Source organism: Eikenella halliae (assembly GCF_001648475.1).
In the GTDB taxonomy this organism is placed as follows: Bacteria; Pseudomonadota; Gammaproteobacteria; order Burkholderiales; family Neisseriaceae; genus Eikenella; species Eikenella halliae.
Map to the genome: position 1 here is coordinate 1 of NZ_LXSQ01000007.1, position 55,690 is coordinate 55,690.

Sequence of the window (55,690 nt, forward strand, 5' to 3'; positions counted from 1 at the left end):
TGCGGTTTGGCTGATGTTTTTGCATTGTTCGTAATAGTTTAAAGCTTTGTTCCTTAAGTCCGCAGAGTATGCCATGGTTAGACCTTCAAAGTTGAATATTGTACTATTTTGTTTTTAATTTACTATAACGAATTCAATGTAACTTGTAAAGATTAATGTAAAAAAATAGAAGCCTTGTTTTAAAAGGCCTCTATATAATATATTTGAGTTATATTTTACATATTTCTCTTATATGTAACTCAGAAGGGAATATCGTCATCGATATCGTCAATCGGTGCCGGAGCGGGTGCAGCGGCTTGGCGGCGAGGTGGAGCGGGCGGCTCGGCGGCGTAAGTCGGTTCATTATAGTTTTGGGCGGATTGCTGACGCGGGCTGCTGGGAGCGGCTGCGTATTGGTCGCCGCCTTCGTAGGGGCTGCTGCCGCTGTTGCGGCCGTCGAGCATTTTCATTTCGTTGGCGACGATATCGTAGGCGGTACGCTCGATGCCGTCTTTGCCGGTGTATTTGCGGCTTTGGATGCGGCCTTCGATATATACTTTGCTGCCTTTTTTCAGATATTGGCCGGCAATTTCTGCCAAGCGGCCGAACATACTGATGTTGTGCCATTCGGTGCGCTCTTGGCGCTGGCCGTTGCGGTCTTTCCAGTTTTCGCTGGTGGCAATCGAAAAATTGGCCACCGCATCGCCGCTGGGCAGGTAGCGCACTTCGGGATCGCGCCCCAAGTTGCCGATAAGTATCACTTTATTCAACATGATTTCCTCCTAAAATAATCTGTTTGGCGGCGGCTTCATCGAAACCCTGCTGCCGCGCCTTGATGTAAACGGTTGAACGGTCGGCGCTGAGGCTGACTGCCTCCACGCCTTCAAACTGCTGCAATACGGCCAAGAGCCGCTCTTCGCAACCCTGCCAAATGGGCGATATGCCCAACGCCAAATTGCGTACGGCGGCCGGTGCGGGTGCGGCGGCGGCCATCAGCAGCCAGACCAGCGTGAGCACCATAGAAAAGGCAAACACGCCGATAAAGCCGAAATGTTCAAACAAACGCCCGCCAGCGGCGCCGCCCACAAACACGCCGATGGATTGCGCCGTGTTATACATGCCCATGGCGGTGCCTTTCAAATCCGTCGGCGCCACTTTCGACACGATAGACGGCAGGCTGGCCTCCAAAATATTGAAGCCGACAAAATACACCACCAGCGATATGCCGATGGCCAAAAGCGAAGCCTGGCCGGCATAAATACCGCATAAAGCCGCCGCAATCAGCGCAATACCGGCCACAAACACCTGCTTGAGCTTATTGCGCGTTTCACCCACCACAATCGCCGGTACCATCAGCAGCAACCCCAGCAGCACCGCCGGCAGATAAAGCTGCCAATGCTGCTCTTTAGGCAGCCCCAGGCCGCGCATCACAATCGGCAGGCTGGCAAACACCGCCATCATCACCGCCTGCAGGGCAAAAATACCGAAATTAAGCTGCATCAAGCGCTTGTTGTGCAGCACCTCGCCGATGCGCGAAGTCTGCATTTCCGCATCTTCGTGGAACTTCCCCCGCTGCGGATTGGGCGTAACCCAAGCCACCACGCCCAAGGCCAGCACGCACAGGCCGCCGGTGAGCGCAAACAGGCCGGGCACGCCCAGATAGCGGGTGAGCAGCGGCGAGGCCACCATGCTGGCGGCAAAGGTAAGCCCGATGGTGAGGCCGATGGAAGCCATGGCGCGGGTGCGCACTTCCTCGCGCGTCAAATCCGCCAGCAGCGCGGTCACTGCCGCGCTCACCGCACCGGCGCCCTGAACCGCCCGGCCGATGAGCAGCCAGGCCACGCTATCCGCCGCTGCGGCAATAAAACTGCCCGCCGCAAACACCACCAGGCCGAGGTAAATCACCTTTTTGCGCCCCAACCTGTCGGAAAGCATACCGAGCGGCAGCTGGAACAGCGCCTGCGTGAGGCCATACACCGCAATCGCCAAACCGCCCATCGCAGGCGTGCTGCCCGGCAGTTCTTTGGCATACAGCGCCAACACGGGCAACACCAGAAACATGCCCAGCATACGCAACGCATACACGCCGGACAGCGATGCGCTGGCGCGCCATTCTGCAGGCAACAGGGCGGTGCGGGGGGCTCGGGACATAGTGTTTGAACAAATAAGGTTGGGGAAAAACGCCGCAGATTATACCCGAAGCCTCATGCCATCGGGGGCTTTTCGCGCGGGGCAGAAGCCGGATATTTTTCAGGTAGCCTGCTTTGCGGCAGCGGCTACCTGAAAAAGACGCGCCGTCCAATCAATTCAGGCTGTCTTCAATATAATCCAGCAGGGTTAAGCCCACGGGGTAGGCGGCGTAGCCTATCGGTATGCTTGGGTCGGGCTCATCCACCAAGTTCACGTTCTCATCCGCGATACCTTGCGGATATTTGAAATAGTGGTTGGGGTAAACCATTTCACCGGTCAGTTCCACGCGCCGGAGCGTGGAAAAATAGCCTTCGCGCCAGCATTCGCTGCCGCCCAAGGTGGGAGCGAACAGCAGGCCGTGTTTGCGCACGGATAGCTCGTTTATTTCCACATCCTGGGCGGTGGCATCGAAGAAATAGAGCAGCAGGCAGTTTTTGAAGCCGCCCAAATCAAATTTATGCTTGGCCACCAAGCCGTAATAATCCAAGCCGTTCGACATTCGGTATATAAACACATCCCCGGCGCGGATATGCTTCCGGCTCGGTTCGAAGGCTTGCACTACTTCGATTTTCTGTTCTTGCGGCATGGTGCGCTCCTTATTGTTAGCTGGCTGGGAAACACGGTATCGGTTTTCAGGTAGCCTGCTTTGCATCTGGGGCTACCTGAAAAATAGAAAAGGCTCTTCGGCTCTGCCGAAAGCCGGAATCCTGGTTTTCAGGCAGCCTGTTCAATCAAGACCACTGCCAGCGGCTCTGCCACGCGCCGATAACGGCATCGGGATAGCGCCGGCTGCCGAGACTGCCGTTGTAGCGCGCCAATGCGCGTTCCATATTGCCGTTTTCCAGATTGCTGTAGTGGCGCAGGATGGTGCAGCCGTAGCGCAGGTTGGTGCGGATGTCGAATAGGTTGTGCTCCGGTTTGCCGATGTAGCGCTGCCAAAACGGCATCACCTGCATCAGCCCGCGCGCGCCCACGCTGCTGATGGCATACTGCCGAAACGCGCTCTCCACCGTAATCAGCCCCAAAATCAGCTGTGTATCCAGCCCGGCGCGGGTGGTTTCGTATTGGATGTTGATGAGCAGGCGGCGGCGCTCCAGCGGGTCGGGCACGAAACGCGCCAGCCGAAGCGACATATCATTGAGCCAGCGCGGCGCGTTATACGGGTTTTCAAACACCAGGCGCGGCGGGTTCACATTATTCACCGAATGGCGCATCACCGAAGTGACATCGTCCGACAGCGTTTCCTCGCGCTGCGCCCCGGCGCGGGCGGCTTGAGGCAGGCAGGCAACGGCGGAAACGGCAGCCAGCGAGGCGAGCAGGCGGCGGCGATCGGGCTGTTCGGGGGCAGACGAATACGGCATGGTTTTAAAGTGCACCGATTAAGATGATAACAGCCGCTATTATAGTGGAGTTTCGCCCATACTGTGCAGCTTGAGCCTGTTTGCCGCACCGAAGCGGGCCACCTCCGATGCAGGCTGAACAATAAAACGGTATTTGGGTTTCGCAGCCGCCGATGTTTTCAGGTAGCCTGCCATATAGCTAAAGCAATGGTTTCTTCCCATCATGAGATTTGTAATTAGCCTGAATCCAGGCGGCAAAGCATGGCCGCTTTCCCGGCAGGAATGAAGTGCTTGGGCTATATTCGGCAATAACCCTTTAGAATTTCCGCATATGGTTGTATGATGTGTTTCCCGAATGATGCGCACGGCGCAATCATTGATTAATATCCAAACCAATCTAGGAGAACCAAACAATGAACATGAAAAAATGGCTGGCCACCGCCTTGGCCTGTTCCGCCATCGCCCTCAGCGGCTGCGGCAATTCCGGCGGCAATCAGCAAGCCTCACAGCCTGCCAACGCCAATGCTTCCGGCGCCTCCGCCCCCGGCAGCGAAAAAGTATTGCGCGTGGCCACCAATGCCGAATTCGCCCCCTTTGAATCCAAAAACCCCGACGGCAGCCTCAGCGGCTTCGATATCGACCTCATCAACGCCATGGCAAAAGAAGCCGGCTACCGAGTTGAATTTAAAGACCAATCTTGGGACAGCCTCTTCAACAGCCTGCGCAACGGCGATGCTGACGTAGTGGTGGCCGCCGTAACCATCACCCCCGAGCGCCAACAGAGCATGCTCTTCACCGACCCCTACTTTGAAATCACCCAAGTAGTGGCCGTGCCTCAAGGCAAACAGGTAGCCTCCGTAGAAGATTTGAAAAACCTCAACCGCGTGGGCGTGGTAACCGGCAACACCGGCGATTTGGCCGCCTCCAAACTCTTGGGCGCCACCAACCCCAAAGTAACCCGCTTCGAAACCCTGCCGCTTTTGCTGAAAGAGTTGCAAAACGGCGGTGTGGACGCAGCCGTGAGCGACAGCTCCGTGGTGATGGAATTCATCAAACACAACGGCGACAAAGGCTTTACCATGATTAAAGTGCCCGATTTCGAAGCCGAACACTACGGCATCGCCCTGCGCCAAGACGACACCGAACTGCGCGACACCCTCAACAAAGCCTTGGCCGCCGTTAAAGCCAGCGGCGAATACGACCGCATCCACCAGCAATACTTCGGCACCGCCGCCGCCAAATAAGCCGGCTCTGCCCATTTCGCGCCAAACTGCCTGCAAACACTATGCAGGCAGTTTTTATATGGGAAAGGCTACCTGAAAATGCTTTGGGGATTTTCAGGTAGCCTTTTTACCGTAACGCCTGCTTTATTTGGGTGCAGCTTGGTTTTTGTATTGTTCGAGCCTCTCCAGCCAGCGGCTGCATTGTTGGGCTTGGCGTTCTATTTCCAATTCGGCACTTTTGCCGCCCATCATTTTTTCGATGGCCTCGTAGTCGGCTTCTACTTTCTTGTTCCACGCTTCGGTGGCCGATTTAACGTTGCCGTTGGCATCTTGCAGCCAAATACGCATGGGATAGTCGCTGAAATCGGGGTTGTCGGCCAGCGGGGCGTAGGCCTCCATGGCGCGCACGCAGCTTTCGGGCAGTTTGCCGCCACTTCCGCCGCCGCAGGCGGCCAGGGTTAGGGTCAGCATAACAAGCGGTAACATTCTGTGTTTCATTGCATACTCCGTAGTTGGGTGGGAAAAACTGCGGGCAGTATATTGTTTTTTTTTTTCGAATTGTCAAATTTAATTTAATTCGTTTATGGATTGACTGACTTTCAGGTAGCCCGGATAGGGAAAGGCTACCTGAAAATGTTTGGGGGTTTTCAGGTAGCCTCTGTTTGCTTTCCGCTGCGGCTTATACGATGGTTTGCTTGCCGTAGCTTTCGATGATTTCCTTTATCCGCAGGATGGTTTCTTTGGGCGGGGCATGCACGCCTTTGAGCTTGTATTCGTCGCCGCACAGTGCCCATTTGTGGGCGCCGAGTTCGTGGTAGGGGAGGATTTCCACGGTGTCGGCGTTGGGCATGTCGGCGATGAATTGGCCGAGCAGGTTGGCGGAGCGGTCGTCGTCGGTGTAGCCGGGCACGACGACGTAGCGGATGCGGGTGGGCTGGCCTCGGGCGGCGAGGTGGCGGGCGAATTGCAGGGTTTTGGTATTGGGGATGCCGACGAGGGTTTTGTGGATTTCGGGGTCGATTTGCTTTAAATCGAGCATGACGAGGCTGGTGTTGTCGAGCAGGCTTTCGAGGGTGGCGTCGTAGTGCAGGGCGTAGCCGTTGGTGTCGAGGCAGGTGTGGATGCCGTGTTCGCGGCAGGCGGCGAACCAGTCGCGGATGAATTGGTATTGCAGCAGGGGCTCGCCGCCGCTGGCGGTTACGCCGCCGCCGGTGGCGCGGAAGTAGTGTTTGTAGGAGAGGACTTGCTGCATGAGCTGGGGCACGGTGAAGTGCAGCTCTTTTTCGCTGTGCCTGTCCCAGGTGTCGCGGTTGTGGCAGTAGAGGCAGCGCATGAGGCAGCCCTGCATGAAGAGGACGAAGCGCAGGCCGGGGCCGTCTACAGCGCCGCCGGTTTCTACGGAGTGGACGTAGCCGATGCCTTCGTAGGGGCGGGCACGGGTGTCGGGCTGTTTTTTCGGCTGGCTATCGGGGCGGATGGGGATGGTGTCTGGCATGGCGGTTGGCGTGTGTTGTTTTCAGGTAGCCTTTATGGCTTGGGGCGTTTATAGTGAATTAACAAAAACCAGTACAGCGTTGCCTCGCCTTGCCGTACTATCTGTACTGTCTGCGGCTCGTCGCCTTGTCCTGATTTTTGTTAATCCACTATAAGTAGCGGGCTGAAAGCCTGCCCTGCCCTGCTTTGGCTATCCGTTTTCAGGTAGCCCGGGCACGGGGGTTAGGCTACCTGAAAACCGGGATAAACAAAAGTGCCGGAAGGGATTCCGGCACTGATTCCAGCTAGCTGGGCATGATTACATCCGGCTGGTGAAGGTGCGGGTGATCACGTCTTGCTGCTGCTCTTTGGTGAGCGAGTTGAAGCGCACGGCGTAACCGGACACGCGGATGGTGAGCTGCGGGTATTTTTCCGGGTGGTCCATGGCATCGATCAGCATTTCGCGGTTGAGCACGTTCACGTTGAGGTGCTGGCCGCCTTCCACACCGGCTTCGTGGTGGAAGTAGCCGTCCATCATGCCGGCCAGGTTGCGTTCGCGGGAGTTTTCGTCTTTGCCCAGCGCGCCGGGGATGATGGAGAAGGTGTAGGAAATGCCGTCTTTGGCAAACTCAAACGGCAGTTTGGCTACAGAAGTCAGCGAAGCCACCGCACCGCTCACATCACGGCCGTGCATGGGGTTGGCACCCGGGCCGAACGGTGCGCCTGCGCGGCGGCCGTCGGGCGTGTTGCCGGTTTTCTTGCCGTACACGACGTTGGACGTGATGGTGAGCACGGACTGGGTGGGCACGGCGTTGCGGTAGGTCGGATGGGTGGCCACTTTTTTCATGAAGCGTTCCACCAAATCGCAGGCGATGCTGTCCACGCGGTCGTCGTTGTTGCCGAACTGCGGGTATTCGCCTTCGATTTCAAAGTCGACGGCAATGCCGTTTTCGTCGCGGATCGGTTTGACTTTGGCGTATTTGATGGCGGATAGCGAGTCGGCGGCCACGGACAACCCGGCGATGCCGCAGGCCATGGTGCGTTTCACATCACGGTCGTGCAGCGCCATCAGGGCGGCTTCGTAGCTGTATTTGTCGTGCATGTAGTGGATGACGTTCAGCGCGGTAACGTATTGGGTGGCCAGCCAGTCCATGAAGCTGTCCATGCGGGTCATTACGGTATCGTAGTCCAATACTTCGTCTTTAATCGGCTCGGTTTTGGGGCCGACTTGGTCTTTGGATTTTTCGTCCACGCCGCCGTTGATGGCGTACAACAGGGTTTTGGCCAGGTTGGCGCGCGCACCGAAGAACTGCATCTGTTTGCCGATTACCATCGGACTCACGCAGCAGGCGATGGCGTAGTCGTCGCTGTTGAAGTCGGGGCGCATCAGGTCGTCGTTTTCGTATTGGATAGACGAAGTGTCGATGGAGACTTTGGCGCAGAACTCTTTGAAGCCTTGTGGTAGTTGTTCAGACCACAACACGGTGATGTTCGGTTCGGGAGACGGACCCATGTTGTACAGGGTGTGCAGCACGCGGAAGTTGGTACGGGTGACCAGCGTGCGGCCGTCCAAACCCATGCCGCCGATGGATTCGGTGGCCCAAATCGGGTCGCCGGAGAAGAGTTGGTCGTATTCGGGCGTGCGCAGGAAACGAACCATACGCAGTTTCATCACCAAATGGTCGATGAATTCCTGTGCCTGGCTTTCGGTAATCACGCCGTTTTTCAGGTCGCGCTCAATGTAGATATCCAAGAAGGAAGACACGCGGCCGAAGCTCATGGCGGCGCCGTTTTGCGATTTCACGGCGGCGAGGTAGGCAAAGTAAGTCCATTGGATGGCTTCTTGCGCGTTTTTGGCCGGGCCGGAAATGTCGAAGCCGTAGGAGGCGGCCATTTCCTTCATCTGTTTCAACGCAATGTGCTGCTCGTTGATTTCTTCGCGCAGGCGGATAACGCTTTCCAAGTTTTGGCCAGATTCCAAATCGGCTTGTAAAGAATGATACTGCTCGGTTTTGTCTTCCATCAGGCGGTCGATACCGTAAAGCGCCACACGGCGGTAGTCGCCGATGATGCGGCCGCGGCCGTAGGCATCGGGCAAACCAGTTAAAACGCCCGATTTCCGGCAGCGGCGGATGTCGGGCGTATACACATCAAACACACCTTGGTTGTGGGTTTTGCGGTATTTGGTGAAGATTTCTTCCACTTCGGGATTCAGTTCCACACCGTAGATTCGGCAGGAATCTTTCACCATTTTCAGGCCGCCGAAGGGCATGATGGAGCGTTTCAGCGGCTCGTCGGTTTGCAGGCCGACGATGGTTTCCAAATCTTTGTCGATATAGCCTGGCCCGTGGCTGGTGATGCCGGAAACCACTTGCGCATCAATCTTATACGGCGCGTGGGTTTTATTCTCCACCTTGATGCCTTCCATCACTTCCGCCCACAGCTTGGTGGTGGCTTCGGTGGCCGGCGCCAAGAAGCTGCCGTCGCCTTCATAAGGCGTGTAGTTTTTCTGGATGAAATCGCGCACGTCGATGCCGGTTTCCCAATCACCGCCGACAAAGCCTGCCCAGGCAGCCGGGCGTTCTATTGCTGAAGCCATAATAACCTCCTATTTGACATAAATAAATAAAACGACGTTACAAATTAGCATTCATTATGAAGGATAGCATGCCCCATGTTCCTTTTGGCGGGAAACCCAGCCAATCAAGCTTCCCCTTAATCCAAGTCAAACTTGATGTGCTTCATTTATGCTTCATCGGCGGATGAGGGGCAGACAATTTTCAGGTAGCCTCGTTTTCCGGCAAAGCCGCCCGGCTTCGGCATAGCTAAATTACCCTCCGGTTCGGCTTCGTTCGCAGGCAAACCAAACGCTGCTTCCGGTATAGGAGGCTTCCTTATTTCGAACGCGATTAGAACTGCTATAAAATCCCCTTCTAACCGTTTTTCAGGTAGCCTTTGCCGCATGAGAAACCACCTATAATCCATCACCGCCAACCCATTCAAGAAAGGCTACCTGAAAATGCCGCTCGTTTCCCTTCACGACTACCTCCGCCCTTGGAAGCTGTTTTCGCTTGCCTGCGGCATCGCTATCCTGATTGCCGGTTCCTACCTCCAGCCCGCACCCGACTGGGATATTCCCATCAGTTTCCTGATGGCCTTCAGCACTTATCTTTTCGCCCCCATTACCTCGCGCACACTGGCGCGGCGGCAGTGGAAATACTTGCCGCTGGCGCTGTTTGGCATGTGGTTTTCCGTTGACGGCATCTACTGGCTGTATTGGTCGTGGCGCGATCCGGTAGCACTCGAAATGATGCGCAGCGGCAATGCCCCCGCCTCTACCTGCCTGTATGGCCTATGCGCCATGATTTGGCTGCACGACGGTACCCTGCGCGAAATATTGCGCCTGAAGAAGTAAAGCGCATCGTGATTAACATAAAAATGCCGCAGCACTGACCCGCCATTTTGCGCTAGCGGAAGTTGAATGCGCTGCCCTCGAAGATTCGCCCAACTGATTAGGTGTGGCTGCCGGAATCCGAACCGACCAGCCTTGATTTGCAGAACAAACCGCACCTAATCAATCCGATAATGCAGCATACGGCTGCTTTCGCGGATAACGCGCACTAGGCGCATAATCAGGCTGGAAACAAAGCCGATGCGTTTCCACTCGGCCGGGAAATCGCCCACGATGTAGCGGTTGGAAATAAAGCGCAGATTGTCTGCCCATTGCTCCGGCTCGCGTTCGTTGTCGCAAAAGGATTCAAAACGGGCGCTAACGTGCTTCACGGCATCGTGGCGGGCGGAATTTTTGACTGTCCAGCTGTTGCACATATCGAAGGCGATTTCACTGCCGTGAAAACGGGCGGCCAGGTTTTGGAACAGGCCGCGCACCATTTCATTGGAGAAATACATCAGCACGCCTTCAATCACAAACAGGAATTGCGCATCGGGGTGGCGGGCGTGCAAATCGTCCATCCATCCGGTGTCGAAGGCGGAAGCGGCAATCAGGGTTTCGTTGCTTTGCGGCGGCAGGATGGCGCGCCGCCATTGAATCACGTCTTCCAAATCCAGCTGATAAAACGGCACACCGTCTGCTTCGCTGCCGATGCGTTCGCGGCGGCTGTCGAGCCCGCAGCCGAGAATCACAACCACCGGGCGGCTTTGGCGGCGGATGAAATCGGCGGTGAGCCGGTCGAAATAGCGGGCGCGGATGGCTGTGCCGATGCGGGAGGGCTTGGCGCGGTTAAACTTGGCAAAATCATAGTCGATCTGCGGCACCAGGCGGCAGGCGGCGGGATCGGTAAGGATGGGGTTTGCCTCTTGGGAAGAGAGGTATTTCATGTAGAGCGGAATCAGCAAGGTTTCGCTGACGGCGTTTTCGATTTTAATCATGGCGTTCTCCTGTAAATCATAGTGAATTAACCAAAATCAGAGCAAGGCGGCGAGCCGCAGACAGTACACACGTTACGGCAAGGCGAGCCAACGCTGTACTGGTTTTTGTTAATTCACTATATTTTGTCTGAAACCCGGAAACAAACCCAATCAGAGGCTACCTGAAAGCATTTCTGCCAAGCTCAAACGGGGCTTCCGCAAAGCAAAAAACAGAGGCTACCTGAAAATAATTATCAGATAGCCTCATTATACGCTTAATTTTTAAGCACGGCTTAGCCGTAGCGTTTCTGAAATTCGCGCATAAATTCAATCAGTGCCTCCACGCCCTGCAGCGGCATGGCGTTGTAGATGCTGGCCCTCATGCCGCCCATGCTCTTGTAACCGCGCAACAGGCGCAGGCCGCGCGTGGTGGATTCTTGGGCGAAGAGTTCATCCAATTCTTGGTTGCCGGTGGTGAAGATCACGTTCATTCTGGAACGGGCGGCGGGAGCGACGCGGTTGCGGTAGAAGCCGCCGCTGTTGTCGATGGCGGCATACAGGGTTTTGGCTTTGAGGGTGTTGATGGTTTCCATGTGTTCCACACCGCCTTGCGACTGCAGCCAGCGGAATACGAGGCCGGAAATATAAATGGGATAAGTGGCGGGGGTGTTATACATACCTTGGCGGTTGATGTGCGAACGGTAGTTCCACACATCGGGCACGCGGCTGGAGCAGCGATCGAGCAGGTCTTCACGGATGATGACGATGGTGGTGCCGGAAGGGCCGATGTTTTTCTGCGCGCCGGCATAAATCACGCCGAAGTCGGCCACATTGACGCGGCGGGAAAGAATCTCGCTCGACATATCGCACACCAAGGGCGGCATATCTGCGCCCAGTTTGGGCACTTCACGGTATTGCAGGCCGTGCACGGTTTCGTTGATCACGAAATGCACGAAGGCGGAGCTCGGGTCGATATCCCAAGACGCAACCGGCGGCAGGTCGGTGTAGTCGAACATTTCGCCGCCGTGCGCGGCCAGATGAATATCAACATCCGACAATTTGCCCATTTCCTGATGGGCGATGCGGCTCCAGTTGCCGCTCACCACAGAATCGACACGCTTGAAGCCGTTGCTCAGGTTCATCACGGTCATGTTGAACTGCGCGCTGGCGCCACCTTGCAAAAACAAAACCTTATAGTTATCTGGAATATGCAAGAGCTGGCGCAAATCCTGCTCGGCATGATAGAGGATGCTCATGAACACGTCGGAGCGGTGGCTCATGGTCATCACGGAAAAGCCCGTGCCGTTGTAGTCGAACATTTCGCTTTGCGCGGTGCGCAATACGGATTCGGGCAGCACGGCCGGGCCGGCGGAGAAGTTGTAAATCGGGGTATCCACAGTAAAAACTCGATTGAAAATAGGGCGAGATGCCTTAACGGGTGGGGATTCTATCGTTTGCAAACCCGTTGCAGCAAGGATTTCCGCCATTTCCCCGCCAAACAGCACAACAGTGAAAAACTATTCATCAGCTACGATTACCAGCCAGCAAAAGTGACTTTCACCATTTATTTCTAAAAAATAGAATTTATCGCCATAAATCCAATAACGGCAAGTGAAGCCCACCCTGTCGCTATTTTGGTCTTTGCCGCTTGGCAGGAGCGGCCTGGATTTCATGAGCATGGCGTTTTCAGGTAGCCGGCCGGAGAGGCTACCTGAAAATGCCGTGCCGTTAGCCCGTTATAAGAATCAACCCTCCAGCGCCGCCCTATGCCCTTCCGCCACCCGCACATAATGCGCCGCCGAATAAGGCAGAAACGCCAGCTCCTCCGCCGTGAGCCGCCGCACCTGCCTCACCGGCGAGCCCACATACAGATAGCCGCCCTCCAGCCGTTTGCGCGGCGGCACCAGGCTGCCCGCCCCAATCATCACATCATCTTCAACCACCGCATCATCCAGCACGATGCTGCCCATCCCCACCAACACGCGGTTGCCCACGGTGCAGCCGTGCAGCGTGGCATGGTGGCCGATGGTGCAATCCTCGCCGATAAGCAGCGGCGAACCTTCCGGCTTGCCGTCTGTTTTGTGGCTCACATGCAGCATCACATGATCTTGAATATTGCTGCGTTTTCCCACGCGGATGCTGTTTACATCCCCGCGCAACACGGCAAACGGCCACACCGACACCTCCTCTGCCAGCACCACATCCCCCGCCACCAAACACAGCGGATCAAGGTAACAACTGCCATGCACCTGCGGCACGGCAGACAAATAAGGGCGGATATTGCTCATGGGAAACTCCTTTTCTCATCAAACTGCGAAGGCTACCTGAAAATCGGATAACGGCAAAGCCAGCCTGGATACAGCAAAACCGGTTGGCGCTTCTTTTCTCGATTTTCAGGTAGCCTTCAGTTTTGGCATGCTGGCACGAGGCCGAACAAATAGCGTGGCAACACTGCCCGGCCTGCCTAATTCACACCGCCCTCCCCCATAACGGGAAGGCAGCGGGTTTAATCCCGCCTATTGTTTCCAGGTAGCCTTTAGGCTGATTTGCCCGCTTCGTAGTGGTAGTGCTCCAAATGGGCGCTGCTGAAATTTTGGATGAATTGGGCAGTTTGGTGCTCGTCTTTGGTGGGGCGGATGATTTGGCTTTGCACCGCCCAATCATACACCGGCTGGTCAATCGGATAGGCGGTGAGCAGGCCGCTGAGGGCGTGTTGCCGAATCCAGCGCTCTGCGTTTTCTTTACCGGAGAAGCAGGCCGACACATTCCGGCTGCCGCTGCCTTGAAACACCCAAACCCGATTATCCGCCCGGCTCATGCCGCTGCCCCTTGGCTCAGCCGCTCAAGCAGTGCGCCGTCTTTGCCGAATTCGGCCAGCGTGCCGCCTATATCGAACCAGACTTGCTGGTTAGGTTCGCCGCTGCCGTCCAGATGCCAGGCCGCCCAGCTATACACTCCTTGGAGTTCGTGGGTGCGGCCGCCGCCGGACACGTGCAGGCAAAATTCAAAGGCCACGGCGGTGCGGTTTATGGTTACGGCTTCGGGATTGCTTTCGGAGCGGGTGCCGACGGTAAGCCAATCGGGCGGGGAGGTAACGGCAAAATCGAGCAGGCGGCCGTCGGCCACTTGTTCGCGCAAAATGCTTTCGATGCTGCGGCGGATTTCCGCATAGGGTTCATCGGCAAGCCATTGCAACATATGCCGGGTTTCGTCGAGGAGTTGGAAGTTATCTTTCATTATTTTGAATTAGGTAGTTGTGGTTTCAGGTAGCCTGTATTCGGCAGACCGGGCTACCTGAAAGCGTGCGCCGCAATGCAGGTAAACGATGTTTTGGCACGGCTGAAGTAAAAGTAGATTGGGTTGACAAACCCAACACCCACAGATGATCTGACGGTTTTGTGTTGGGTCATGACCCAACCTACATCTAAAACGATGTTTCCGCGCAGTTAACAATAATGGGAAACGGCCAAGCATTTAATTCGCTGCCTTCAGCCGCTCGGTCATCCGGCTGCCGCCGAAATCGGCCAACGTGCCGTTGAGATCAAGCCAGATTCGCTGTCGCTGCTCGGCAGGCGGGCGGTTTAGGCGGCTGCCCGCCCAGGTGTATACGCCAGTGAGCTTGTGGGTTTGGCCGTTGCCGGACACATGCAGCACAAATTCAAACGCCATACCGGTGCGGCTGATGACGACAGTTTGGCCATTTTCTTCCTCCCGAATCTCCACGGTTTGCCATTGCGGCATGGAAGTGGCGACAATGTTGAGCAAACGGCTGTCGGCCATTTTTTGGCGCAACAGCTGTTCGATGTTTCGGCAGATGTGTTGGTAGGGCGTGTAGTCCAGACATTGCAGCATGGAATAGGAGCTACCTAGCAGCTGGAAATCATAAAGGTTGGTGGTGGGCGGCTCGGAAGACTGTATATCGGTTCGGCGTTGTTGGCACATGATCGCTTCCCGTCTTTGATTCTGCGTTTTTCTCCAGCCGCCCAGCAGGCCAAACACACAAGCAAATATAAAACCCCCAACCACAATCAGGATAGCAACTCCCCAAAAAAACCCGTCCGGACCAAGGAAAAGCAAGAACACTAAGACATATAGCCACTCTCCCAAAAGGAGACTGGCTATATACATCAGCACAACCGTTATAAACAGGGCAGCTAGGAAACAAACAAATTTATTAATCATCAATCTTCCAATCATCATTTGCAAACAGCCCTATCCTTTTTCAGGTAGCCTCCACCCGCTAAAAGGCTACCTGAAAACGATGTTTCTGTAAGTTCAGATTGACACTTGCCCCCAAGGAACAAGCAGATTGAAATTTTTGAGAATACCGTAAATAAACTCTACACGGTGTGTGAAGATTACCCCAACTATTCTGTTATGGCAAGAGGTTGCAAATGTTTTTCAGGTGCTTGGTCTGCAGGTGTATTGTTGTCTGCCAGGCAACCCAATACTGCCAATAATTGCTTCTTCACCCAGCCCTACTGCTTCAACCGCGACAATCTCACCACCATCAATTCGTTTCTCGACATCCTGTTTGCCAACTATGCCAAGGTGCTGCCGATACGGGTGGACTTGGAAATCATGCAGGACTATGTGTCGGCATACGGTTATGAGGAGCTGAAACTGCTGTTTACCCGTTTGCGCAACAACCTGCGCTACAACCGGCGGTTTGAACACTATGTTTCCTACCTCGCCAAGCTGGAGTTCACCCCGCTCAGCAGCTGGCACTACCATGCGTATTTCTTCTTCGACGGCCAGTATGTGTGTGACGATTACGGCTATGCTGCTTTTATCTGCGATTATTGGCGCCACACCATCACCCAAGGCCGGGGCAGAGCCTACAGCAGCAATCTGGACAACCGGATTTGGGATGCGGAACGCTATGAATTGGAAGGTATGCTGCATGGCAATACACTAGAGCAGCCGATTCATCCTAACCGCAATGCGCTGGGCAAAGTGATCGACTATCGGGATGCCGAGATGATTTGGAAGCTGAGGCAATCGGCCTATTACTTGGCCAAAGAGCAACCCGACCATCTGACGGCGAAACAGCACTACGCCAAAAGACTACGCTGCCTGACGACGGGGCAGATTCCGATTAAAGACGGGAGTGGGAGAAAGAGAAAGGTATGAGCGAAAGACCCGGTGAAGGCGAGGCAGATGGCGTGGTTGCGGGAGACAGGAGTAATTGGGGAGGGGAGGAGGTGGTAGAGGGAGGGGGAAAGAAAGGGGGGCTACCTGAAAATCTTTCAGGTAGCCTCTTCTATTTCTATACTGTACTCACCATATCAATAGTTGTATGAAACAGAAAAATAAACATCAATATCTATAAATAATAAACTATTTATTCCTCAATATTTCAATCAAGGCGGCTTTAGATTGATAGAAGTCCAAATCGAACAATGCAATACCTAGATGTTTGCAGTATTCCTCTACCATTTCTACCGTAAGCCGGTTTTTTTTCAATCTTTCGTTGTATTTTTCTGTTTGCTCAAAAGGCAATGGCGTACCATATTCGGAAAATTCAATGCGGCTAGTTTCTTTATAAAGTTGTATGATTCTAGCTTCGCACTCGTGACGAGAAATCGGCTTACTTCCGTCATACAAGCAAAATGAAACTATACCAAATTCATCTTTCTTAAAATATGGTTTCAAATATATAGTTAAGGCTTTCACTTTCCATAACATTGCTTCGTATTCTACACAGGAAAAGTCTGTACCTTCCTTATTGTTACCTATTAGCAATGACCAATTAGACTTAGTTTCTAATAGTAAATATTTAGAGGATCCAGTAATCTCAAGTGGGCTCAATAAATCTAATTTCTGACTAAGGGAATATTCCTCATTAAGATACGATAACTTTGGTCTTAAGTTCTGATAAAAATCGCTTAAATCTATACGTCTTTTCAAATAAAACTCTAATGCTTTTTCAAATGGCGCTCCAATAAAATAAAACTGTTTTAGGCTTGGGTGGCCGTCTTTTGCAAGAAAAATATCTTTGTTTATATTCATAACTTAGTCCGAGGTTTTTAAAATTACAATAGCATCTGGATCATTGCTTAACAACCTTGATGCATGTCCGGCTCCACGGTTCGAGCTGGTACGGTCGTATTCGACATAAATACGCCTCTTGGAGTCTGGTAAAGTGCCCTGAACATCCGGGCGACAGATCCCCACCCGGCACGATTGGCTGTTCACTTGCTGCTGGTTGATTCTAATATTTTCTGCATTCACCAAACGCAAATAGGTTACATCATTCTGCATGATTTGGTTTTGAGATGCACTTTCCAATTAAGGATGGAAGGGGGAAAAAGAGGAAGGAAGGGCTACCTGAAAGGTTTTCAAGTAGCCTTTTGACAGATCATGAATTACCGTGTAATCTGAATTTTATAATCTATTCCTGATAAATTATTTGTAATATTCCATATCTATAATAAATTTACCATATGCAAATATATCAAATATATATTTATCTAAAACATCAAACTCCAATATTGGATCATCTAAATCTGCATCATTTTTATTACTTAAATCACAGTGTATTTCTATATTATTTGAAAAGAATATTTTAAATATTTTATTATCAAATTTAATATCAATCAAACTTTGCAAATTAAAGATAGAAAAATTAAAACTATATACATCAATATCGTCACTATTAATTAGTGTACAATCGCATCTAATTATTTCCCAATAGCAATCTCTAATACCTATTTTTTTTGATCCTAAAATAATAGTTTTTTCTTTCTGAAGAATACTTTTTTTTGATATCTGATTACCAAAATCAAAATACAACATAGAGCCAAGATATCCTCCAGCATTAAAACATTTTTCATTTTTAAAATCATTTTTAATTATTTCAATAAATTCCAAAAACTTATTATTAATAATACGTTCCATTTTTTACCTCTTTTGCAATATCTAAAATATCCTGATAATTTAAATTTCTTCCCATCTTTCTACTCTCTCGTTCCACTGCCCTACCTAGCTCACGTCGCTGTATACTGGTTAATCTAGTTTCTCTCGCAGCATCCCGTACCTGTTTATCTTGACTAACATTTGATCTCGGTCTTCCCTTCCGTTGTTTATTATTGCCATCGTCATCTGGTGGCATAGGGGCTCCAGCAACTGATTGACTTACTGGTTGCTGTGGTTGCGGACGTGGCTGTATCGGTTTTGGAGCTGCAGTGCTGCCTTGTCCTTCATCATTACTTTCCGAGTGAAATAACCCAGAAATCCAGTTACGGAAACCTATCCATGCGCGTGCAAGACCTGAACTCTCCTCATCTCCTCCATATGGACTATTATTCCTTCTCTGGTTTCTATAGTAATTATTTAGAAGCACTTGATTATTTTCCACCGCATTCTGCCCAATCACCCCGGACACCTGCGCATTGAACGACGACCCGTTTCCTCCGCTCGCACCCACCACGGAAGCGACGGCGCTGCTGATGCTGCGGATCTCTTCTTTGATGTTTTCAGGTAGCCTGTTGGGATCAAACTGCCCGGTAACGGGATCGTTGTAGCTGACGCCGTCGTTATATTGCTCGGCCATCCATTGGGCGCTCTTCTCGGCAGCAACGGCACTGCTGCCGCCCAGCAGGGGATCGCTGTGGTTGGCATAGGCCAAGGCGGCGCCGAGCACGAAATGGGCGACGGCTTGGGCGGCTTCGTTTTTGTTTTCGCCATGGCCGACGCTGCGGCCAACGGCTTCTGCGGCATAGGGGGCGAGGGTGTTGGCGGCTACCTGAAGATCACCCTGCCCGCCAAGCGCGCCGGTAATCAAGGTAGTGGCGGCATTGAGTGCCCGGGACTTGCGACCGCCGATACCCCAGTCGACGGCTTGCTGGTCGGCAGCATAATAGTCGGGGTCGTTCTGCCGCAGATACTGCTGCTTACCGCTTTCGTTTAGCTGGAGATAGGCTTCGTAGCTGCCGTCGTTTTGGGCTTGCAGGTCGGTTTCATAGCGTTTGCGGTGCTCCTGCCGCTCTTTGGCGGCATCTGCAGCCATTCTACTTCTGAATGTTTGCACGCCGCTGCCGATGTCGGCGGTGGCTTTGGACACGATCTGCTGCCGCTGCAATACGGCTTCGAGATCGGGCAATGCCTCAGCTTGCTGATGGGCGGTGGCGGCGTCGCTGTGGATGCCGATTTCTTGGGCGGTGGTATTGCGTCCGCCGATGTTGAGGATACCGTCGCTGAGAGTGGCGTAGGTGGTGCCTTGGCTTTGCCCTTCGTCGTGCTGCGGCAGGGCAGTCGGGTGGCTGAAATCACTCTTCATGCTGCTGCCGGCAGCTTCGGAGGCACGGGTGAAGGCGTTTTGGCTGCCGTTGCCGGGGTTGTCGGTTTTGCTGCCGTAGCCGGCGCTGAGGCCGGTGCTGTCGGCGCGGTAGCTGCTGTGGTTTTCGAGGTTCTCGAAGGTGAGGCGGTTGGCGGTGAGTTGGTTTTGCTGTTTGGGGGCGGTGGAGGCGATGGCGCCGCCTTTGAGGTGGACGCTGTCGGCTTGGATGTGGTAGCCGCCGTCGCCGGCAAACAGGCCGCTTTGTTGGCCGACGCTGCGGCTGTGGCCTTCGCTGCTGCTCTTGTTGTAGTTGGCGGAAACGTTCCAGGCGGTGCCCCAGGCTACCTGAACGCGCAGGCCGCCGCCGGTTTGTTTGCTCTCTTGGTCGAGGCTGTCTTGCGGGCTTTCGATGGCGAGTTTGCCGCCGATGTCGGCGTCGATGCGCCGGGCGTGGGCTTGGGCGCCGTAGAGGGTGGTGTCGCGGCGGCTTTTGAGTTGGATTTGGTCGGCTTGCAGGACGGTGGGGGCGTGGTTGGCGGCGTCGAGGCGGTTGTGGCCTTTACCGTAGCTGGCTTCGGCGTAGATATAAACGCCGAACGAGGCGCCGAGGGAGACGCCAACGCCGACTTGGACGCCGGCATTGCGGTTTTTGCCGTCGGCATGGCGGATGTCTTGCCCGGATTGGAGCAGGATGTCTCGGGCGGAATCGAGGCGCAGGGTGTCGGCAGCTTGGGCTTGGGTGCCCTGCAGCCGGATGTCGCCTTCGCGGCTGTGCAGGCGGATGTTTTCCGCGGCCAAGCGGCTGCCTTGGTGGTGGCGGTAGCTGTCGTTCTGCTCTTTGCTGGCGGTTTTGAAGCCGAAGCCGGCTTCAACCGAAATCAGGGCGGCGCCTTGCTGTTTGCTGGCGCCGGCAGCTTGATTGAGTGCATTGGCTTTGGCGGCTTCGGCCACTTTGCCGACGGAATCGTACAGCTGGTAGCCTTGGGCGCCGGCGGCCAATCCTTGCAGGGCGCGGGTGCGGTCGTCGGCTTTGCTCTTGGCGGCGCCTTCGGCGGCGTTGACCAGGTCGATCAGCGGGGAGGGGATTTTGGCGAAGGTGCCGATTTTGACGTCGCGCTCGGACTGGTGGCGGCTGCCAGTGTTGTCGGCGGCGCTGATGTCGATGCTTTGGGCGCTGATGTCAATGTCTTTACGGGCGACGATGTCGCTGCTCTGCTGGCGGTAGGCGCCGCCGGCATCGATGGTAACGCTGCCGTCCAGGCTGCCGAGTTGGCTCTTGGCTTGGCTCAGCTGGCCGGCACGGCTGCGGCGGGTGTTTTTCATCCAGCCGCTGAAGTGCTCGGTGTCGGAGATCACAGCGCTGCCGATGCCGCTGCTGATTTGGGTTTCGCTGCTGTCTAGGGTATTGGCGGCGGAGCCGACGCGGATGTCGCGCCCGGCCGACAGCTGCAGATCGTGCTGGGCCACCACGCTGCTGCCGGTGATGTTGAGATCGCCGGTTTGCGCCTGCAGCAGGGCTCTGCCGCCGGAAGAGAGGCTGGTGCCGGTGATTTGGCTGATGCTGCCTTGGGCGTTGCCGGTGTCGTTGAAGGTGCCGAACGGGGTGAGGTGGTCGCGGTTGTCGATGGAGAAACCGCTGCGCCGGCTGCGGCCGCTTTGGTTTTGGGTATCGACCGCGAAGCCCAAATCAATGCTGTCTTTAGCGGCCAGGAGGGTGTCGCCTTCGGAAGAAAGTTTGGCACCTTGGCTGCGGATGCTGCCTTGGGTGGCGGCGATGGTGAGCTGTTTGCCGGCACTGGCGGAAGTGACCACGGCTTCGCGGCTGCTGACGTCTTGGCTGAGGCTGCTGCGGCTGCGGCCGCCGGAAACGGTGACGGCGGTGATGGCGGCTTGGGCGGCCTTGTCTGAGGCGCTGCTGCGCTGCATCCAGTTGCCGACGATGCTGTCGCTGTAGCCGCCGCCCTGCATGGAGCGGTCCCAAGCGTGTTTGCCGGCGGTGTAGGCATCGTAGGTCACGCCGAGGGCGAAGCCGGATTGTTTGCTGTGCGCTTCGCGGTGGCTGCTGCTGTCTGTATAGGCGGCATTCAGGTTGACTTCGCTGCCCTGCAGGTGCAGGTTGCCGCCGGCAGCCAGCCGGGCGGCTTCGGCAATCAGTTGGCGCTCGGCCGCAATGGTGGTGTCGCCGCGGATGCTGCCGATTTGGCTGAGGGTCAGGCTTTGGCTGCTGCCCTGCTGTTCGGTATGCTGCCGGGATTTGGCATAACCGGCGCCGGCCACGCCGTCTTTGAAGGAGGCGGTCAGGCCGGAACGTGTGCGCTCGTGGCTTTCGTGGTCTTGGTAATGGTTGCGGGCGGCGGTCAGGTCGATGCGGCCGCCGGCGGCAATCACGGTTTTGTCTTGGGCGATCACGTTGCTGCCGCGCACCGACACATCCCGCCCGGCAGACAGGACAACCTGCTCTCCGGTGATGGTGCTGCCTTGGGCTTCGTCGTGTCGGCGCCGGTAATGGTCTTGACGGGTTTTGCTGCGGAACAGGTTGCGGTTTTTGCTATATACCGATTCGTCCAAATCCAGCGTCCGGCGGCCTTCGCCGATCATCAAGCTGTTTTGCGCCTGAATGTGTACTTTGCCTTGGCCGCCGGAGAGTTCGGCCTGCCGCAGGCTGACGTCGCGGCCGGACAGGATCAGGCTGCCGTCGGTGTGGATTGTGCTGCCGGCTTCGGCGCTTTGGTGCACATGGCGGTGGTTGCGGTCGGAGAGGCTATCTGAAGATTCGTGCCGCGCCAGTCCCACCGTGCCCAGATTGAGCGCATTGCCTGCCTGCAAGACGGTTTGGCCGCCTGCTGACCGGTTGGCAATCTCCGCCCCATCCGCCTGCAGATTGTGCGCGGCATCCACCACCAGTTGCCCGCCTTCGCCGCCGGTGACATACAGCCCGGCCACCCAGTCCAATACGGTGCGGCCGTTGTGCGCATCGCCGGTGGTGGAGGTGATGCTGATGAGGTTGATGTTTTGCGCCTGCAGCAGCAAGGCGTCTTCGGCGCTGATCCGGCCGCCGGTGTTGTTCAGGGTGTCCTGCGCCTGCAGTCGGACTTTGCCGCCTTGGATGCTGCCGCGGTTGTCCAGGTTTTGCGCGCCCAGATCCACGATGCGGCGGCCGGCGATGGCGCCGCCGTTGTCCAAGCGGTCTAGCTGCCCGAGGCGGATCTGCTCGGCACTGATCAAGCCGCCGGCACGGTTGACGTCGCCCTGCCGGGCCAATACGTACACTTTGGGCACCAATACGGTATGGCGGCTGCCGTCGGCCAAGGTGACGGTTTGGTTTTCCAGCCAGACAATGTCGCTGGTGAGACGGGCTACCTGCTCGCGGCTCAGCGCAATGCCGGGCACCAGATTTTGGGCGCGGGCGAAGGTGATGCCGGCATCCATCAGGGCTTTGAACTGCTCTTCGTCGTTCTGATAGCCGTCCAGCCGGCGGTAGCCGGTGAGGCGGGCGATCTGTTCGTTGATCAGGCGCTGTTCGTAGTAACCGTCGCCCAGCCGTTTGTGGATCTGGTCGGAATCGGTGGTCAGCGCCTGCAGCATATAGTCGCTGTTGAGCCATTTGCGGTAGTCGGCAAAGGCGGGATCGGTTTCGATCAGGTAGCCTGCGCGATTGGGGTCGATGCTGTACAGGCTGCTGGTGGGCAGGCTGCCTTTGTCGGCCAAGCTGTGAATCTGCTGTGGCAGCGGAGGCCGGCTGCCGGCGGTATCGGCCTGTTCGGTGCCGACCGGTTGGGTATGACCGGCCAGCTTGGCGCTGCTGCCCTCCACGGCAGAGATGGGCGCGCTGAAGTCGTAGTGGGTTTCCTGCACCGAATCCATGGAAGCCCGGCCTTGGTCGAACCGGATTTTGCGCTTGCCGGTGCCCCATTTGCCGTGGCGGTCGAACGAACCGGCTTGGGAGCTGCCGCTGGTAACAAACTGTTCGGTGGCCTGCCTGGCCGGGTTGTTGAGGGTCAGGCCGCGGCCTTCCTGTATCTGCCCGCCGGCCAAGATAAAGCTGTTGTCGTTGTTCCAAGTGCTGCCTTCGATCTGCAGATCGCCGCCGATCAGGATTTCGGCCGGTTTGTTTTCGGTAATCCGCTCTTTGACCACCGATTCGGTGTAGTCGTAGCGGCGCAGGTCTTTGACGGCCCCGCCGCCGAAGTGCTGATGCCTGCCGTCGTTGAAATACAGATCCAAATTTTTATCAGACTGGCTGTAGTGCCCGTCCACGCCGTCGGTAAAGAACGGATCAGGTTGGCCGACATAGCCGAAAGCGGTCACGCTCCTGCTGCGCTCGACATAGGTTTCGGTGGCAAAGTGCGGATTGAGGTTATCCAGCTGTCGGGCGGCAATCCGGCCGCTGCCTTTGGCTTCGATGCGGGCACTGCTGTTGGTCAGGGTGTCGGCTATGCCGACGGCCTGCTGCTTGCCGTCCAGTGTGCCGCCAATAAACAGGCGGCCTTCGCTGGCGATCAGGGCGCCTTCGCGGTTGGTAATGTGGCCGGCGCCGATGTCCAGCCGTTCGCGGGCGGCGATGGTGGCGGCTTGGGTCTGGCCGTTGGCGCTGGTTTCTTCGCGGTTGTGCAGTTCGGCGGTGGCAAGGGCGACATGGTTGCCGTAGATGCGGCCGCTGCCGATGTTGTCGAGGCGCTGCTGGGCGCTGAGGTGGGTTTGGCCGTTGCTGTTGATCAGGCCGCGGTTGGCGAGGGTGTCGGCGTTGAGGCGGACGCTGTTGCCGGCAAGGATGCTGCCGGCAGCGGTGTTGTCGATGTCGGCGGCCTGCAGCTGCACGCTTTCTGCGCCGAGCAGCCGGTGGCGGTTGCTGAGGCGGCCGGCGGTGGTGAGGCTGAGGTGGCGGCCGGCTTCGATGTCGTTGCTGCTGGTCAGGTTGTCCTGCTGGCGGATGGCGATATCGTGCCCGGCGGCCAGGGTGCCGCTGCCGGCGAGGTCTTTGGCTTGGATGGCGGCGTCGTTGCCGGCCAGAATACTGCCTTGGCTGTTGTCGATGCGCAGGCTGTTTTGGCCGTTGTCGTGAATGGAGACGTTTTGGGCGGAGCTGATTTGGCCGCTGCGGTTGTCGAGGCTACCTGAAATCTGCAGTTCGGTGCTGTGGTTGCTGCGGATGCGGCCGCTGCGGTTATCCAGTTCGGGGGAGCGGATGTTGAGGTGTCCGGCATCGATGCTGCCGTGGCGGTTGTCGGTTTGATCGGCGGTGAGTTCGGCTTGTTGGGCGCGGATTTGGCCATGTTGGTTGTTGAGCTTCTGTCCGCCGACCTGCAGGCGGTTGAGGGCGAGTTCGGCTTGGTTGTCGAGCTGTTGGGTAACGGTGAGGTTGGCGGCGCCGTTGGCGGTGATCTGCCCGCCGTCGTTGAGCAGGCGGTCGGTCTGTATCCGGCCATCGGGCAGAATAACGGGGGCAGTTTGGGACTGGGCAACGCTGCCGCTGCCGGCAGCAGTACCGGGATGGCTTGGGTTGGTGGGCGTGGTGGGATTGGCAGGCTGGGTCGGATGGGCGGGGTTGGCGGGGTTGCTGCCGCCGGGGTTGGCGCTGTTGTCTTGGGGGGTATAGCCGATCAGGCCGTGGTTTCGGTTGTCGGCCTGCCGGCTGTGGATGGCCAAGCCTTGTAATCCGGTTTGTTGGATTTTGCCGTGATTGGTTAGCTGCGGGCTGTCGATGTCGAGCCGGGCGGCTTGGATGCGGCCGCTGTTGGCTAGGGTTTGGCCGGTGTGCAGCTTGGCGGTGTGGGCGGAGAGGATGCTGCCGCTGTTGTACAGCTCGGGCGTGTGGATACCGGTCTGGCCTTGCGCGGACAGGGTGCCGCTGTTGTCCAGTTTCTCGCTGCTGCGCACGCTGACGGCGGCCGTATCGGCTGTGCCGTTGTGATTCGGCACGGCGGCGACGATGCTGCCGCTGTTGCGAATAATGCCGTCGGCGTTGAGGCTGACGCCGCCGGCTTGGGCGAACAACTGCCCGGCGTTTTGGATGCTGCTGCCGCGGTCGGTGCTGATCAGGGTGATTTTGCCGGCATACATGCCGCCCAGAGCACCGCTGTCGATGGCGACGGCGGGAGAAGCCGGGTTGGCCGGGGCAGTATTGGGGCTACCTGAAATGTGTCCGTCGGCGGCGATGTCGTTCTGCCCGGTCACCACGTGCAGATTCTGCCCCCAGATGCCGGCTTGGATGTGGGCGGCTTGGCTGAGGATGCGGGTGTAGTCGGTATCGCGGGCGTCGAGGCCTTGGCCGGTGATGCCGATGCTGCCGCCGCGCACTTGGATCTGCTCGAGCACGCCGTTGTGGATAATGGGGCGGCCGGTGGTGAGGGTGACGCCGGCGGAGTTGATGAAGCCGCCGCCGTTGATTTGGATGCCGGCAGGGTTGGCCAGTACCATCTCGGCGCGGCGGCCGGCGATTTCAACATAGCCGTTTAACAGCGAGGGATCGGCGCTGTTGACTTGGTTGACGATGATGCGGGCTTCGCCGCGGGCGAGAAAGGGGTTGCCCTGAATCCAGCCGGCCTGCCGGGTTTGGATGTTGCGGTGGCTGTTGTTGAGGATGACGCCGCGCCCGTCCACATCGAAACGGCGGTATTGGTTGACCGATACGCCGGCGGCGCTGGGGGTTTGGATATTGACCTGCTCCAAACCATTGGCGGTTTGCAGCACAACGGGCTGCTGGTTGCGCGGGGCGGCGGGGTCGGCTTCGATGCCGCCGGCGCCGGCGGTGTTGATGGCGGCCAAACCGAAACCGAGCAACAAGGAGAAGGTGAGAACGGGGATGCCGAAACCGGACAGCCTGCCGGAGAGGCTACCTGAAATCTTGCCGGAAAAGCTACCTGAAAGGGTGGAAGCGGCATCCGAACCGTTGCCGCCGTTGCCGGCGTCGCGCTCGCCGGCGGTTTTGCCCTCACGCATGGCATACTCGGCCACCGCCATCATCACCCCGCGGGTTTTATTGAAGATGACTTTGTGGCGTTGTTGGTTCATGGTGAGTGCTCCGCAAGAGAATATTAGTTTTATGAGTGATGGTTAATGGTGGGATGAATAACTAGCAGTAGACGTTGGTTCTTTTGGGACGGGTGTGTGGTGTGTACGGATGGATTCAGTTAGTGTTTTTTTGGAAGATAGGGAACGGGCTATAAGGGGTATTCTGAATTGGCCGGGAGGATTCCGAATTTGCTTAAAACTGCTTAAAACGAGTAGTTCAGGTTAAACCCGATGGTGGTGTCGGCGGTGCGGAAGTATTCGGGCTTGTGCAGCGGCCGGCCGACAAACAGGTCGTAGTTGAGGCTGCCGGGCGCATTGAGCTGGCCGCGCCAGCCGAGGGCGGCGCCGGCAAGGTTTTGGCCGAGCTGGAACTGGGTTGACCAGCCGGAGACGTGGCCGGTGTCCAGCCCGAGATACATTTGGTGCTGCGGATGGTACTGCCAGATGAAGTCGTTACGCCAATACCAGCCGCGCTCGGCCGACAGACTCATTTCACCGTCGAAGCCGCGCACGGTGTAGCGGCCGCCGATGGCGAGTTTGTCCAAGGGGGTGAGCGGGGTGTGGTTCCACTGGATATGCAGGCGGGTGTCGTAGGCGAATGCCTGTTTGCCGAGATGAAAGGGTTGGTTGAAGCCGATGTCGGCGGTGAGGATGCGCATGCGGGAAGTGCCTTCGTCGAACACTTCTTCCGGGGCGCGCAGGGCATCGGCCATACCGGTGCCGCGTTTGTAGTTTAGGGCGGCGTCTAATGTGGCGCGGCCAAAATATTCCTTATGCGTGAGGCCGAGCTGCCAGCCGGCGGTTTTACGGCGCTGCACGTCGATTTCGGCATCGTCGATATAGCTTTTGGCCTCCCGCTGCCACAGTTTGAAGCCAAGGTGGGTCTTGCGGCGGGCGTTGCGGTACAACAGGCGGGTGAAGCCGATGTCGCTGCTGCTGCTGCTGCCGTTGTAGTCGTACACTTCGGTGCGGCCGGCTACGGCCTGATGGTAGCGGTAGTAGTTGTGGTTCCAGCTCCACAGCCAGTTGCCGAACGGCACCGAGTAATGAAAGGCATAACCGCCGGTATGGCTGTTGACGGTTTGCCCGCTCGGGCTGCGCGGATGGTCTTTGTGTCCGAGATCGTGGTGGAAGGAGGCGTAGAACAGGTCGCTCAGCCCCAAAGGGTTGTCGGCGGAGAAGGTGAGGCTGCCTTGGTATTTGCCGGTGGCCTTGCTGCCGGAGTTGTCCACATTGATGCTGAGCCGGTAGGGAACTGTCCGTTGGCGCCAAGACACCACGATGTCGCTCTCATCCGGCTGTTCGGCGGGCACAATTTGAATATCGGCTTCCGCAGTGGGAAGCCGTTTCAAGTTCTCCAGACCCTGTTCCAGGTCTCTGAGGTTCAGTATTGCGCCGCTGCCGGTGGGAAACTCGTTGGCGAAGGCGGTGATGCGCCCGACATGGGTGGCATCGGCCTGAGCAGTTTCAAACCGGATCTGCCGGATGCGTCCGGGCAATACGGTCAAAACCAATACCCCGCTGTGCAAGTCCTGCGGGGCGGCCAAAATGCGGGTGGTGGTGTAGCCGCGACCGATCAGCGCGTTCTGCGCCAACACCATAATGCGGTTGATGCCTTGTGCACCCAAACACTGCCCGGGCACGAAACCGGCTTGGGCAACGGCCTGCCTAAGGGCAAAAGAAAACTTACCGGCCGCATCGCCGGCAAGTTGAATCTCCCGAATCCGAAAGCAAGGTGTTTCCGCCGCGGGCGGATGAGCCGAACCCGGGGAAATAGCAACACCGGCACCGGCAGTTTCGTCCAGCCGCACATCCGCATTCGGTTGCAGCTGTTGCTGCATATCCTGCTGACGCTGCTCTTCGCGTTGGATCTGTTGTGACTGGATGTCGCCAGGAGCAGCCTGCACCCGCGCACCCAGCAGCAGGGCTGCCAGCGGGACAGCAATGCGGAGGGAGTGGAGGGTGCGGGTCATGGTAGGTGCCTTTGCCCAATAAAATATAAGGTTGGTGCGACTTGAATCACAAAGTTGATATAGCAGAAGATGTGCCAAGAAACAAAAATAATACTTAACAGGCTATATTTTATAGTGAAACTTATAGGAGGAAATCCAGAGGTCACCCATTGCCGGCAGAATCAAATCGGCGGCAATGTGCCACAAAACGGCATTAGTTGCCGTAAATAAAATCTGCACGGTATGTAAAGATTATATTTAATACCATAAATAACATTATGTTATAAATATTTTTTCAGATACTTGGTTTGTAAAAATACCATAGCCGCCCCACCGGCTATCGGTATCAGCAGCCATAACGGCGACAATGGCCAAGGGCAGGAGAGATAGAGCAGCATGCTGGAAGAAATAATACCGATGCGCCAGTATTTTGCCCGATGGTAAATACCGGCGCTTTCCCGTGATGCATTTTCTTGACGGATACGGCGTTGCACTAAGCCGTCTGCAGCCGTTAATACGGTCAGATAGACAGCAAGAATACTCAGAAATATGATATTGCCCAGCCGTAGGGAGATGATACGGATTGTTTGGTCGAAGCGTTCCAAGTAATCGTAACCCGGTTCCAGAATACGCTCTTTTGCATCGTAACCGGCGTCGCCCGGTTGGGCGGACAGCAGGTAATTGACAGGTATCCACTCGTATAAGACGGTACTGAAGGCGTGATAGATGTGCTTGGTCAGTATCAGGTTGATGCCTGTTGCAGACTGGTTTTTTATCCGGTCATCTGTCGCAATATCCTGTGCCCACTGTTTCCAAAGGCTCTGCTGTCCCAGTTTTTCGGTAGCATCCATTTCCTGTTGCAGCAAATCCGGCTGATGGAAATAAATCTGCAGGGCAATGGAGCTGCCAAACAGGATAAACGTAACCAGCAGCAGGATTTTCAGCCACTTAAGCGGTGCGGTTAGAAACCGCAATATCAGCGATTCGGAAATAAAATCCTGACGGGTGTGCTTAGCCATAGCTTCTGCCTTCCATGAAAATATTTTCCTCTTCGTCATTGCCGGCTTTGCTCAGCCGCGCAATTTCACGCATCCGATCGGCCATGACAGTCAGGTTTTCGGGAACATCGGCATCCGGATCGGGTAACGGCAGCGGCAGACGGAGCTTGTAAAGATTGCCTCCCTCCAGCAGGGCAAAGGCTTGCCCTTTCGGTAAGGAAGTCAGGTCTGCCGGCATCAGCATCGGTACGGTTTCCGTGCTCAGGCGGTCTTCGTTGTGGCTGGTAAAGTCTTCATATCCTTCCGGGAACGCGACATCGCCGGCACCTGAAACCAGCGTACCGGTTACCATACGACGAGCGGCTGTTGCATATGCGGGTACACCTGAGCATGAAGCAGTATTACGCCGAAGCGAAACAGACCGTAGAGCAGCTGAAAGCGGATTACACCCTGCTTGGCGAGATGCGTTTTATGTCGGAATCGCAAAATATCCCGGCAGACGTGATTGTGCGGCATGACCGCCAGGCTACCTGAAAGTGGCAGTATCAATGCCTCTGTAGATAGGTCTGATGATACCGGACAGATTGCTTATTGGTGCACCAAACGGTCGGAATATGAGCGGCGTTACAGTCTGATATGGTTTGCTGATCTGCCTGAAAAATGCTTGGTACAGAATTGATTTAAAAGCAAAGTATTTATTATTTGCAAGGTAAAATAAAGTTCTTGCAAAAGTGAAACAAAAGTTTTACTATTGTTACACTTTATTGTTTATAACCTGTACCGAATGGTAGAAGAGACCAACCATATGCTGTTTGATGCAGGGAAATATTGATGACTGGAGCAGAGCAATGAGCACGAATTTTAATATCCGAATGGATGAAGATCTCAAGGAGCAGGCATTTCCTGTCATTGAAAGTTATGGCTTGACCCCTGCCCAAGCAGTAAAGCTGTTTTTACGGCAGATTGCCGATACCAGAGTCATCCCGCTTTCCTTTGATTACAAAGCAGGGTACATTCCAAACAGCTTAACACAACGGGCAATTGAAGAAGCGCGTGCCGAGCCGGCAAAGACATTGCATTACAAGACGGTTACCGAGGCGGTCGAGGCGATACAGGCGTTGGCAGACAAGTAGCCGGTGTGAAAGTAAAAAAACACCCCTCATAATTTGATTTCTCGGTGTGTATTTCATATATTATGGTTAAATAACTTGAAAAGGTTCATTTAATGAACAAAACAACCCGAGAAATTAGTACTAACGGCAACCAGTTCAAACGCGATGTAAAGAAGCATTGTCAGAAATTGGTTACTAGGGAATGGGTGGAAGTCTTAGACTGCTTGGTTAAAGACATACCGTTACCGGAGAAATACCGGGATCATGGATTGGAAGGACAGTGGAAAGATTGCCGAGACTGTCATATCAATCCTGACTTGGTACTAATTTACCGCAAGACAGAAAACAGGTTGCAGCTTATCCGTTTGGGAACGCATTCCGAGTTGTTCGGGTAGTACCAATAACCGGCAAGCCTGATATTTTGTGTCGGGCTTTTTCTCCATTCACAAATTGAGTGTTATGGAACTGAATGCATAGCGGCAACTCATGAAAGCAGGAAGAAGCATACTTTCTCAAAGTAAATTACGGGCAGGGCTGATACGGATGACAACGGCACACAATAAGAACCACTCCGAGCAGATAAAGGCTATGGTAGCCGGTGGTGGAAACGGGCAGTCAGAACCAGCACTAACCGACGATGCTGGTAAAGCCCTTTTGGGTACACTGCTGACTGAATTGACAAAACAGACAGGCGGCGTTGTATTGGAAGATATACGTGACCGGATGCCGAACGAGCCGATTGCCTTCGGTTAGTCAGGGCTCTTCCAACGCAGTTCTTGACACCGGAAGCGAACCGGGTATAGACTCAATATACCCCATCTGTAATTTGGGTTATTTCAAACCCAAAATCCACAAATCCGGCTGTTTCCCGACTTGGAGAACAGCCGAATGTCTATTCAGCTTACTGTCCGGGGCAACCTGGGGCAGAACTGCGAACTCAAAGAAATCAAACGCAATGACGGAGAAACCGGTTTCGTGCTGAACTTTTCTGTCGCCTCCACCCGCTACAAACGCCAAAACATTGACGGACAAGACCGCTATGTGCCAGACGGCCCGGTCGAATGGATCGATTGCGAAATCTGGGGTCGGCAGGCGCAGAACCTGAGCAAGGTGCTGGCCAAAGGCATGCCTGTCGTGATCGAAGGCGAAGAGCGTATCGAGTTCTACGAAAAAGACGGCCACCCGGTCAGAACCCGCCGGCTGCGCGCGGACAATGTGTATCTCAACCTCTCTTCCGGGCGTGTCGAATCGGTATCACTGAAACCGCCGCGCACACCGTCTGCCGATGCCCCGGACGGCGAAATCCCTTTCTGAATCCGGCTGCGGGCAGCCGCCGGGTGCTTGCGGCTGCCTGCCTGTAACTTTGGTGTGGCGGTATGGCCGCCGCCGGTAAGGCCAAAGACTATGCCAAAGCCAACGATAACCGAACCTACAACGGTAAAAACACCAACCGTCCTGATGATGCGGCCGACCAGTCAACCGAATACGGCAACAATATTATGAATACACTGGTCTCTGCCGGCGCGTTCGATACCAACGGCAACGAAGCCATTGATACTAGGCCATACGGCGGCCACCAAGGATTTGTGCAAATGGCCATGAGCCTGTATGGCACCCGAATAGTGCTGACCGGAGATAAAGCCAAATCCTCATCAGCAGGCGATACCCTTGTTAATGCCTCCAAGGAACGTGTTGATAAAGCGTTGGCACCAATTTGGACTTTCCAAGATGTAGTGGAAGGCCCGAAAACAGGTTCGGTATTGACCGAGTACCAGTGCAAAGATTTCGATGTCCGCAAAGCCGACAGCTGCCAAGAAATCAAAACCGCCGATTCCGCCTTTCCCGGTACATATTGGTACATCCTGAATCTGCTGATCGGCAAACAGACTGCGTTCGGCGACAACAATTCCATGGGCGATTCTTTGCCGACCCAGATACAAAGCGGCTCCATCATGGCTTATCTGATCGACACCAAATAATACGGAAAACGCACAAATGCTGACCCCAGAACAGAGGGCGTTCCTAGACCGTCTGCCACCGGAAACCACCACCGTACTCAGCCAGGCAGCCAGAGCCGGTACCCGAATCGCCATCCAAGCAGCCGATGCGGCCGCGAAGCTGTACGGCGGACAGATGGCGGCCGATATGGTTACGGCTATGAACAAAACCCTTTCCATTGCCTATTCGGCCAATATTTCCGCCAAGCTGGATAATTCCTGTTCATTGTAGCCTTGTTTCAGATAATCGCTGAAATTACGGTACAGAGCTCGCAGTTCAATGGTTTTTGAATTTGAAAGATACATACATAAGCTGCCCAATCCGCTCAAATGATCTTTGGCGAAAAACAGATAGCCCAATACTTGATAAGTCAGCGACAGCCCATGCGTCAGAAACAGTGCTTCCAACTCGCGCAGGCTCAGCTGTTTGGCGCTCTCCGCCTGAAACATGTCGCGGATGGCGGCATAGGCCTGCGCCTTGTCCCAAAAGCACATCTCCGCCCGCTGTTCGTTTTCGATCAGGTGGGCGATCCGGATATCCGCTTCCGAGGTGTATTCGGCATAAATGGCCGGAATGGCGGCAAACCGGCCGTCGCCCGTTTCCGCATACAGTTCCTGTACGATTTTCAGGCGGGTGTTGCCGCCCTGCGAGAGCACATAGCAGCGGCAGCCGGGGCGGCGGGTGATGTGCACCGGCTGCTGCACGCCCGTTTCGCGGATCGATTCCTTGATTTGGCGGTACAGTTCCGGGTCGTGGCGGGTGCGTGGGTTTTTGTCGAAGAAGTCGATTTCCGATACCGGCACGTTGAGGAACAGGCCGGGGAATACGTCGTCTTTGACCGCGATGTCCATCCCGGTCTGCGCCGGCTGCGGCACCATCAGGCTGGCGGCTGCGGCATCCAAGGTCAGTTGCGGTTTGCGCGGCTGCACGGGCTTATTCACGGCCTCCTCCTTCCCCGGGGGCGGCATCCTCCGGCGCCAGCAGGTTTTCCAGGTTGTCGCCGAACAGGTGGCACTCGATCCCGCCTTCCCCGATTTGCGGGAACAGCTCACAGACCAAATTGATCATCTGCTGCCGGGCGGATTCCGATTTGCCCGCATGCTTCCACTCGTGGCAGTGTACGGGGATGCGCAGGGTGGCCGCTTCCTTGTAGGCTTTGGATGGGGGATTTCCAACGCCATCAGCTGTTTTTTGCCATCCAGGCTGCTGTGGAAATAGGCTTTGATGTTTTCTGCGATCATCCGTGCGTCTTTGGTGCGGTCGCGCTCATAAATCGGCGCCTTCAGCGGCGGTATCGGCAGGTTCATGGCCGCACCGTGCGACAGCCGCTCCAATGCCTCCTGCGTGCCGGAGATGAACTCGCGGGCACTCAGCGTTTCGGGCATAATGGGGAGAGCAGCAGGTTGGCGGCAAAGCAGGCCGCATCTTGGATAACGCCGACCGAGCCTTTGGTGTCGATAATGACGGCATCGTAGTTTTCGGCGATACAGGGATGAACCAGCTTGTTGCGCAGCAGGAAAGCGCGGTCGGGGCGGTCGTACACCTTGTTCTGCACGTCGTCCCGGACGTTGTTGGACAATACGATGTCCAGATTGGGATAAACTGTATTGGAGATGGCGGAGCGGATGGAGGCTTCGTCGTTTTTACCCAACAGAAGCTCGACCATGCCGTTGGGCGCACGGTAGTGCAGCGGGTAATATTTGCTGAGGGACGCTTGGGTATCGGTGTCCAGCATCAGCACTCTGAAGCCCATATCGGCCAGCACAGCGGCCAAATTGGCAGTAAGGGTCGTCTTACCAATGCCACCTTTGGTAGAGACCACAGCAATGATAACCATGTGAATATCCTTATTTATCAAAAGCATATTCACTTGGAGGCGTTAATTTTATCGCACCGTGCCCGTGCCAAACTTACGGAAAACGATGTTTCAGCGTAGTTAAAAATAATGAGGATACAGCCAAGCGTTTAATTTGCTGCCTGCAGCCGCTCGGCCATCCGGCTGCCGCCGAATTCGGCCAACGTGCCGTTGAGATCGAGCCAGATTCGTTGTCGCTGCTCGGCGGGCGGGCGGTTTAGGCGGCTGCCCGCCCAGGTGTATACGCCGGTGAGTTTGTGGGTTTGGCCGTTTCCAGACACATGCAGCACAAATTCAAACGCCATGCCGGTGCGGCTGACGGCGACGGTTTGGCCGTTTTCCTCTTCCCGAATCTCAACGGTTTGCCATTGCGGCATGGAAGTGGCGGCAATATCGAGCAAGCGGCTGTCGGCCATTTTTTGGCGTAGCAGCTGTTCGATGTTTCGGCAGATGTGTTGGTAGGGCGTGTAGTCCAGACATTGCAGCATAGAATAGGAGCTGCCTAGTAGCTGGAAATTATAAAGGTTGGTGGTGGGCGGCTCGGAAGACTGTATATCGGTTCGACGTTGTTGGCACATGATCGCTTCCCGTCTTTGATTCTGTGTTTTTCTCCAGCCGCCCAGCAGGCCAAACACACAAGCAAATATAAAACCCCCAACCACAATCAGGATAGCAACTCCCCAAAAAAACCCGTCCGGACCAAGGAAAAGCAAGAACACTAAGACATATAGCCACTCTCCCAAAAGGAGACTGGCTATATACATCAGCACAACCGTTATAAACAGGGCAGCTAGGAAACAAACAAATTTATTAATCATCAATCTTCCAATCATCATTTGCAAACAGCCCTATCCTTTTTCAGGTAGCCTCCACCCGCTAAAAGGCTACCTGAAAACGATGTTTTGGCGCAGCCGAAGCTGAGTTACCGTGAAACTAAAACGATGTTTCGGCGTAGTTAAAACAATGGAGGATACGGCCAAGCGTTGGGTTAGCCACAGGCGTAACCCAACAAAAAGAGTATCCGATTGTTGGGTTACGGTTTGCAGCCTAACCCAACCTACATCTAAAACGATGTTTTGGTGCAGCCGAAGCTGAGTTTCTGCGAAGCTAAAACGATGTTTCAGCGTAGTTAAAAATAATGGAGGATACAGCCAAGCGTTTAATTCGCTGCCTTCAGCCGCTCGGCCAGACGGCTGCCGCCGAAGTCGGCCAGCGTGCCGTTTATGTCGAGCCAGACCCGTTGGCGCTGTTCGGCGGGCGGGCGGTTTAGGCGGCTGCCCGCCCAAGTATATACGCCTTTGAGTTTGTGGGTTTGGCCGTTTCCGGACACATGCAGCACAAATTCAAACGCCATGCCGGTACGGCTGACGGCGACGGTTTGGCCGTTTTCTTCTTCCCGCACTTCCACGGTTTGCCATTGCGGCATGGAAGTAGCGGCAATATCGAGCAGGTGGCTGTCGGCCATTTTTTGGCGCAACAGCTGTTCGATGTTTTGACAAATGTGTTGGTAAGGCGCGTCTGCCAGCCATTGAAGCATGTGGTAGGACGCGTTCAGCATATTGAAATCATAGAGATCGCTGGCAGGCGACTCGGGGGGTGGCATATTGGTTCGGCGTTGTTGGTACATGATCGCTTCCCGTTTTTGCTCATGCGTTCTCCAGCCGCCCATCATGCCAAACACACAGGCAAATATAAAACCCCCAACCACAATCAGGATAGCAACTCCCCAAAAAAACCCGTCCGGACTAAAAAAAAGCAAGAACGCTAAGACATATAACCACTCTCCCAAAAGGAGACCGGCTATATACATCAGCACAACCGTTATAAACAGGGCAGCTAGGAAACAAACAAATTTATTAGTCATCAGCCTTCCAATCATCCTTTATTAAACAATCCCATCCATTTTCAGGTAGCCTCCATCCCAACCAAGAGGCTACCTGAAACCTTATCAGCTAATGCGTGTGATGGTGATGATGGTGGTGATGCCCGCCGCCCGCTTCATCACTCGGGCTTTTCACTTCCACCTGCACAGTTTGCTCGGGGGCGTGGCGGAATTTCAGCGTGAGCGGGAAACGGCTACCCGCGGCGAGGGGCTGTTTGAGGCCGATCAGCATCACGTGGTAGCTGCCGGGTTTGAGCTCGGTGCGCTCGTTGGCGGGCAGCGGCAGGCCTTGCGGCATGGCCTGCATACGCATATTGCCGCCGGCCATCACGTGTTCGTGAATTTCCACGCTTTCGGCCACGGGGCTGCTGCCGCCGATCAGCGCGTCGGCGGGGCTGCCGTTTTCCAGCTGCATAAACACGCCGCCGGAATTCATGCCGGGCACGGTAAACCGCGCCCAAGCCTGGCTGGCGCGCACTTCTGCCTGGGCGGCCGCGGCCAAAAGCAGGCCGGAGAGGATAACGATTTGCTTAAGCTTCATATGCTTTCCTTTCTATCAAACGGGATTGGACTACAGGGTGTTGAAGGCAATCAGCCAAAAAATGCCAACGAGCAACAGCGCCACCAGCTGCGCGGCAGAGCCTGCATCTTTGGCGATTTTGGAGAGCGGGTGCAGCTCTTCGGAAATCCTGTCCACCACGGCTTCGATGGCGGTGTTGAACAGCTCCACAATCAGCGAGAGCAGCGACGCGCCCACCAGCAGCATGCGCACGGGCGTATCGAAATCGAAGCAGCACGCCAGGGGCAGCAGCACGGCGTGCAGCCACACCAGCTGGCGGAAGGCGGCTTCGTTGCGGTAGGCGGCGGCGAGGCCGTCGCGGGAATATTGGGCGGCGGCGATCAGGCGCGCGAGGCCGCGTTTGCCGGGTTTCATCGATGCTCCTTTTGATGTTGGTAGTTGGAATAAAGGCAATACCAAGCGAAGGCGAAAAACACCGCCTGGGCGATATTGAATGTTGCTCCGCCGATGCAGGCCGCTGCGGCCGATTGTGGAAACAGGCTGCACACGCCCGCCACCGCAGCGCCCACCGGCAAGGGGTTTGCCCATACAGAAGCACGCGGCAAGACAGTTTGCCCGCGCACGGTTTGCACCAGCAGCACCAGCCAGCCCGCAGCCAGCAGCCCCACCGAGGCAAACCAATGTACCGCCAACATGGCATGAAATGCCCGAAATTGCGCCAGCAGCATCGGATAGGCTTCAGGCGGGCTATGCAGCAGGGTTTGCGCACTGATTCCCATATAATAAAAGCCCGCATGCCCCAAGGGCGAGAGTGCATAGCCTGCCGAGAGCAGGCTCAGTACCGCACCTGCCGCCTTGCCGTGCAGCAAACGGCGCACACCGAAAGCCGAGGCCAAATAAAACGGCAGGCTGAAAGTGGCGGGCAACACGCCCCAAAACAGCCGCTGCGGCGATCCGGCCAGCATCAGCACCGCCAAATCCACATCGTCGCCTAAGGCAGAGGCCAGTGTGTGCGAAAACAACGGATACTGCTCCGGCGACTGCACAAAGCCCACCAGCAGCATATCCGCCGCCGTCCAACACAGCGCGGCAAACAAGCCGGAGAGCAATAATGTAAGTGGTTTGGTCATATTGGCGTGCTCCGAATGATGTGCGGGGGCTACCTGAAAAATAAGTTCGGCAACAAAGTGGAAACGGGCAATCCTGCTCGACGAAGCTGAAAATATGCAGCTCGGCATGGAGCCAAACTATGGTTTGCGGTTCTGAAATTTTCAGGTAGCCTTCAATCGTGGGTATACAGCATACAAATAATTGTATACAAAAAACTTTCATTTTTCAGGTAGCCTCTATCGCTACCGTAGGCTACCTGAAAGCCGGGCTTCAATTGAGCAACGCCTATCACGCGTTGCGTTCCACCGCGTCGATGAATTTGGCGGCCACATCGAAGCCTTTTTGTTTGGTGATTTCTTGGAAACCGGTGGGGCTGGTTACGTTTACTTCGGTCAGATGGCTGCCAATCACGTCCAAACCGGCCAGTAAAATGCCGCGCCGTTTCAGCTCGGGGGCGAGGGTTTCGGCGATTTCGCGGTCGCGGTCGCTCAATTCCTGCGCCACGCCGCGCCCGCCGGCGGCCAGATTGCCGCGCGTTTCGCCCTGCTGCGGGATGCGGGCCAAGGCAAAGGGCACGACTTCGCCGTCAATCACGAGGATGCGTTTGTCGCCGTGCACGATTTCTGGGATGTAGCGTTGCGCCATGATGGTGCGCGTATCCAGCCGCATCAGGGTTTCGAGGATGCTGCCGATGTTCGGGTCGCGCTCGGTGAGGCGGAAAATGCCCATGCCGCCCATGCCGTCGAGCGGTTTGACAATGATGTCGCCGTGTTCGGCCAAAAAGGCACGCACGTCGGCGGCGCGGGTGGAAACGAGGGTGGGCGCGGTGAATCGGGAAAAATTCAAAATGGCGAGTTTTTCGTTGAAATCGCGCATGGCCTGCCCGCTGTTGAACACTTTTGCGCCCTGCTGTTCGGCGAGGGTGAGCAGCTGGGTGCTGTATAAATATTGCATATCGAACGGCGGGTCGGTGCGCATAATTACGGCGTCGAACTCGGTTAAGGCAGCCTGCACTTTGTCCTGCGGTTTGAACCATTCGTGGTCGTGGTCGTCTTTTGCGCCGATGAATTGGAAAGGCGCGGCTTGGGCCGCCACTTTGCCGTTTTGCACGGAGAGTTCGCCGGCCAGGGTGTGGTGCAGTTTGTGCCCGCGCTTGGCGGCTTCGCGCATCATGGCGTAGGTGGTGTCTTTGTAGGTTTTGAAGGTGGCCAACGGGTCGGCGATGAAGAGGATGTTCATGGGGTGTCCTTGTGTGGGAATGGGGTGTGCTGAATTATCTGCGCCCGATGCCGTAGCCGTAGGCCAGCGTTCCGTCGGCGCTGCGGCAGACCAGCGTGTAGGCATGTCGGTTGTCGGCAGCCTGTACCACGCCCAATGTGCCTTGTTCGGCGGCGCAGTGCCGTGCAAATTCTTCGGGGCTGTTTTCGCCTTGGGTTAAGGGATAAAAAGCGGCGTTTTGCTGTTCGGACACCGTACCGGTACTTTGGCAGGCGGCGAGCAGCAGGCTGGCGGTTAAAACTAGGGCAATGTGTTTCATCGGGCTTTCCTTACGGGGTACAGGCTACCTGAAATGGGCTAGCGATAGGAATCGGGCGTGGCGTTGGGCATCAGAATCCACAGGATCAGGTAAATGATGATGCCCGGCACGGCCACGCTGCAGCAGGAAATGATGACGAACAGGATGCGCGTCACCGTAGGCGACCAGCCGAAATATTCAGCAATGCCGCCCATCACGCCGGCAATCATGCGGTGTTGGCGGGAGCGGTGCAGTTTAGTCAGTTGCGGTTGTGGCATGGGTGCCTCCTTTGTGCGGGTGTTGAGGTTTCCGGCTGCGCAGATGTTCGCGGCAGTATGCAAATAAAGCAATATGATAAACCAAAAGCGCAGGCAACACCCGCCGCCGGAACGGGCGGCAAAATCGCGGCCATAAATCTGCGCTATAAACTCGCGCCAACAATTGCCCGGCGGCAGCGGCAGGGCTATACTTCGCCACCTTAACCCGCCGCTACACACACCCGATAAGGAAACCACGGATGAATGCCATTGCCGACGTGCAAAGCAGCCCCGACCAACGCAATATGCCCATCAACCAAGTGGGCATCAAAGACCTGCACTTCCCGCTGCAAATCCAAAGCGCAGAAGGCGTGCAGCACACCATCGCCCGCATCGGCATGACCGTTGCCCTGCCCGCCTCGCAAAAAGGCACGCATATGTCGCGCTTTGTGGCGCTGATGGAAGAGCGGCAGCACCTGGTGCTCGATTTCACCAGCCTGCACCGGCTCACGCTCGATATGCTGGAGCGGCTCGACACCCAAGCCGGCCGCATCACTATCAGCTTCCCCTTCTTCCGCAAAAAGGCCGCCCCTGTGAGCGGCATCACCTCGTTTCTCGACTACGCCGTCACCTGGCAGGGCGAAGTGTCGGATGATGGAGAATACAGCCACCAAATCAAAGTATTGGCTCCGGTTACCAGCCTGTGCCCCTGCTCCAAGGAAATTTCGCAATACGGCGCGCACAACCAGCGCTCGCACGTTACCGTTACCCTCACCTGCCACAAACAGGAAGTTTCCATTGAAGAAATCATCGATTTGGTGGAAAACAAAGCCTCCTGCCAGCTCTACGGCCTGCTCAAACGCCCCGACGAGAAATACGTTACCGAACACGCCTACGAAAACCCCAAATTCGTGGAAGACATGGTGCGCGACATCGCCGTGGCGCTGAAAAACGACCCGCGCATCGACCGCTTCAGTGTGGAAAGCGAAAACTTCGAAAGCATCCACAACCATTCGGCCTATGCGCTGATCGAGCATCCCTAAGCCGTATCCGCAGTCAATAAAGGCTACCTGAAATTTTCAGGTAGCCTTTCTATTGCTCGGCTATAGCCGAAATACAGCGAATATAATAAGAACGTTACCACGTTGCTCTACCTTGCCGCACTTCTGTATCACCTTATTTCACCCTGATTCCAACCCACCATCCGAATAAGGCTACCTGAAAAAAGTTTTGGCTTTCAAGCAGCCTTCACGCCCGAAAGCCGTCGCAGCCACTTCCGCCATCCGCCCCGCCGGCGGCTGCGCTATAATAGCCACCCCGCAACCACCCGCAGGCCGCCCGCTATGCAACCCTTTCCCCCCATCATCCGCCCCCTCAAATTCTACGCCGTGGTGCCCGATGCCGATTGGGTGGCACGGATGGCCGATGTCGGAGCAGACACCGTGCAACTGCGCAGCAAAACCCTCACCGGCGAAGCCCTGCGCCGGGAAATCCGCCGCGCCATCGCCGCCACGCGCGGCTCGCACAGCCAACTTTTCATCAACGACCACTGGCAGCTCGCCCTCGAAGAAGGCGCCTACGGCGTGCACCTCGGCCAAGAAGACATGGACCGCGCCGACTTTGCCGCCCTCGCCCGCGCCGGTATCCGCCTGGGGCTGAGCACCCACGACGAAGCCGAAATGGCGCGCGCCTTGGCCGTGCAGCCCAGCTACGTGGCCTGCGGCGCCGTATTCGCCACCCACACCAAAGCCATGCCCACCGAGCCGCAGGGGCTGGACAAACTGCGCCGCTACGTGCAACAAGCCGGCAACACACCCACCGTGGCCATCGGCGGCATCACGCTGGAAAACGCGCCCGCCGTGCTCGCCACCGGCGTGTCCTCACTGGCCGTGGTCAGCGCCGTTACCCACGCCCCCGACCCCGCCGCCGCCGTGCGCGCCTTCCAAAAATTGTGGCCAGAATAAGGCCGCCAACCACGCGGCCATCCGCAAGCGCAAGCTGCCGCGTAAATTAAACTCCGATATCCAAAAGGCTACCTGAAACCGCATCCGCTTTTCAGGTAGCCTGCATCACGAAAGCAAACCATATGTCCAACCGCCGCCTGATTTACGGCTTCCACGCCGTCAACGCCCGCCTGTGGCAAAACCCCAAAAGCCTCACCGAGCTCTACGCCCTGTCCGGCCGTCACGATGCCCGTATGCAGCAGGCCTTGGAAAAAGCCGTGCAGGAAAATATTCCCGTTCACTTCGTGGAAGCCGCCCGCCTTGATAACCTGTGCCACCACGCCCGCCACCAAGGCATCGCCGGATTTATCGACGCTTCGCACAACCACGTCCACCTCGACGACGTGCTCGACAACCTCACCGAGCCGCCCCTGCTGCTCATCCTCGACGGCATCACCGACCCGCACAACCTCGGCGCCTGCCTGCGCGTGGCCGACGCCATGGGCGTACACGCCGTGATTGCGCCGAAAAACCGCAGCGTCGGCCTGAATGCCACCGTGAGCAAAGTGGCCTGCGGCGCCGCCGAAACCGTGCCCTACATCGCCGTTACCAACCTCGCCCGCACCCTGCGCGAGCTCAAAGAGCGCGACATCTGGATAGTGGGCACCGACATGGGCGGCGAAGCCGACCTGTTCCACTACGACATCCCCGCCGCCGTGGCCTGGGTGATGGGCAACGAAGGCGAAGGCATGCGCCGCCTCACCCGCGAACACTGCGACGCACTTGTTTCCATCCCCATGCTCGGCACGGTGGAAAGCCTCAACGTATCCGTGAGCACCGGCATGGTACTGGCCGAAACCCGCCGCCAGCGCGCGCTGAAGGCCGGTTGAAGCAGTTTCAGGTAGCCTGTCCATCCGGGCTACCTGAAAGCCCAAACTTCAGCGAAGCTAAAGCACTTTCCAACGACCCCCTGCACAGGCAAATTATTCCGCCCTCCCCCATAACTTTCAGGTAGCCCATCCCAAAGGCTACCTGAAAACCAAAACCCAACCACCCACAAAACCCCATGCCCACCCAACGCCTCATCCTCGGCATCAGCGGCGCCGACGGCTTCCAATACGGCCACAAAGCCCTGCAACTGCTGCAAAACGCAGCCGATATCGAAACCCACCTCGTGATTTCCGAAGGCGCGGAGCACACCTGCCGGCACGAAACCGCACACCGCATCGAAGATATTGCCGCGCTGGCCGACGTGGTGCACCCCGTCCGCAACCTCGGCGCCGCCATTGCCAGCGGCTCGTTTGAAACCGCCGGCATGCTGGTGGCCCCCTGCTCCATGCGCAGCCTCGCCGCCATCGCCCACGGCCTGGGCGACAACCTGCTCACCCGCGCTGCCGACGTTACCCTCAAAGAGCGCCGCCGCCTCGTGCTGATGGCGCGCGAAACCCCGCTAAATCTCGCCCATCTCGACAACATGCGCCGCATCACCGAAATGGGCGGCATCATCTTCCCGCCCGTGCCCGCCCTCTACCTGCGCCCGCAAAGCATAGACGAACTGCTTGCCCACAGCGTAGGCCGCGCCCTCGGCCTGTTCGGCATTCGCATTCCCGATTTGCCCCATTGGAGCGGCGGCACGCCTTGAAACGCAGGAGTTAGTTGATATTGCAGCTTCGGCAGACAGCTAGGTTTCTGCAAAGCCGTAATAAAAATTTCAATATTCCAGGTAGCCTCTATACCATCCAAGTTCATAAAGGGATTCCCATGTCCCTCCATGCCCATAAACATAATCATGCCTACAGGAAATAACTTATGAACACAGTTAGAGATCATAAATTTTATATGGAAAGGAATTTAGATTTAGAACAGGGTATTGAGATATCAAATAAAGAATTAATTAACTGTATATTTGATAATTGTCATATTGGTACACGTGATGATATTACGAAATTATCTATATTTAAGAATATAGATATGACTGACTGCTTGTTGTTCAACTGCTTAATCGGCCCGGTTATATTGGAAGACATCACCATAAAAAATCTAAAAACCGGAGATATAGCCATTTTTAACCTACCATTATTAAAGCATATTAAAATTGAAGGAAAAATTGGGAAAATAAAAATAAATAATATTGGATTCAATTTAATGCCGACTCCGGAAGAAAAGAAAAAGATGATAGAAATGAAAAACAGCTTTTATCAGAAAGTTGATTGGGCTATCGATATATCTAATGCGGAATTTCTAGATTTCTTCTGCTTAGGTATCCCGACAAATCTGTTTAAAATCAATCCGGAACATCAATTTATTGCTAATCGGGATAAAATAATTGAAAGCGGTATCCTTTCGTCTAAATTCATAAATAAAAATATCGTCTTAAATACAATGTTGCAATTATTTGTCGAATCTGAAGAAAACGATATAGTGTTGGTTGCTCCTTTGGCCAGGGCAAAAAAATATAGGGAACCCATATTGTCGGATTTGCAGAAACTTCGGCAAGAGAAGATTATTTCTTAGCCCAAAAGCCGACTAAACCATACAAACCCCAATACCCACCGCCCCATTTTCAGGTAGCCCCAATCCAGCCCAAGGAGTGCCCATGTCCTTCCACACCCACGAACACAACCATGCCCACGCCCACGGCACCAACACCCGGATCCTGCGCGTATCGCTGGCCGTGATTGCCGGCTTCATGCTAGTGGAAGCGGCGGCAGGCTGGCTCAGCGGCAGCCTCGCGCTCTTGTCGGACGCAGGACACATGTTTTCTGATGCAGCCTCGCTCGCCCTCGCCCTGTTCGCCTTCAAATGGGCGGAAAAGGCTGCCAACTCGCAAAAAAGCTACGGCTACCAGCGCGTGGAAATCCTCGCTGCCGCGCTCAACGGCCTCACGCTGGTGGTGATGGCGGCGTGGATTGTGGTCGAAGCCGTTGTCCGTGCCTTCAAACCCGTGCCCGTGGCGGGCGGCGCGATGCTGGCGGTGGCCGTACTCGGGCTCTTGGTAAACCTGTTTGTCGCGTGGTATATGTTGCGCGGCGAAAAAGATAATTTGAACATGCGCGGTGCGTTTTTGCATGTGGTGGGCGATTTGCTCGGCTCAGTGGCGGCGGTGGCGGCCGGCCTGCTGATACAGTTTTACGGCTGGAACTGGGCGGACTTGGCGGCCAGCGCGGCGGTGGCACTGCTGATTGGCAAAAGCGGCTGGGGCGTGCTTTCAGGCAGCCTGCACATCCTGATGGAAGGTGCGCCCAAAGGCACGGATTTGGTGAAAATTGCCGAAGACATTCAGAAAATCAACGGTATATTAGGCGTGCACGACTTGCACGCCTGGACGATTACCAGCAAAAAACACGCCATGTCCTGCCATGTCATCGTGCCCGGCAGCCTGACCGTGGCGGAGGCCGACGCGCTGGCCAAACAGGTGCAGGCTGCCGTTCGGGCACACGGCATCGGCCACATCACCGTGCAAACAGAACCTGCCGACGGCGGCGCGGCGTGCTGCCAAGCGTGCGAGCAGGCGGCGCACGAACATGAACACATGCACGAGCATTAGCGTTTTCAGGCAGCTCGAAAACCCGAACTCAGGCTACCTGAAAATCCGAAAAGCATCAGGCAGCGGCAGCTTTTGTTTGAATTGGTATAGTGAATTAAATTTAAACCAGTACAGCGTTGTCTCGCCTTGCCGTACTATCTGTACTGTCCGCGGCTCGTCGCCTTGTCCTGATTTAAATTTAACTCACTATAATAGCCGTAGGTCGGATTCTCGAATCCAACACCCACTCAGAATACCCTATTTCAAAGGCTACCTGAAGATTTCAGGTAGCCTTTTGTTATGCCGAAAACGGCCATCCAACCTTACGCAACTTCGGGCAATTCGAAGATTTCACGCAGCAGTTTTTTGTAGAAGGCAAAAGCGGTAAGCGCGCCTTGCAGGGCCTGCTCGCGTTCGCTATCGGAAATGTCCAGGCTATTCAGCTGATCGGCAAAGCGGCGCCAGTGTTTGCCCCGGCCATCGGCGTGCGGGCCGAGGTGACGGGCACCGTGTTCGGCGTTGTAACCGAGGTTGTTTTGCGCATCTTTAAACAAGAAGGCGGCGCCCACGTTGGAGCCTTCGGCACAATAGAGCCAGCCCAATGCTTCTGCACCTTCCGGTTTGGGAATAGGCAGGGAAACGGCTTTTTCGGCAGCGTTCAGATCTTGCAGGTCGAGGATGACGTCATCGTAGCGGGCAAGCTCGGCCAGGCCGGTGATTTTTTCGTTGAGCTGCGGGTTTTTGTAGATGTCGTCCACAATTTTGTGGAACACGGCTTGCAGCTGTAGGAAGCGGATGTAGTTTTCGGTGTTGTCAAAAGGTTTAACCGACATCACCAGCTCGTCCACGCTGTCGTGGGTGGTGCGGCAGTTTTCTTTCAGGTATTGGTTGAACGGGATATTTTGCATGGTTTGTTTTCCTTAGTGTGTTGGCAACATGATTTTCAGGTAGCCTCCCAAGAAGCGCAGAGGCTACCTGAAAATGTAAGCTTCAACGTAGTTGAAATGGTTTTTTCCTTACTGCCAAGGTTTAAAACTTGGCTTCGATAATAAGGCCGAAATTACGGCCGGGCGCGCTGAAACGCTCAAGGCCGGCATGGGCGCAGCCATCGTGGTGGGCGACACCGCTTCGGTCGGTACAGTTATCCACACGGTTCACCGTGCCGAATTCGCGAATGCTGCGCAGGGTTTCCCAAGTGTAGTAATGACGGTTGAATAGGTTGTAGATGCCCGCGCTAATCGTTACATGTTTCCTAAACTGGTAGCGGGCGGTTAAATCTACCAACCAGATATTGCTGCTGTGGCGTGCATAAGGGAAAACTCTGCCCGTATTGTCGTAGGAGGCAATGGTGTCTTCCGGTTTTTTGCGCGCAAAATAGCTAACGTTCAAATCCACGCCCCAACGGTTATCCGGCTGCTGGTAACCGATACCGATCACGCCGTTAAACGGTTGGATGGCGTTAATCGGAATATTGCCGTCGGCTTCGCCTTTGGTATAGTTCGCGGCCAAGGTGGTGTACATACCGGCGGGCAGGCCGATGCTATCGAGATTCCAGCGTGCTTTCAGCTCCAAACCTTTGATTTCGGCTTGAGAACGGTTTACGTTTTGGTAAACATCGGCGTATTCGCGGTTGCTTAAGGTTTTTCTGGTGTAGTCCCAGGTCATCACCTCTTTGTAGCCGCGATTAACGAAGTCGATGAAATCGGTGTAGCGGGTGCGGTAGCCGGAAAGGCGTACATGCCCCCAGTTGCCGTGCACATCAATGCCCAGCTCAACGTTTTTGGAACGTTCTGCTTTCAGATTCGGATTGGGTTCGACATAAAACAGGGTGTTGGGGAAATAGAACCACATTTCATCGGTGGTGGGCGCGCGGAAGCCGGTGCTGTATTTGCCTTGCAGGGTAACCGACGGGCTGATGTTCCAATCCAATGCGGCCACATAGCTGGGCGAACTGAAGCGTGCCTGTTGGTTCCACAGGCCTTTAGCTTCAAGCTGGCCTTTCACATCGGGATTGAAACTTTCCGTATCCAGGGTGTGCATTTTGATACGGTCGTAGCGCACGCCGAGGTTCAGCTTAAAGCGATCGCTAAAGCGCAGGGTATTGTTCCAATAAAGATTCGTGTTATTGGATTGGGTACTAACCAAGAATTCTTTTTCATCACGGTCGGAAGCCAGGCGGTCGGGATAGAAAACGTATGTCCAATAACTGGTGTTGCTATTGGTGTTGCGTTTGCGCGATCCGCCCACGCCATAGGCCATATCCCATGTCAGGCTTTTACCGAAATCGAAATGTTTTTCGGCGGCTACTTTGAATTGGTCGGTATCGTAATTCAGGCTGCGGCGGATAAAGTAGTTTTCGGCATTCCGCCCCATCCGTTGAATGTAATCTTGCTTGGGAATATCCCAAGTCAGGGTAGTCATGCGGATTTTCTGCCGGTCTAAGCTCACAGTCAGCTTGTTCCACGGTCCCCATTCCAGCAGGTTTTCGTATTCCAAGCCAACGCGGCGGCGGTAGGCCACATCGCGGCGGTAGCGGTAGCTGGTGCTGTCATAAGTGCCAAACAAATTAGATAATTCATCCGTTTCCCGATCCTGGCGTGTGGTTTCGTAAATACCGCTCAGATAGTTGCTGTCGTTGAAGTGGTAGCCGAGGCGGAACAGGTCGGCATGATCTTCCGTGTTTTGCGGGTCGGGAGTACCGCGTGCCACACCGCTATAGGTGGTGTAACCAAAGCGGTAGTTGTTGTTAAATCGCAGGTTTACATTTTCGGCTTTGCTGTGGTTTTTAGTCTCATGCCCGTTACGCACAGTGCCCACCACCAAGGCATCAAACCCGCCCAGCCGACCGGCAGCGGTAATGCTGGCCAACCATTGTTCGGAGCGGCTCAGGTAGCCGGTTTTCATGCCCACATAATACGGCTTGTCTTCATCCACATAATCGCGCGGCGATTTGGTGCGGTAAATCACTGCGCCGCCCAATGCGCCGCTACCTGCGGTAATCGAATCCGCGCCTTTGCTGATGGTTACCTCGCTCATGTGCTCCAATTCGGCAGCGTTGCGGTTGGTGTTGAAGTTGCCATATGCGCCAAACAGTTCTTGGAAAGCAGAAGAAGAGCGGCTTTCACCTTGGTCGAGGCCGTCCACTACGATGGCTACGCGGTCTTTATCCACGCCGCGGATACTGAAACCATTGGAGCCGGCACGGCCGCCTTCGGCCACACTGATGCCGGGATCGTAGCGCACCATATCGCGGATGTCCTGCACCATTTCTTTATCCAGCTGCTCGCGGCGGATGCGTTCGCGGCCAAGCTGGCGCGGCGCATGCCTGCGACCTTGGATTTCGATGGTTTCCAACTGGGCGGAACCGGCATCGTCCGTTTCGCCCGCTGCCCAAATCGGAGCAGAGAAGATGCTGCACAGAGCCAAGAACAAAATACTTGGCCGGTGTTGATGGATATGTGTTTTCATGATTCTGTTAGCGAATTGAAAATGAAATAGAGGCTACCTGAAAATAGGATTAGGGATTAACGGGGGTTAAATCTGTGGCGGTGCTATTGGGATCACGGCGAGGATCGGTAGCAGAGCCGCCAAATACGCTGTCGAGGCTGCGGTTGCCGCTGAAAGTAACCTTGCCGCCGATTTCCGTACCGGCCGGGTTGTACCAGCCGCTCTTACCGTAGAAGCCGCCGTTCACTTGGCCGCTCACCCCGCCGGAAGAGGCTGTGCCGCTGAAGGTATTGCCGTTTACAGTAACATCGTTGAAATCGATGTCCGCACCAAAATCGGCATTGCCTTTAATCGTGCCGCCCACTTTTCCGGTGTTGAAATTAACGGTTAGCAAAGAATTAACCCGTTTGGCAGGGTTGGTATCAGTGTTATAGGAAGAGGCCACAACCGAACCGTCTTTCACGCGGAAGGCCCAAACTTCGTAGGTAGCTTTGCCGGTGGGTGTGGTGGCGCCATTGCGCTTCTGCATGTCCGCCGTGTTGGCCAATATGCCGCCCGCGAATAGATCGGTTTGCCCGTCGGCGCCAATCCATGCGCCATAACGCAGAGACTGCAGGTAGCCTGCGGGGAAATTAGCATCACCGTTTTCACAGCACACCAGCAGCTTGTTGCCATCGCTTGAGGTTTGCGGCTCCATCTTGGTGGGTTGGTTTTTATCGGGAGTAAAACGGCTAGAGAATCTTGGCGGATTAGTGAACCCATCAAAGGTATAACTTTTGCCGTTTGGCGCCTGATAGATGAGTTTGTTTTCAGACGACGGACTACCCCAATACTCCACATACCACGATACATAACGCAGCTGCCCACTACCGGTTTGGAAGGTAGTGGGCGTTTCGCCTGTGCTGGCCGGGCCGAGGATTTTGCTGGAGTCGGCCGGAGTCAGCGGTGGCACGGGAGCGGTACCGTCCGGAATGGTTACCCCACCGTTACCCGCACACCCTGCCAACGCAGCAGCCACAGACAAAGATAAAATCAGGTGTTTCATGTTAATTTAACCACGTCTTCATTAAAGGAAATGGTAATATATCTCATTTTTATAGATAAGAAAACTGTTTTGTTTGCATAAACTATTTAAACTTAACGAATTCTTATTTGTAAAACCAACATATTTTCAATAATTTATTTTCACCTATGCAGATTAAAACGAGAGTGCTTCCAATTATTGTGGCGTTGTGTATGTCGCAACAGATTTGGGGCGATACCACGCCGGATCAGGATCAGAAGCGTTTTTTGCAAACAGGGCAGCAGCAGTGGCTGCGACAGTTGGAAAACAATGAGCCAACGCCTGCAGCCAAAGATGGGCAGCAGGCCGCGCCGGTGCTTACGCAGCAGGATTTGCTGGCACGGCCGCAGCTCTTGGCGCGGATGCTGGTGCAGGTATTGAACAGCCCGCCACAGCCGGAATTGTTGTCGGATTTAACTTCACTGTATGCGCAAACGCCGCAGCCGGACATGGTGTTGCTGCGGCGTGCGCAAGGCATGCGGGCAAAATACGCGGGCGACTATGCACGCGCAGTGCAAATTTATCGGGAATTGGCGGCAGAAGAGCCGCAGGATGTGCGCATCCGCCTGGATTTGGCGGCCATGCTGGCAGAAGACAAGCAATGGCGCGAATCGGCGCAGCTATTTGAAACCGTGCAGAGCGAGCCGGAAGTGCCGGCGGAAGTGCAGAATAATGTGCGGCATTATCTGAACCATATTGCCAAACAGCAGCAATGGCAGTGGAGCGGCGGGCTTTCGCCCTCATTTGATAATAATGTAAACAACGCCCCGCCGCCGCATTGCAGCCCGTTCGGCTGCAGCCGCGAACGCGCAGAAGATGCTGTGGGCGTGGCTTATAGCGTGGGTGTGGCGAAAAACCAGCCGCTGGCCGGGCATCACAACCTGCGCGTGCAGCTGGATGTGAGCGGCACCAATTATTATTGGAGCAACAAATCGGCCTACGACAGCGCCTACGGCCGCTTGGGCGCGGGCTGGCTCTGGCAGGATGCGCGGCAGAGGCTGTTGGTGATGCCGTTTTACCAATTCCAGCTCAGCGGCACCGACAACTGGGATGGCCGCAAACCGCAAAACAACCACACGCTGAAAATGCACATGTGGGCGCACGCCCCCGGGCTGCGCACGGAATACAGCCGCCTGCTCACCCCGCGCTGGCAACTGCACACCACGCTGGATGCCTACCGCCAACACTATCGGATGGATACCAAAGCAGAAATGTATAACGGCTGGTATTTGGGCGAAAGCATCTCCCTGGCCTGGCGAGCCACAGCGCGTAACACGCTGTATGCCGGGCTGAATTTCAACCAGATGCTGCCGGAGCAATCCGCCCTGCGCGGCAGGCCGAACAATGCCGCCTACCGCCGCCACGGCATCGGCGCCGGTTGGATTCACGATTGGGACGCACTGGGCGGCCTCTCCACCCGGCTCAACGTATCCTTCGCCGAACGGCGTTTCCGCGGCACCGCGCTGAACATCACGCCGCAAGGCTTCCCGCACGAACAACGCCGCGACCGCGAAATCCAATACTCCGCTTCGCTGTGGCACAGAAACTGGACCATCCTCGGCCTCACCCCGAAGCTGAATTTCTCCTGGCAACACACCCGCAGCAGCCATGTATGGGCAGAACGCAAAAGCCGGCAAGTATTTATAGAATTGGAAAAGCAGTTTTAGCAGAAGGCTGCCCGGAATTATTCCAACTTCACTTTCAGGTAGCCTTTTGTCTGTGCAATTGGGAAGGCTACCTGAAATCCCGCCTGCACTGTTTTAGCTTCATTGCAGCTTATGCTTTCAGGTAGCCCTTCCCTGCCCCAAGCGATAAAATGCCACCCGTTTTCCACCCTAATCAAGCCAAGGATCAATATGCAATTCCACCTTCACTCCGCCGCCCTGCCCGCCAACCAAGCCGCCCGCCTGTATTTGTGCACCGCCGCCCCGGCCGATGAAACCGCCGCCCTGCTCTACGGCACGCTCACCGAAAGCGAACCCTTCGCCGCCGCCCGCATTCCCGCCAACGGCGGCTTTACCGACACCGCCGTGCTCAAGCTCGACAACACAGGGCGCGACGCGCTGGCCAAAGCCTTCCGCCACGCCGCCGGTTGGGTACAGAAGCAGCCCGCGCTCGCCATCGACTTGAGCGCCTTCGCCGCCGCCGAATTGGCCGATGCCCTCAGTGTGCTCACCACCGCGCTGGGCGAAGCCGTATACCGTTTCGACCGCTTCAAAAAAACCGCCAAACCCGCCGCCTTGCAACAAGCCGATTTCTACGCCCCCGCCGCCGACCAATCCGCCCGAGATGCACTCGGCCGCGCCCAAGCCCTGCTGCACGGCATCAATCTGTGCAAAGACCTCGGCAACACCGCCGGCAACATCTGCACCCCCGCCTATCTGGCCGACACCGCCCGCGCCGAAGCCCAAGCCGCCGGGGCATCTGCCAAAATCCTCGGTGCCGACTACATCCGCGAACACATGGGCTCGTTCTGGTCGGTAGCCAAAGGCAGCGCCCAAGAGCCGCGCCTCATCGAGCTTTCCTACTTCGGCGCGCCCGATAAAAACGCCGCGCCCGTCGTGCTCGTGGGCAAAGGCGTAACCTTCGATAGCGGCGGCATTTCCCTCAAGCCAGGTGCCGAAATGGACGAAATGAAATTCGACATGTGCGGCGCTGCCAGCGTAATCGGCACCTTCATTGCCGCCGCCCGCGCCAAACTCCCCGTCAACCTCATCGCCGTCGCCCCCGCCTGCGAAAACATGCCCGATGCCGCCGCCAACAAGCCCGGCGACATCGTAACCGCCATGGACGGCACCACCATCGAAATCCTCAACACCGATGCCGAAGGCCGCCTGATCCTGTGCGACGCCCTCAGCTACGCCGCCCAATTCAAGCCCGCCGCCCTCATCGACGTGGCCACCCTCACCGGCGCCTGCGTCATCGCGCTGGGCAGCGCCGCCAGCGGCTTGGTGGCCAACAATCAAGAACTGGCCGACAGCCTGCTCGCAGCCGCCCGCCAAAGCGGCGACAAAGCCTGGCAGCTGCCCTTGTTTGAAGAATACAGCGAGCAGCTCAAATCCAACTTTGCCGACCTGCAAAACATCGGCGGCCGCCCCGCCGGCACCCTCACCGCCGCCGCCTTCCTCGCCCACTTCACCCAAGAACAAACCTGGGCGCACCTCGACATCGCCGGCACGGCCTGGAAATCCGGCAAAGAAAAAGGCGCCACCGGCCGCCCCGTGCCGCTCTTATGGCAATACCTATGCAACCTAGCCGGCGTGTAAGGCGGCAGTCATAAGTTTCAGGTAGCCTGTGGCCAGAGGCAGGCTACCTGAAACCTAACTCCCACCAAACCAACCTTATCTACACCAGAACCATTATGAAAAAACTCACTCCCATCCTTATCCTCACCGCTGCCATCAGCGCTGCTAATGCAGCGCCTCTCAACGAAGCCCAACTTGCCGGCCAATGGCGTTGCACCACAGAATACCCCAGCATCTATGCCGCCGTTACCGACAGCCTCACCCTCCGCCCCAACCACTACGCCAACAGTATTGGCGACTATACCTTCCGCCGCCAAGGCCTTGACTTCCGTTTCCAGCAAAGCGCCACTGGCACCTGGCAACTATCCAACGATACCCTGATCCTCGTCTGGAACAGCAACCGTGCCCGCCCGCAGCATGATGCTGCTACCCGCCAAACCATCGGCAACAATCCAGAGCTCCGTAACATAGAGCACCGTATCGCCACCATCCTCGATAGTGATCGCCAGGCCAAAACCATCACCCTGCGCATCGACAGCCTCGATGCCAGCACCATGCGTCAAACCCAAATCGACGACCAAACCGGTCAAGAAATGGCACAAAGCATCTGCCGCCGTTTGCCGAACTGAAGCTTGAGCAAAACCAACCAGCTGGGTATCGGCTCACCCATACTAGGCAAACGCCCAACCCTTTCATTCACACCTGCTCTGTTTTATTTTCCATTTTTCAGGTAGCATCCCGCCCCCGAAAAGGCTACCTGAAATACAACTTCCATTTCAACTCAAGGATTTTCATGAAAAAACTACTTCCCTTCCTGCTTGCCCTCTCAGTCCTGCCCACTGCACTCTATGCCGCGCCGGCCGACGATGCCGCGCGCATCAGCGCCCTGGAGCGGCGTATTGCCGATTTGGAAGCACGCATTGCCGTGTTGGAGCGTAATCAATCTGCGAGCAACGGCAATGTGCGCGAAGTCATCATCGAGCACCGCGCAGGCCGCAGCCCGGCCTATGTGTGCAGCGTTACCCCGTTCCGCAAAACCTATGAAGCCACCAGCCACAACGAAGGCCTGGCCCGCACCCAAGTCCGCCGCGCCTGCCAGGCCGAACAAAACGCGATTTTCTGCGTGGATGCAGATATTAAATGCCGCCGTTATGATTGATTCGGGCAAGTGGCCTCCGCCAATCCAATCGCAATCAACACAAGGTGAACCAACGCTATCTCGGAAGTTAAATGGATTGGCTATAAGACCTAATAAAAATAGGCTACCTGAAAGCATAGCCCCAATCGAGCTAAACCTTTCAGGTAGCCTATTTCTATTAGCATCAGGTTGTCAGCTAGCCTGTTTATCCTGAATGGCAAACTTGCCATCAGCCGAATCAAGCCAGCGCATCCACAACGGGCGCAATCCATACTTTACGGCTAAAGCCGCCAGCAAACCCACCAGCAGCGCCCCGGCCATATCCAGCGGCCAATGCACGCCTAAATACACCCTGGACCACACCACACTCATGGCCACCATCAAACCTGCCACGCCCACCAGCCGAGTTGGGGCAAACAGGCACATGCTCATCAGCGGGGCAGTCAGCGAAGTCATGTGTTTGCTAGGGAAAGACGAGGTTGCACTGTGCGCCAAAAAATTAGTGCCCAACTGCATATCAAACGGCCGCGGCACGTGCCAGCCCTTGCGGATTAGATAGGTTGCCGCCATGCCCAACAGCAGGCTGCACAATACATTCAGCCACACAACTCGCCGACGCCGATGTTTCCAAACCAAATAAACCGCCACCGCAGCCAGCGTGATGGCGGTTAAATACTCCGCTATCAGCAAAGCCATCACTATGGCGCCGGGATGGTCATCATGATCGGCATTAATAAACAGAAACAAGGATTGGTTGATTGCGTGCAGAAACTCCATGCCCAGCCCTTCCCTCTCCAGATCATTTAGATAAGTCGAACGATACTTATCTATAATTAGCAAAGAATTAGGGAATGTTTTATCCTGTTTATCCGAGCAACCATGTATAACCATATTCCACCTTTTCTACGTAGAAAATACCTGCCAGCGCAACAAGCTGCCGATAAATATCGTGCCGCAGAATTTCGCTGCGTTTTTCAAGCATTTTGGCTAATCCCCATTTAACTGCCCTTTATTCCCCTTTCTGCCACACATATAACCAAAATATTTCATTGCCTGCCGCATTGGCTTGATGTACCAATACCGGCTGCGGCCAGACGATTTGTATGAAGGAACAACTATTTCAACAATAGATAAAGGCTACCTGAAAATTTTCAGGTAGCCTTTTTCCGCCTGCAACCAATCAACTCCGCTTCCGATACTGTATTGGCTCGTCTTACTGCATTGCTGCCCGCACCTCGCCGCCCTGCCCTGATTTTTGTTAATTCACTATAGCAAGCCGAATGGGCTTCCGATACTAGGCGGAAAACCACAAGCAGTACGGAAGTACGGCAAAACAAACCGATGCTGAGGCTAAAGCTAAGTTGGTTGGCTATATATAGTGAATTAACAAAAACCAGTACAGTGTTGGCTCGCCTTGCCGTAACGTGTGTACTGTCTGCGGCTCGCCGCCTTGTCCTGATTTTTGTTAATCCACTATATGGCCGAACGGGTCGCCAGGAGGGGTTGTGACAATTTGGTAGGCGGCGGGATTGTCGATGCCGAAGTATTCGCCGTCAAACAGGTCGTTCCAGATTTCTTCACAGCGCTTGCGGATTGGGGTTTGCCCGGTCGGGTCGAGCCACTCTTCGGCGCAGCGTTGCAAGGTATCGTCCGGCCAGAAATTGAGGCCGTAGCGGAAGCTTTCTTTGATGCGGATTTGCCGGGCAATGGGAAACCCGAGGAAATGGGGGCGCAGGTATTCGTGCGCCCAGCGGCGGACACTGCTGCTGTTGGCTAAGTTGAGGGCGGTCAGTTCGGGGTAGAGTTCTTCGCTGTAGTAGAACGGGGAGATGTCGAGGAAGTGGCGGAGGTAGTTCGGGCTGATTTTGAAGGTTTTCATGGTGTGCGGCTGGGGTTGGCGAATTTGCCGTTATTGTTTTCAGGTAGCCTGTTGCGGGAATGGCTACCTGAAATTTTCATATCCGTTTGATTCGGGCGTGTGGCTCAGGCTGCTCTGCCAAGCCCGGTCTGCCCGCCCGCTTGCAGGGGGATCATATGCTTTGCAGCAAGGCGGCCATGTCTTCTCGGCTGAAGCCTGCTTCTACGGCGGCTTGGCCGAGCCGTTTGAGGATGACGAGGCGGATTTGGCCGGCTTGATTTTTTTTGTCGTGCTGCATGTGGGCAAGCCAGGTATCAACTGCAAACTCCGGCGGGGCAACGGGCAATCGGGCGGCTTGCAGCAGGCGGATGATGCGTTCGGTATCGGCGGTTTTCAGGTAGCCTT

59 protein-coding genes and 1 pseudogene (1 of these 60 cut by a window edge) are annotated in these 55,690 nt (G+C 55.7%); 21 read left to right on the forward strand and 39 right to left on the reverse strand.

The window, feature by feature from the left end; translation table 11 throughout:
• Positions 1–239: 239 nt before the first annotated feature.
• From A7Q00_RS02190 to A7Q00_RS13270, 5 genes are all read right to left on the reverse strand, one after another.
• Positions 240–755: a single-stranded DNA-binding protein gene (locus A7Q00_RS02190; protein ID WP_064089019.1), complete on the reverse strand. Its 516-nt coding sequence runs from the start codon at positions 753–755 to the stop codon at positions 240–242.
• Entirely contained in the window at positions 742–2,130 is a 1,389-nt protein-coding gene (locus tag A7Q00_RS02195; protein ID WP_064089020.1) for an MFS transporter, read from the reverse strand. Before A7Q00_RS02195 ends, A7Q00_RS02190 begins: the two co-directional genes overlap by 14 nt.
• Positions 2,131–2,281: 151 nt before the next feature.
• A complete protein-coding gene (locus A7Q00_RS02200; RefSeq protein ID WP_064089021.1) occupies positions 2,282–2,755 on the reverse strand; it encodes an Imm26 family immunity protein in 474 nt (157 codons plus the stop codon).
• Positions 2,756–2,900: 145 nt separating this feature from the next.
• On the reverse strand, positions 2,901–3,530 hold the full coding sequence (locus A7Q00_RS02205) for a lytic transglycosylase domain-containing protein (protein ID WP_064089022.1): 630 nt from the start codon (positions 3,528–3,530) through the stop codon (positions 2,901–2,903).
• 39 nt (positions 3,531–3,569) lie between these two features.
• On the reverse strand, positions 3,570–3,875 hold the full coding sequence (locus tag A7Q00_RS13270; RefSeq protein ID WP_156503699.1) for a hypothetical protein: 306 nt from the start codon (positions 3,873–3,875) through the stop codon (positions 3,570–3,572).
• Between the two features lie 47 nt (positions 3,876–3,922).
• Here A7Q00_RS13270 and A7Q00_RS02210 point away from each other — a divergent pair, with 47 nt between their 5' ends.
• Positions 3,923–4,753, forward strand: coding sequence for a basic amino acid ABC transporter substrate-binding protein (locus A7Q00_RS02210; protein ID WP_064089023.1), 831 nt, complete (start codon positions 3,923–3,925; stop codon positions 4,751–4,753).
• A 123-nt stretch (positions 4,754–4,876) separates the two neighbouring features.
• Here the strand turns inward: A7Q00_RS02210 and A7Q00_RS02215 are convergent, their stop codons facing one another.
• The 3 genes from A7Q00_RS02215 to pflB form a co-directional block, all read right to left on the reverse strand.
• Positions 4,877–5,218, reverse strand: coding sequence for a hypothetical protein (locus A7Q00_RS02215; protein ID WP_064089024.1), 342 nt, complete (start codon positions 5,216–5,218; stop codon positions 4,877–4,879).
• 193 nt (positions 5,219–5,411) lie between these two features.
• Positions 5,412–6,227 (reverse strand): pyruvate formate-lyase-activating protein, encoded by an 816-nt coding sequence (pflA, locus tag A7Q00_RS02220; RefSeq protein ID WP_064089025.1) that lies wholly within the window; start codon positions 6,225–6,227, stop codon positions 5,412–5,414.
• A 297-nt stretch (positions 6,228–6,524) separates the two neighbouring features.
• Positions 6,525–8,804 (reverse strand): formate C-acetyltransferase, encoded by a 2,280-nt coding sequence (gene pflB / locus A7Q00_RS02225; protein ID WP_064089026.1) that lies wholly within the window; start codon positions 8,802–8,804, stop codon positions 6,525–6,527.
• A gap of 420 nt (positions 8,805–9,224) precedes the next feature.
• On the opposite strand from pflB, the gene A7Q00_RS02235 reads away from it, so the two are divergent.
• Positions 9,225–9,620, forward strand: a complete 396-nt coding sequence (locus A7Q00_RS02235; protein ID WP_064089028.1) for a hypothetical protein — start codon at positions 9,225–9,227, stop codon at positions 9,618–9,620.
• A 155-nt stretch (positions 9,621–9,775) separates the two neighbouring features.
• On the opposite strand, the gene A7Q00_RS02240 is transcribed toward A7Q00_RS02235, so the two are convergent.
• The 6 genes from A7Q00_RS02240 to A7Q00_RS02265 all read right to left on the reverse strand — a co-directional run bounded on the left by A7Q00_RS02240 (position 9,776) and on the right by A7Q00_RS02265 (position 14,515).
• Entirely contained in the window at positions 9,776–10,594 is an 819-nt protein-coding gene (locus A7Q00_RS02240; protein WP_064089029.1) for a class I SAM-dependent methyltransferase, read from the reverse strand.
• A gap of 272 nt (positions 10,595–10,866) precedes the next feature.
• Positions 10,867–11,970: a 3-phosphoserine/phosphohydroxythreonine transaminase gene (gene serC / locus A7Q00_RS02245; protein WP_064089030.1), complete on the reverse strand. Its 1,104-nt coding sequence runs from the start codon at positions 11,968–11,970 to the stop codon at positions 10,867–10,869.
• A gap of 348 nt (positions 11,971–12,318) precedes the next feature.
• The gene (locus A7Q00_RS02250) at positions 12,319–12,861 is read right to left on the reverse strand and encodes a gamma carbonic anhydrase family protein (RefSeq protein ID WP_064089031.1); all 543 of its coding nucleotides are present in this window, start codon (positions 12,859–12,861) and stop codon (positions 12,319–12,321) included.
• A 248-nt stretch (positions 12,862–13,109) separates the two neighbouring features.
• Positions 13,110–13,391 carry a DUF7710 domain-containing protein gene (locus A7Q00_RS02255; RefSeq protein ID WP_064089032.1) on the reverse strand — a complete coding sequence of 94 codons (282 nt, stop codon included), beginning with the start codon at positions 13,389–13,391 and terminating at the stop codon, positions 13,110–13,112.
• The gene (locus A7Q00_RS02260) at positions 13,388–13,810 is read right to left on the reverse strand and encodes a hypothetical protein (RefSeq protein WP_064089033.1); all 423 of its coding nucleotides are present in this window, start codon (positions 13,808–13,810) and stop codon (positions 13,388–13,390) included. The genes A7Q00_RS02255 and A7Q00_RS02260 overlap by 4 nt, the downstream gene beginning before the upstream one ends.
• A gap of 237 nt (positions 13,811–14,047) precedes the next feature.
• A complete protein-coding gene (locus A7Q00_RS02265) occupies positions 14,048–14,515 on the reverse strand; it encodes a hypothetical protein (RefSeq protein WP_064089034.1) in 468 nt (155 codons plus the stop codon).
• 486 nt (positions 14,516–15,001) lie between these two features.
• On the opposite strand from A7Q00_RS02265, the gene A7Q00_RS02270 reads away from it, so the two are divergent.
• Together A7Q00_RS02270 and A7Q00_RS13275 are read left to right on the forward strand one after the other, a co-directional pair.
• Positions 15,002–15,706: a YagK/YfjJ domain-containing protein gene (locus A7Q00_RS02270; RefSeq protein ID WP_064089035.1), complete on the forward strand. Its 705-nt coding sequence runs from the start codon at positions 15,002–15,004 to the stop codon at positions 15,704–15,706.
• Positions 15,703–15,876 (forward strand): hypothetical protein, encoded by a 174-nt coding sequence (locus tag A7Q00_RS13275; protein WP_155733676.1) that lies wholly within the window; start codon positions 15,703–15,705, stop codon positions 15,874–15,876. Before A7Q00_RS02270 ends, A7Q00_RS13275 begins: the two co-directional genes overlap by 4 nt.
• Before the next feature lie 37 nt (positions 15,877–15,913).
• On the opposite strand, the gene A7Q00_RS02275 is transcribed toward A7Q00_RS13275, so the two are convergent.
• The 6 genes from A7Q00_RS02275 to A7Q00_RS02300 all read right to left on the reverse strand — a co-directional run bounded on the left by A7Q00_RS02275 (position 15,914) and on the right by A7Q00_RS02300 (position 29,167).
• On the reverse strand, positions 15,914–16,585 hold the full coding sequence (locus tag A7Q00_RS02275; protein ID WP_003822115.1) for a hypothetical protein: 672 nt from the start codon (positions 16,583–16,585) through the stop codon (positions 15,914–15,916).
• Between the two features lie 396 nt (positions 16,586–16,981).
• The gene (locus A7Q00_RS02280; RefSeq protein WP_064089036.1) at positions 16,982–17,473 is read right to left on the reverse strand and encodes a hypothetical protein; all 492 of its coding nucleotides are present in this window, start codon (positions 17,471–17,473) and stop codon (positions 16,982–16,984) included.
• Positions 17,457–25,865, reverse strand: coding sequence for a hemagglutinin repeat-containing protein (locus A7Q00_RS02285; RefSeq protein WP_064089037.1), 8,409 nt, complete (start codon positions 25,863–25,865; stop codon positions 17,457–17,459). Before A7Q00_RS02285 ends, A7Q00_RS02280 begins: the two co-directional genes overlap by 17 nt.
• Positions 25,866–26,068: 203 nt before the next feature.
• Complete coding sequence (locus A7Q00_RS02290; RefSeq protein WP_064089038.1) at positions 26,069–27,838, reverse strand: ShlB/FhaC/HecB family hemolysin secretion/activation protein; 1,770 nt, start codon at positions 27,836–27,838, stop codon at positions 26,069–26,071.
• A gap of 260 nt (positions 27,839–28,098) precedes the next feature.
• Positions 28,099–28,836, reverse strand: a complete 738-nt coding sequence (locus A7Q00_RS02295; protein ID WP_064089039.1) for an IncC plasmid conjugative DNA transfer DtrJ family protein — start codon at positions 28,834–28,836, stop codon at positions 28,099–28,101.
• Positions 28,829–29,167 carry a hypothetical protein gene (locus A7Q00_RS02300; RefSeq protein ID WP_064089040.1) on the reverse strand — a complete coding sequence of 113 codons (339 nt, stop codon included), beginning with the start codon at positions 29,165–29,167 and terminating at the stop codon, positions 28,829–28,831. Before A7Q00_RS02300 ends, A7Q00_RS02295 begins: the two co-directional genes overlap by 8 nt.
• A 20-nt stretch (positions 29,168–29,187) precedes the next feature.
• Between A7Q00_RS02300 and A7Q00_RS13280 the strand changes: the two genes are divergently transcribed.
• From A7Q00_RS13280 to A7Q00_RS13285, 7 genes are all read left to right on the forward strand, one after another.
• Positions 29,188–29,349, forward strand: coding sequence for a hypothetical protein (locus A7Q00_RS13280; RefSeq protein ID WP_153718109.1), 162 nt, complete (start codon positions 29,188–29,190; stop codon positions 29,347–29,349).
• Positions 29,350–29,663: 314 nt separating this feature from the next.
• On the forward strand, positions 29,664–29,948 hold the full coding sequence (locus tag A7Q00_RS02305) for a type II toxin-antitoxin system RelB/DinJ family antitoxin (RefSeq protein WP_049258389.1): 285 nt from the start codon (positions 29,664–29,666) through the stop codon (positions 29,946–29,948).
• Between the two features lie 92 nt (positions 29,949–30,040).
• Positions 30,041–30,322: a type II toxin-antitoxin system YafQ family toxin gene (locus A7Q00_RS02310; protein ID WP_049258386.1), complete on the forward strand. Its 282-nt coding sequence runs from the start codon at positions 30,041–30,043 to the stop codon at positions 30,320–30,322.
• Positions 30,323–30,413: 91 nt separating this feature from the next.
• Entirely contained in the window at positions 30,414–30,680 is a 267-nt protein-coding gene (locus A7Q00_RS02315; protein WP_064089041.1) for a hypothetical protein, read from the forward strand.
• A 135-nt stretch (positions 30,681–30,815) separates the two neighbouring features.
• The gene (locus A7Q00_RS02320) at positions 30,816–31,241 is read left to right on the forward strand and encodes a single-stranded DNA-binding protein (protein ID WP_049258383.1); all 426 of its coding nucleotides are present in this window, start codon (positions 30,816–30,818) and stop codon (positions 31,239–31,241) included.
• A gap of 62 nt (positions 31,242–31,303) precedes the next feature.
• Positions 31,304–31,906, forward strand: a complete 603-nt coding sequence (locus A7Q00_RS02325) for a hypothetical protein (protein WP_049258382.1) — start codon at positions 31,304–31,306, stop codon at positions 31,904–31,906.
• Between the two features lie 16 nt (positions 31,907–31,922).
• Positions 31,923–32,156: a hypothetical protein gene (locus tag A7Q00_RS13285; RefSeq protein ID WP_152907621.1), complete on the forward strand. Its 234-nt coding sequence runs from the start codon at positions 31,923–31,925 to the stop codon at positions 32,154–32,156.
• Here the strand turns inward: A7Q00_RS13285 and A7Q00_RS02330 are convergent.
• The 12 genes from A7Q00_RS02330 to A7Q00_RS02380 form a co-directional block, all read right to left on the reverse strand.
• On the reverse strand, positions 32,108–32,866 hold the full coding sequence (locus A7Q00_RS02330) for a ParB N-terminal domain-containing protein (protein ID WP_064089042.1): 759 nt from the start codon (positions 32,864–32,866) through the stop codon (positions 32,108–32,110). The two genes, A7Q00_RS13285 and A7Q00_RS02330, sit on opposite strands and share 49 nt — an antisense overlap.
• Entirely contained in the window at positions 32,859–32,993 is a 135-nt protein-coding gene (locus tag A7Q00_RS14135) for a hypothetical protein (RefSeq protein WP_275043698.1), read from the reverse strand. Before A7Q00_RS14135 ends, A7Q00_RS02330 begins: the two co-directional genes overlap by 8 nt.
• A complete protein-coding gene (locus A7Q00_RS13990; RefSeq protein ID WP_064089043.1) occupies positions 32,990–33,310 on the reverse strand; it encodes a hypothetical protein in 321 nt (106 codons plus the stop codon). Before A7Q00_RS13990 ends, A7Q00_RS14135 begins: the two co-directional genes overlap by 4 nt.
• Complete coding sequence (locus tag A7Q00_RS13995; protein ID WP_064089044.1) at positions 33,295–33,762, reverse strand: ParA family protein; 468 nt, start codon at positions 33,760–33,762, stop codon at positions 33,295–33,297. Before A7Q00_RS13995 ends, A7Q00_RS13990 begins: the two co-directional genes overlap by 16 nt.
• Positions 33,763–33,890: 128 nt before the next feature.
• Complete coding sequence (locus A7Q00_RS02345) at positions 33,891–34,358, reverse strand: hypothetical protein (RefSeq protein WP_156503700.1); 468 nt, start codon at positions 34,356–34,358, stop codon at positions 33,891–33,893.
• Between the two features lie 581 nt (positions 34,359–34,939).
• Positions 34,940–35,407, reverse strand: a complete 468-nt coding sequence (locus A7Q00_RS02350; protein WP_064089046.1) for a hypothetical protein — start codon at positions 35,405–35,407, stop codon at positions 34,940–34,942.
• Positions 35,408–35,732: 325 nt separating this feature from the next.
• A complete protein-coding gene (locus A7Q00_RS02355; protein ID WP_064089047.1) occupies positions 35,733–36,203 on the reverse strand; it encodes a copper chaperone PCu(A)C in 471 nt (156 codons plus the stop codon).
• A 30-nt stretch (positions 36,204–36,233) separates the two neighbouring features.
• The gene (locus A7Q00_RS02360) at positions 36,234–36,596 is read right to left on the reverse strand and encodes a diacylglycerol kinase (RefSeq protein WP_064089048.1); all 363 of its coding nucleotides are present in this window, start codon (positions 36,594–36,596) and stop codon (positions 36,234–36,236) included.
• Positions 36,593–37,312 carry a hypothetical protein gene (locus tag A7Q00_RS02365; RefSeq protein ID WP_064089049.1) on the reverse strand — a complete coding sequence of 240 codons (720 nt, stop codon included), beginning with the start codon at positions 37,310–37,312 and terminating at the stop codon, positions 36,593–36,595. The genes A7Q00_RS02360 and A7Q00_RS02365 overlap by 4 nt, the downstream gene beginning before the upstream one ends.
• Before the next feature lie 268 nt (positions 37,313–37,580).
• Positions 37,581–38,531, reverse strand: coding sequence for a glutathione synthase (gene gshB, locus A7Q00_RS02370; RefSeq protein ID WP_064089050.1), 951 nt, complete (start codon positions 38,529–38,531; stop codon positions 37,581–37,583).
• Positions 38,532–38,565: 34 nt separating this feature from the next.
• Positions 38,566–38,829 carry a putative periplasmic lipoprotein gene (locus tag A7Q00_RS02375; RefSeq protein WP_064089051.1) on the reverse strand — a complete coding sequence of 88 codons (264 nt, stop codon included), beginning with the start codon at positions 38,827–38,829 and terminating at the stop codon, positions 38,566–38,568.
• Between the two features lie 38 nt (positions 38,830–38,867).
• The gene (locus tag A7Q00_RS02380; protein ID WP_064089052.1) at positions 38,868–39,086 is read right to left on the reverse strand and encodes a PspC domain-containing protein; all 219 of its coding nucleotides are present in this window, start codon (positions 39,084–39,086) and stop codon (positions 38,868–38,870) included.
• Between the two features lie 239 nt (positions 39,087–39,325).
• Between A7Q00_RS02380 and folE2 the strand changes: the two genes are divergently transcribed.
• The 6 genes from folE2 (at position 39,326) to A7Q00_RS02410 (ending at position 44,555) form a co-directional block, all read left to right on the forward strand.
• Entirely contained in the window at positions 39,326–40,108 is a 783-nt protein-coding gene (folE2, locus tag A7Q00_RS02385) for a GTP cyclohydrolase FolE2 (RefSeq protein ID WP_064089053.1), read from the forward strand.
• A 300-nt stretch (positions 40,109–40,408) separates the two neighbouring features.
• The gene (thiE, locus tag A7Q00_RS02390) at positions 40,409–41,029 is read left to right on the forward strand and encodes a thiamine phosphate synthase (RefSeq protein ID WP_064089054.1); all 621 of its coding nucleotides are present in this window, start codon (positions 40,409–40,411) and stop codon (positions 41,027–41,029) included.
• Positions 41,030–41,151: 122 nt separating this feature from the next.
• A complete protein-coding gene (gene rlmB, locus A7Q00_RS02395) occupies positions 41,152–41,898 on the forward strand; it encodes a 23S rRNA (guanosine(2251)-2'-O)-methyltransferase RlmB (RefSeq protein WP_064089055.1) in 747 nt (248 codons plus the stop codon).
• A gap of 176 nt (positions 41,899–42,074) precedes the next feature.
• A complete protein-coding gene (locus A7Q00_RS02400) occupies positions 42,075–42,650 on the forward strand; it encodes a UbiX family flavin prenyltransferase (RefSeq protein ID WP_064089056.1) in 576 nt (191 codons plus the stop codon).
• A 167-nt stretch (positions 42,651–42,817) separates the two neighbouring features.
• Positions 42,818–43,522 carry a hypothetical protein gene (locus A7Q00_RS02405; protein ID WP_064089057.1) on the forward strand — a complete coding sequence of 235 codons (705 nt, stop codon included), beginning with the start codon at positions 42,818–42,820 and terminating at the stop codon, positions 43,520–43,522.
• Positions 43,523–43,604: 82 nt separating this feature from the next.
• A complete protein-coding gene (locus A7Q00_RS02410) occupies positions 43,605–44,555 on the forward strand; it encodes a cation diffusion facilitator family transporter (protein WP_064089058.1) in 951 nt (316 codons plus the stop codon).
• A gap of 72 nt (positions 44,556–44,627) precedes the next feature.
• On the opposite strand, the pseudogene A7Q00_RS13290 reads toward A7Q00_RS02410, so the two are convergent.
• From A7Q00_RS13290 to A7Q00_RS02425, 4 genes and pseudogenes are all read right to left on the reverse strand, one after another.
• A pseudogene (locus A7Q00_RS13290) lies at positions 44,628–44,746 on the reverse strand (IS5/IS1182 family transposase); the annotation flags it as partial.
• Between the two features lie 111 nt (positions 44,747–44,857).
• Complete coding sequence (locus tag A7Q00_RS02415) at positions 44,858–45,442, reverse strand: biliverdin-producing heme oxygenase (RefSeq protein WP_064089059.1); 585 nt, start codon at positions 45,440–45,442, stop codon at positions 44,858–44,860.
• 121 nt (positions 45,443–45,563) lie between these two features.
• Positions 45,564–48,002 (reverse strand): TonB-dependent hemoglobin/transferrin/lactoferrin family receptor, encoded by a 2,439-nt coding sequence (locus A7Q00_RS02420; RefSeq protein WP_064089060.1) that lies wholly within the window; start codon positions 48,000–48,002, stop codon positions 45,564–45,566.
• A gap of 49 nt (positions 48,003–48,051) precedes the next feature.
• Positions 48,052–49,026: a transferrin-binding protein-like solute binding protein gene (locus tag A7Q00_RS02425; RefSeq protein WP_064089061.1), complete on the reverse strand. Its 975-nt coding sequence runs from the start codon at positions 49,024–49,026 to the stop codon at positions 48,052–48,054.
• Positions 49,027–49,217: 191 nt separating this feature from the next.
• On the opposite strand from A7Q00_RS02425, the gene A7Q00_RS02430 reads away from it, so the two are divergent.
• The 4 genes from A7Q00_RS02430 to A7Q00_RS02445 all read left to right on the forward strand — a co-directional run bounded on the left by A7Q00_RS02430 (position 49,218) and on the right by A7Q00_RS02445 (position 53,448).
• Positions 49,218–50,711, forward strand: a complete 1,494-nt coding sequence (locus A7Q00_RS02430) for a porin family protein (protein ID WP_245637507.1) — start codon at positions 49,218–49,220, stop codon at positions 50,709–50,711.
• 189 nt (positions 50,712–50,900) lie between these two features.
• Positions 50,901–52,310 carry a leucyl aminopeptidase gene (locus A7Q00_RS02435; protein WP_064089063.1) on the forward strand — a complete coding sequence of 470 codons (1,410 nt, stop codon included), beginning with the start codon at positions 50,901–50,903 and terminating at the stop codon, positions 52,308–52,310.
• A gap of 95 nt (positions 52,311–52,405) precedes the next feature.
• Positions 52,406–52,918 carry a hypothetical protein gene (locus A7Q00_RS02440; RefSeq protein ID WP_064089064.1) on the forward strand — a complete coding sequence of 171 codons (513 nt, stop codon included), beginning with the start codon at positions 52,406–52,408 and terminating at the stop codon, positions 52,916–52,918.
• Positions 52,919–53,082: 164 nt separating this feature from the next.
• On the forward strand, positions 53,083–53,448 hold the full coding sequence (locus tag A7Q00_RS02445) for a hypothetical protein (RefSeq protein ID WP_064089065.1): 366 nt from the start codon (positions 53,083–53,085) through the stop codon (positions 53,446–53,448).
• Between the two features lie 171 nt (positions 53,449–53,619).
• Here A7Q00_RS02445 and A7Q00_RS02450 read toward each other — a convergent pair whose 3' ends face one another.
• The 3 genes from A7Q00_RS02450 to aroB all read right to left on the reverse strand — a co-directional run.
• Complete coding sequence (locus A7Q00_RS02450; RefSeq protein WP_245637508.1) at positions 53,620–54,318, reverse strand: phosphatase PAP2 family protein; 699 nt, start codon at positions 54,316–54,318, stop codon at positions 53,620–53,622.
• Between the two features lie 574 nt (positions 54,319–54,892).
• On the reverse strand, positions 54,893–55,306 hold the full coding sequence (locus A7Q00_RS02455; protein ID WP_064089066.1) for a hypothetical protein: 414 nt from the start codon (positions 55,304–55,306) through the stop codon (positions 54,893–54,895).
• Between the two features lie 151 nt (positions 55,307–55,457).
• On the reverse strand, positions 55,458–55,690 hold the 3' portion of the coding sequence (gene aroB, locus A7Q00_RS02460; RefSeq protein ID WP_064089067.1) for a 3-dehydroquinate synthase. It continues 844 nt past the right edge of the window; 233 of the gene's 1,077 nt are visible here — the last part of the coding sequence; its start codon lies beyond the right edge, outside the window — the gene reads right to left on this strand; its stop codon occupies positions 55,458–55,460.

Coding starts and splice junctions, on each gene's coding strand:
- pflA (WP_064089025.1), bottom strand. CDS start 6,227: ATGCCAGACACCATCCCCATCCGCCCCGATAGCCAGCCGAAAAAACAG.
- thiE (WP_064089054.1), top strand. CDS start 40,409: ATGCAACCCTTTCCCCCCATCATCCGCCCCCTCAAATTCTACGCCGTG.
- A7Q00_RS14135 (WP_275043698.1), bottom strand. CDS start 32,993: ATGATCAATTTGGTCTGTGAGCTGTTCCCGCAAATCGGGGAAGGCGGG.
- A7Q00_RS13280 (WP_153718109.1), top strand. CDS start 29,188: ATGCGGGTACACCTGAGCATGAAGCAGTATTACGCCGAAGCGAAACAG.
- A7Q00_RS02250 (WP_064089031.1), bottom strand. CDS start 12,861: ATGAGCAATATCCGCCCTTATTTGTCTGCCGTGCCGCAGGTGCATGGC.
- A7Q00_RS02320 (WP_049258383.1), top strand. CDS start 30,816: ATGTCTATTCAGCTTACTGTCCGGGGCAACCTGGGGCAGAACTGCGAA.
- pflB (WP_064089026.1), bottom strand. CDS start 8,804: ATGGCTTCAGCAATAGAACGCCCGGCTGCCTGGGCAGGCTTTGTCGGC.
- A7Q00_RS02310 (WP_049258386.1), top strand. CDS start 30,041: ATGAACAAAACAACCCGAGAAATTAGTACTAACGGCAACCAGTTCAAA.
- A7Q00_RS13995 (WP_064089044.1), bottom strand. CDS start 33,762: ATGGTTATCATTGCTGTGGTCTCTACCAAAGGTGGCATTGGTAAGACG.
- A7Q00_RS02375 (WP_064089051.1), bottom strand. CDS start 38,829: ATGAAACACATTGCCCTAGTTTTAACCGCCAGCCTGCTGCTCGCCGCC.
- A7Q00_RS02200 (WP_064089021.1), bottom strand. CDS start 2,755: ATGCCGCAAGAACAGAAAATCGAAGTAGTGCAAGCCTTCGAACCGAGC.
- A7Q00_RS02355 (WP_064089047.1), bottom strand. CDS start 36,203: ATGAAGCTTAAGCAAATCGTTATCCTCTCCGGCCTGCTTTTGGCCGCG.
- A7Q00_RS02315 (WP_064089041.1), top strand. CDS start 30,414: ATGAAAGCAGGAAGAAGCATACTTTCTCAAAGTAAATTACGGGCAGGG.
- A7Q00_RS02235 (WP_064089028.1), top strand. CDS start 9,225: ATGCCGCTCGTTTCCCTTCACGACTACCTCCGCCCTTGGAAGCTGTTT.
- A7Q00_RS02440 (WP_064089064.1), top strand. CDS start 52,406: ATGAAAAAACTCACTCCCATCCTTATCCTCACCGCTGCCATCAGCGCT.
- A7Q00_RS02265 (WP_064089034.1), bottom strand. CDS start 14,515: ATGTGCCAACAACGCCGAACCGATATACAGTCTTCCGAGCCGCCCACC.
- A7Q00_RS02280 (WP_064089036.1), bottom strand. CDS start 17,473: ATGGAACGTATTATTAATAATAAGTTTTTGGAATTTATTGAAATAATT.
- folE2 (WP_064089053.1), top strand. CDS start 39,326: ATGAATGCCATTGCCGACGTGCAAAGCAGCCCCGACCAACGCAATATG.
- A7Q00_RS02420 (WP_064089060.1), bottom strand. CDS start 48,002: ATGAAAACACATATCCATCAACACCGGCCAAGTATTTTGTTCTTGGCT.
- A7Q00_RS02240 (WP_064089029.1), bottom strand. CDS start 10,594: ATGATTAAAATCGAAAACGCCGTCAGCGAAACCTTGCTGATTCCGCTC.
- rlmB (WP_064089055.1), top strand. CDS start 41,152: ATGTCCAACCGCCGCCTGATTTACGGCTTCCACGCCGTCAACGCCCGC.
- A7Q00_RS02345 (WP_156503700.1), bottom strand. CDS start 34,358: ATGTGCCAACAACGTCGAACCGATATACAGTCTTCCGAGCCGCCCACC.
- A7Q00_RS02210 (WP_064089023.1), top strand. CDS start 3,923: ATGAACATGAAAAAATGGCTGGCCACCGCCTTGGCCTGTTCCGCCATC.
- A7Q00_RS02450 (WP_245637508.1), bottom strand. CDS start 54,318: ATGGTTATACATGGTTGCTCGGATAAACAGGATAAAACATTCCCTAAT.
- A7Q00_RS02325 (WP_049258382.1), top strand. CDS start 31,304: ATGGCCGCCGCCGGTAAGGCCAAAGACTATGCCAAAGCCAACGATAAC.
- A7Q00_RS02290 (WP_064089038.1), bottom strand. CDS start 27,838: ATGACCCGCACCCTCCACTCCCTCCGCATTGCTGTCCCGCTGGCAGCC.
- gshB (WP_064089050.1), bottom strand. CDS start 38,531: ATGAACATCCTCTTCATCGCCGACCCGTTGGCCACCTTCAAAACCTAC.
- A7Q00_RS02215 (WP_064089024.1), bottom strand. CDS start 5,218: ATGTTACCGCTTGTTATGCTGACCCTAACCCTGGCCGCCTGCGGCGGC.
- A7Q00_RS02405 (WP_064089057.1), top strand. CDS start 42,818: ATGAACACAGTTAGAGATCATAAATTTTATATGGAAAGGAATTTAGAT.
- A7Q00_RS02350 (WP_064089046.1), bottom strand. CDS start 35,407: ATGTACCAACAACGCCGAACCAATATGCCACCCCCCGAGTCGCCTGCC.
- A7Q00_RS02260 (WP_064089033.1), bottom strand. CDS start 13,810: ATGAAAGATAACTTCCAACTCCTCGACGAAACCCGGCATATGTTGCAA.
- A7Q00_RS02400 (WP_064089056.1), top strand. CDS start 42,075: ATGCCCACCCAACGCCTCATCCTCGGCATCAGCGGCGCCGACGGCTTC.
- A7Q00_RS13285 (WP_152907621.1), top strand. CDS start 31,923: ATGCTGACCCCAGAACAGAGGGCGTTCCTAGACCGTCTGCCACCGGAA.
- A7Q00_RS02300 (WP_064089040.1), bottom strand. CDS start 29,167: ATGGTAACCGGTACGCTGGTTTCAGGTGCCGGCGATGTCGCGTTCCCG.
- A7Q00_RS02295 (WP_064089039.1), bottom strand. CDS start 28,836: ATGGCTAAGCACACCCGTCAGGATTTTATTTCCGAATCGCTGATATTG.
- A7Q00_RS02275 (WP_003822115.1), bottom strand. CDS start 16,585: ATGAATATAAACAAAGATATTTTTCTTGCAAAAGACGGCCACCCAAGC.
- A7Q00_RS02415 (WP_064089059.1), bottom strand. CDS start 45,442: ATGCAAAATATCCCGTTCAACCAATACCTGAAAGAAAACTGCCGCACC.
- A7Q00_RS02365 (WP_064089049.1), bottom strand. CDS start 37,312: ATGACCAAACCACTTACATTATTGCTCTCCGGCTTGTTTGCCGCGCTG.
- A7Q00_RS02255 (WP_064089032.1), bottom strand. CDS start 13,391: ATGAGCCGGGCGGATAATCGGGTTTGGGTGTTTCAAGGCAGCGGCAGC.
- A7Q00_RS02425 (WP_064089061.1), bottom strand. CDS start 49,026: ATGAAACACCTGATTTTATCTTTGTCTGTGGCTGCTGCGTTGGCAGGG.
- A7Q00_RS02305 (WP_049258389.1), top strand. CDS start 29,664: ATGAGCACGAATTTTAATATCCGAATGGATGAAGATCTCAAGGAGCAG.
- A7Q00_RS02435 (WP_064089063.1), top strand. CDS start 50,901: ATGCAATTCCACCTTCACTCCGCCGCCCTGCCCGCCAACCAAGCCGCC.
- A7Q00_RS02205 (WP_064089022.1), bottom strand. CDS start 3,530: ATGCCGTATTCGTCTGCCCCCGAACAGCCCGATCGCCGCCGCCTGCTC.
- A7Q00_RS02195 (WP_064089020.1), bottom strand. CDS start 2,130: ATGTCCCGAGCCCCCCGCACCGCCCTGTTGCCTGCAGAATGGCGCGCC.
- A7Q00_RS02360 (WP_064089048.1), bottom strand. CDS start 36,596: ATGAAACCCGGCAAACGCGGCCTCGCGCGCCTGATCGCCGCCGCCCAA.
- A7Q00_RS13990 (WP_064089043.1), bottom strand. CDS start 33,310: ATGCCCGAAACGCTGAGTGCCCGCGAGTTCATCTCCGGCACGCAGGAG.
- A7Q00_RS02285 (WP_064089037.1), bottom strand. CDS start 25,865: ATGAACCAACAACGCCACAAAGTCATCTTCAATAAAACCCGCGGGGTG.
- A7Q00_RS02380 (WP_064089052.1), bottom strand. CDS start 39,086: ATGCCACAACCGCAACTGACTAAACTGCACCGCTCCCGCCAACACCGC.
- A7Q00_RS13275 (WP_155733676.1), top strand. CDS start 15,703: ATGAGCGAAAGACCCGGTGAAGGCGAGGCAGATGGCGTGGTTGCGGGA.
- A7Q00_RS02445 (WP_064089065.1), top strand. CDS start 53,083: ATGAAAAAACTACTTCCCTTCCTGCTTGCCCTCTCAGTCCTGCCCACT.
- A7Q00_RS02430 (WP_245637507.1), top strand. CDS start 49,218: ATGTCGCAACAGATTTGGGGCGATACCACGCCGGATCAGGATCAGAAG.
- A7Q00_RS02410 (WP_064089058.1), top strand. CDS start 43,605: ATGTCCTTCCACACCCACGAACACAACCATGCCCACGCCCACGGCACC.
- A7Q00_RS02455 (WP_064089066.1), bottom strand. CDS start 55,306: ATGAAAACCTTCAAAATCAGCCCGAACTACCTCCGCCACTTCCTCGAC.